This is a genomic window from Microbulbifer okhotskensis, from assembly GCF_023895975.1.
GTDB classification, from domain to species: domain Bacteria; phylum Pseudomonadota; class Gammaproteobacteria; order Pseudomonadales; family Cellvibrionaceae; genus Microbulbifer; species Microbulbifer okhotskensis.
In genome coordinates this window covers 1-57,671 of record NZ_JALBWM010000006.1, presented here as the reverse complement: position 1 = coordinate 57,671, position 57,671 = coordinate 1, and the positions used below count along the sequence as shown (strand labels likewise).

Genomic DNA, 57,671 nt, shown 5'->3' with positions numbered 1-57,671 from the left:
CGTTTGAGCCTATGCCCCATGACCCGGACGTCAAGGCTTTGCTGCGTATTGCTGCCGCCTGGAATATCCCGGTAGCCTGTAACCAAAGCAGTGCAGATATGATGGTACGGTCACCCTTGATGAATCAGGTACTCGAGAGGGACGTGCCTGATTATCAAAGTTACCTGGCTGGACGCTAGTCGGAATTTTTGCTTAAAAATTGATCTTTTGTGAGCGATTGATTCTGTAACTTATTGATTTATAAGGTTTGTTTGTCCGGGTAATAGGTTGCACTTGCAATGCTTGCGAAATCGCGGCAATCTTGCCCACCAGATCAGACCGGTCAATCCGGCGCCCTTGATATTTGAAAATTGCACGGTGTTTTATGAGTAGACGACGCGGAAAGGCCGTAGAAGAAGAAAAGGCAGATATCGACCTGACGCCCATGTTGGACGTTGTGTTTATCATGTTGATCTTCTTTATCGTGACAGCTTCCTTTGTTAAAGAGCAGGCCTTGGACGTAAATGTGCCTGATCAAAATGAGACCGATACCACTCCACCTGACAGCGATAAGCAGAATATTTTGTTGATGGTTGATGCCAATGACGAGATCACCCTGGGTGGTAGTCGCGTTGACAGTCGCGCTGTAAGAGCCCGTATCGCTCAGCTTTACGCCGAGAACCCACAGGCTATCGTGATTGTCCGTGCACATAACAAGTCCAGCGCAGATACCTATGTTCAGATCGCAGATGCGGCGAAGGAAGTGAACCTGGGTATTCAGGTTTCTCTGGTACCTTACGAAGAAGACTGAGAACTTCTGTTAGTTTTCGAACTCAAAAAAAGCCAGCTTATGCTGGCTTTTTTTGTTTCTGAGGCAATATTTGGCTGGGCCACGGAGAGAGTATCCGTGATAGCCCAAAGGCCCTCATAATTTAAAATTCGGAGCGGATTGCCCATAAGTCAGGGAACACGGCTTTAAATAGAGTCCCATGGAGATAGCCCACACCACTGGAACCTCCGGTACCCATTTTACTACCGATTGTACGCTCGACCATTTTCACATGCCGATAGCGCCACTGCTGCAAAGAAGTGTCAATGTCTACTAACGCCTCGCAGATCTCACTTACTAGGGGGTCATTGCGGTAGACATCGATCAATATCTTCTGCACTGCTGGGGATGGCTCAGGTACCTGGCTAAAATCTCTCTCCAATTCGCCCTGCGGTACTTTGTGCCCCTCGTGTGTCAAAAATGTTAAGAAAGCGTCCCACAAAGTCGGAGACTCAAGACGCTTCAGAAGACGTTGGTAGTGCGTTGAGCCCGGAGTATAATTTTCTAATTTCTTTGGGTCTTTAGCTCCATAGAGAAATTCCAATTCACGAAACTGGTATGACTGGAAGCCGCTGGCAGTGGAGAGACGATCCCGAAAAGACATAAACTCCAGTGGAGTTAAGGTTTCCAGAATATCTACCTGTTGTATCAATGTACGATAGATAGCATCCACTCGCTTAAGCGTATGCAAAGCGCGATTGCGTTCACCTGCATTGAATAGGCGCACCAAAAAGTCCAGTTCATGCAGCATTTGTTTAAACCACAGCTCATAGCTCTGGTGGATGGTAATAAATAAAAGTTCGTCGTGCTCGGGGCCATCGGAAAGGGGCTTCTGGCACTGTAAAAGCTCGTCTACTTTAAGGTAAGAACTATAAGTTATTGTCATAGTCAGCTGCTTCCTGAGCGTGTTTTGACCAGTTGCAAAATAATGCGCTTTTTAGCCGGTGTGGATCAAAACAAAAATTTTGGCAAAGTGATTTATATTGGACTCATTATAAAGCCTGGAGCTCTTTGAATGGAAAACCCTGCACAAAATCTGCGTGTTGACAGCGCCCGCCTCTGGAATAGCCTGATGGAGATAGCTGAAATAGGTGCGACACCGGCAGGCGGGTGTAACCGTCAGGCCCTAACCGATGAAGACCGCGAGGGGCGAGATCTTTTTGTGCGCTGGTGCCGGGATATCGGTTGCGAGATTCGCGTGGACCGGATGGGGAATATTTTTGCACGCCGGCCAGGTGCGGATAATAGTTCACCTGCAGTGATTACCGGCTCTCATTTAGATACCCAGCCTACCGGCGGTAAGTTTGATGGTGTCTATGGCGTTCTTGCGGGGCTGGAAGTTTTGCGAACCCTGGAGGACAACGGGATTCGAACTAAAGCGCCGCTGGAGTTAGTGGTCTGGACCAACGAAGAGGGCGCACGTTTTTCTCCTGCGATGGTTGGCTCAGGTGTCTGGGCCGGGGAGTTCAGTTTGGAGTATGGTCACAGTCGTGCGGACAAGTCCGGCATTACGATTGGCGAAGAATTGGAGCGGATTGGTTACCTCGGCACTGAGCCGGTTTTGCCAAGGGCTATTAAAGCGTCCTTTGAGGCTCATATTGAGCAGGGCCCCATTCTAGAAAAACAAGAACAGGTCATAGGTGTTGTTACCGGGGTGCAGGGTATTCGTTGGTATGACGTTATATTTCACGGAATGCCTTGTCATGCGGGGCCGACGCCGATGGAAGATCGCCGAGATCCGGTGCAGGCACTATCCATGCTTTGCGAGCGATTGTATCGCGAGGTGAGGGCTTACTCTGAAGATGCCCGTATCACTTGCGGCGACTTGAGAGCGGCACCAGGGAGCCGTAATACTGTTCCGGAAGAGGTCGTATTGGCGCTCGATTTACGCCACCCCATACCCGAGGGGTTAAACCATCTACACGGGTCTCTTTATCGATTGGCCGAACAGGTGCAGGAGGAGACAGGTACTCGGGTTGAGGTGCGTGAGGAATGGTATTCACCTCCTGTCGCTTTTGATGAAAATTGCATCGATGCGGTTAGTCGTGCGGTACAAACTCTGGGCTACAGTAATCGCCGCATGGTATCGGGTGCGGGACATGATTCGGTTTATGTCTCCCGTGTTGCTCCCGTTTCAATGATATTTGTGCCTTGCGAAGGGGGCTTGTCTCACAATGAAGCGGAGTCAGCAGAGCCAGGCCACTTAGAAGCAGGCTGTAATGTGCTGTTACATGCAATGTTGAAAGCCGCTGAACTGGCATAAAGAAGCTGCATGGCAGATTTAATGACGGCGCTACTCATGTTTTGAGATAGGGCCGCTAACTGACAACAAGTTGGAACAAAGGCGAATGGGTGAATTTACTTTGAAGTACCGTCAGGATAATGGCGGTACTGCCCCCCTTAACAATTGGGGAATGGACTCTGAATATGGCGTTTTGCATGATGTCCTAATCGGGCCTGTGGATAACTTTAGCTGGCGTACGGGAAATGCCAGCGCGCGACGTGCTGAACGTCTTGGTATGCAGTTTGATCACAAAGTGGCCGAAGCCCAGCATGTGGAAATGCTCGATGCCTATAGGCAGGCTGGAGTGAATACGCACCTGATTCCTGCGGACAGCAGTCTGCCGTATCAGATATATGGTCGTGATTCCTCGGTGATGACTCCTTGGGGGCCAATAGTGACACAGATGTTCAGCCCGTGGCGCCGAGGGGAGTGGGCGCCGATTGTGAAAAAGTATGCAGAGCTAAATATCCCCATTTACGATGTAATCACCGCTGGGTCACTTGAAGGCGGAGACTTTATGGTGCTTGAACCCGGTGTGATTCTCTGCGGATATTCCGGCGAGCGCACCAGTCCGCTAGGGTTTGCGCAAATGAAAAGCTGGGTAGAAAAAGAGGGCTGGGAGGTTAGAGGCTATCAGTTCGATCCGTTCTTCCTGCATATTGATGTGATGGTGGCAATGCTTGCAGAGAAACTGGCTGCGATTTGTATCGATGCTGTTGAGCCGGAGCTGGTACAGTGGTTTAAGAGCCGCAATATAGAAATCATTGATATCCCTTTCCCGCAAGTATTGGAGTTGGGTGTGAATGTCGTTGCCCTGGGTAATGATCGCGTAATGCTGCCCAAGGCCAATACGGGGCTCGCTGAAAAATGCCGTGCCCATGGTTTGGAGGTCATTGACCCTGATATCTCTATGATTACTCCTGGAGGAGGCGGCGTACATTGCATGTGTCAACCTTTACGCCGGGATTCTGCACAGAAAACTTGATTCTGGTCGTTTACGGCATGGGCTGGCCCGGCTATCGCTGGCCGGGTTATTCCCGTCAACGAAAGTGGTTGATTAGGAACTCGCGCCCCTGAGAGCAACGGTTAATATGGATCGTCTGAAAAGGTGGCTTGCAGTTGATAAGAAAAGCTATTTTTTGCTGAGGCCTCATATTGCGGTCACTCAGAGTGCCCGATCTACTTCTTACTCCGGAGAACATTATGCAAAGCGCATGCGCGGAAATTCAGGTTCAGGTCAAAGACCGCATCCTTGAAATGACTATTAACCGACCTGAGCGTAAAAATGCCCTGACGATGGTTATGTACAAAACCATGGCAGATCTGCTCAATAGTGCGGCGACCAATACGGATATCCGGGTTGCGATTATTTCTGGAGCAGAAGGTATTTTCACCAGTGGTAATGACCTGAACGATTTTCTGGGAGGTTCCACAGAGGGAGAGGAGTCCCCAGTTTTCCAGTTTATGAGTGCCCTTTACCATTTCCCCAAACCGGTGGTTGCGGCTGTGAATGGCCCGGCGGTAGGTATCGGTACAACTATGTTGTTGCACTGTGACTTGTCTTTTGCTGGTGAAGATAGCATGTTCCAAATGCCATTTGTGGATCTGGGGCTGTGCCCTGAATATGGCTCCAGTTACTTACTCCCCCGTATTGCTGGCCATGCTAAGGCCTCCGAACTGCTATTGCTGAGTAAGCGCTTTGGAGCACGGGAAGCTGTTGAAATTGGAATCTGTAATGCAGCGGTGGCACCAGCGGAAGCTATAGTACGTGCCCGTGAGGCTGCCGCTGAACTTGCTAAAAAGGCGCCGGCAGCGGTACGCCTGACCAAGCAATTATTGCGCACAGGCACCGAGGAGAGGGGGTTGGAGTTTATCCAGGATGAAGGCCGTCACTTTAAAGAGCGCCTTGCATCTGAGGAGTTTAAGGAAGCTGCCACGGCCTTTATGGAGAAGCGGCCAGCAGATTTTTCCAAGTTCGACTGAATTGAAAAAGGCCGCAAGATGCGGCCTTTTTACTCTTTATCCATATTTAATTAGTCGGATTATGCCTTGGGTTTCGTGACAGGTAATTGACCGCCCTGTCCGGGTGATCGGTGAAGAGAGCGTCTATACGCAACCGGTATACGGCAAAGTGCAGGAAGTCTTCAAAGCTTGCAAACTCTTCAGGCACTTTACCGGTGTCAGCGCGGAAAGTGTATGGGTGGACCTGTAGCTGTCTGCTATGTGCGCGGCGAACGACACCATTAGCGCTCGGCTTGCCATTTTTCGTGTCAATCAGCATTGGGTACCAGGGACCAATTCCTTCTGCGTAAGTGGCAATTTTACTCAGTCCGCCCTGCTGTAACATCCAGTCGTAGTCATAGCTTTCGATATTTCCGTTGACTGTAATCAGCTTTTCCCCCCAATCTGTGGCTGCAACCAGCTGCACTAAGGGTAAGTCCATACCTAGGGATGGCATCAGTTCAAATTTAATACGCTGGAGCTCTTCTGCATCAAAGCACTGAAGGAAAATTTTTTGGTCAATATCGGAGTAGCTATATTTCTTTAGTGTTTGCAGCGCCAATACGGCGATATCCCTACCCTCCCAGTGATGGAAATAGGGTTTTTTAATTTCCGGATAGATACCAATGTCGTAGCCCAGCGAACGATTAAGCCCTTGAATTAGCTCGAGCTCTTCCTCGAAAGTGGAGAGTTTAAAGCTGGATTTCCATAGTGGGAATCTCCCGGGGTATTTTGCCTGGTGACCATCTTCCCCGTTTATAAAAGGCTCAGAAACCCGAAGTTGTTTGAGTTCGGTAAGGCTAAAGTCGATAGTGTAAAAGTGGCCGTCATCTCGTGCACGTTGTGGAAAAACTTCGGCAACATTGGTTACGTTGTCGAGGTGAATGTCGTGCATGACAATCAGGTGGTTGTCTTTACTGAGTACCAAGTCCTGTTCTATATAATCCGGGCGCATGCCGTAGGCCAGCGCCTTGGATTCCAGCGTATGTTCTGGCAGGTAAGCGGAGGCGCCGCGATGAGCAACCACCAATGGGTGCTTCTTGCGAGGTTGAATACTGTCAGCACAAGTGAGCGTTGAGGCTATCGAACAGCCGATTAACACAAATGATAAAAGTTTTTTAAACATGTGAAAGTAACCCTTAATTGACTGTGCGGCACTTTCTAGCAAAAGATTGTGACAGAGAGATATCAATAAGGTTAGCAATTGTACGCTCCGAGTATTCCAACTATTTTCACACGTTAAATAAGTCCAAATTGGAATTTAGCCAGTTATTAATAAGACATGGGTAGCCTGATCAATAACTTGAGAGGGTGTTATTTAGGCTATCGCGAAGTCTGGACCAGATTGTCATCCATTTAACGAATAATACAAATTTGGCATTTTTCATTACTTAATAGATTTTGGTTATTGATCTGAGGGCGGAATAGACCTATGGCGGGCCAGAAGCCCGCAAATTTCAGTAAGGGAGCAGGGTGTTTGAGAAGTCTAAACTGTAGCCTCGTGAGGCCATAAGTAATCTGCGTAGATTTCACGGAGATCTTTCTTACTCACTTTACCCGTCGCAGTGTGAGGAAGCTTTTTTGCTGTCACGCAGTCGTCGGGAATCCACCAGTTGGCAAAATGGCCTTTAAAGGCTGCCAGGATTTCAGAGGATTTTATTTTTTTGCCCTCAGCGGGAATAACGATAAGTAGAGGGCGTTCGGCCCACTTTTCATGAGCCACACCAATGACCGCGGCCTCCGCGACATCTCCGAGTGTCATGGCAAAATTTTCCAGTTCAATGGAAGAAATCCACTCGCCGCCTGACTTGATCACATCTTTGGTGCGGTCAGTGATCGTTAGGTAGCCGTCGGCATCGATAGTGGCAACATCCCCGGTATCAAACCAGCCGTCTGTGGTAAGGGCTGACTTATCAGAGCGATAATAACGCTCGCACACCCAGGGGCCGCGCACCTGTAAGGCGCCAAAGGCCAGGCCATCTTGGGCGAGGGTGTTGCCTTCTGGATCTACAATACGCATTTCAACGCCAAACCCGGAGCGGCCTTGCTTTAGTCTGAGGGCTTGGGCTGCTTCGTTTGGTAGGTTTTTAGGTACCCGGGCATTATAAGTCCCCAGGGGGCTCATTTCTGTCATACCCCAAGCGTGGTGAGTGTAAACACCATGTTTTTGTTCAAATTCCGCCATAATGCTCCAGGGGCAAGCTGAGCCGCCAACGACAACACGGTTGAGACTTGGCAAGGTATCCTGGTTATCTCGGAGATGTTTGAGCAGGGAGAGCCAAACTGTTGGAACACCGGCGGCAATAGTAACGCTTTCCTTCTGTATCAAACTGCTCAGGGTCTCACCACAGCCCATCTTTGGGCCAGGCAAAACAAGCTTTGCGCCCACCGCGGGCGCAGCAAAAGGTATAGACCAAGCATTGACATGAAACATTGGTACGACGGGCAATATGGCCTCATCCCTACTGATTGCGAAGACATCAGGCATCAGTACTCCATAAGTGTGGAGCATCAGTGAACGGTGCGAATAAAGCACGCCTTTCGGGTCACCTGTTGTACCGGATGTATAGCAGAGCGCCGCTGCGCACTCTTCATCTAGTTCGGGCCAGGAAAACTCGATGGATTCGCTTTCGATTAGCGCTTCATAGCAATAAACATTCGCCAGGTTAGTAGCAGGCATATGAGCCTTATCTGTCAACACAATGATGCCTTTAACAGAGTCGAGTTGTTCTGCCATTCTCTCGACCAAGGGCATAAATACGGGGTCAATAAATAACCATCGATCTTCCGCGTGTTTTACTATATAAGTGATTTGTTCTGGGAAGAGGCGTGGGTTGATCGTATGACAAACAAGGCCACTACAGGAGGTGGCATAATAAAGTTCAAAGTGTCGGTGATCATTCCAGGCTAGGGTACCAATTCGATCTCCTTTATTGGCTCCAAGCTTTTTTAGCGTGTGTGCTAATTGGGAAACTCGTTTAAACGCTTGTTGATAGCTATAACGGAAGTGGGGGTTATCCTGAGTTACCGAGACAATTTCACTATCAGGTGAATTATTCAGGGCATGGTTCATGATACCTGTGAGGATGAGCTGAGATTGCATCATCAAGCCGTTCATCGTTTACTCCTTATTATTATCTTTTATTTTCAGGTAGGCGTGAGCCCTCCTGGAAATAAACTAGGAAGGCGGCAGTAAAAGGATAAAAATTGATTATTTTTAAACTACTGAATGATTTTTATCCATTCCCCTGGCTTGGGTTCGCCGCGGGGGTAGTAACCGTTTAAAAGGCGTAACTGCTCCTCTGCATATTCGCCGATTTCCATGTGCTTTGCCAAGGAGGCAAAAGAAGTTTTTTCATTCGCCTGGACGTAGCGCAAGCGTTTAATATCAGTTTCAACAGTGTCAGACGGCCGTAGTGGACGGAAGCTACGAATACTAGTCAGGAATAAGTCATCATATTGATCAACAACTTCCTCTGAAGAGCTGTCACTACGAATGATTTTTCCTTCGAGCATAAACTGACGGCTACCGTAAAAAATTACTGCAATTCTGTCAGGATCTGCGTCCTCCTTCTCTAAGTTGGGTATTTTCCCCGTGTGCCCTTCTAGTCGGTACTGATTGAGCTTTTCATCTTGCTCCAGTTTACGTATATCATATTCAGATCGCAGGGCCATATCAGCGGGTTGATTACCTTCGCGATTAGAAATTGTAATAGTGATCTTTGCACTTTTATCTGGAGCGGAACCTACAATGGCTGAACGTTGGTTTTCAACGAGCCATCCCTCAGGAAATAATAGGGAAAAACCCAGTCGTTTATGGTTGTAGCGGTTTTTATTGGACTGTTGTGTATTTTGTCCATAGACGAGGCCGTCGGTTTTTTTGCGGTAATAAGTTACTTTGGTTTCCTTGCCCTCTTCTGGTAATTGGCCTGCGGCATCAACAACTTCCTGCAGACGGAGATCGTTTCTGGGGTGTGATGAGAAAACACCGTGGTAAGTTTGCGGCTTCTTACCTTCAACTCGGGCGCGGCGCCGGGCAAAAGTTTCCTGATCTTTGAGTAATCCTATAACATTGATCATGGCTTGAGGGTCATAGCCAGCTTTGAACATATATTGGGCGCCAAAGCGGTCAGCCTCCAACTCCATCTCCCGCCCGTAGCCTTTTACGGCTGCAGTGCTATACAGGTTTGCTACATCGCCAACTACACCACTGCCTGTCACCAATACGGAAAGTACAGACACAACACTGGCTCCCGTAGCAGCTGTTTTTTGACGGACGGCATGTCGCGCGGTGATATGGCCAATTTCGTGGGCGAGAACGCCCGCCATTTCTGCTTCAGAATGTAGGTAAGTAAGTAAACCCCTGTTGATGTAGACGTATCCTCCGGGCAGTGCAAATGCATTGATATCCTGACTGTCAATAATAGTAAAGTGGTACTTGAGAGCAGGTCGGTCACTGGCAGCAGCGACCTTTTGTCCAACGTGATTGACATAGGTGGTGAGTACCGGGTCGGTATAGATTGGAGTACTCTCTATAATCTTTTCATGCATTTCCTTGCCAATTGAAATTTCTTTGCTCTCAGACATTAATACCAGGTCAGGTTTATTGGTTGCGGGGTTGAATGCGCACCCGGCAAAGAGCACTACAATCGAGCAGGTAATAATCCGATTGATATATGTCACCATCGCTGGCCTCCAGCTGATTAATTATTTATGAATTGGGTGCTCCCGACGGCACCAAAAATTGTTGAAGTTGCAGCGCCATGCCTTTGCAAGCATTATTTTGTACTCTGGCAATAAGCGGAATAGGGATGACGATTGCAGGCATATAGGAAGTTCCCTTGGCATCAGCGCTGAGTTTTCCTGAGAGTTCTCTGTCCCTGAAGTCCCAAACGGCTGCTTCATAGTCTGATTCTTTGTCCCAGGTTCCAAAACCAAAGCATCCGGCACCGCCAGTGCTGATTGTGCAGCTAATAGAGCCTGCACTGGCCGTAGTTTCGGTTGATCCATCGATCCAAACGATATATTTGACTCCGTAGGCCTCCATGCGCTCACGAACATTTTTGTTTTCCATTAGACGGTCGAGTGAGCGGACATGCATGGGTGCGGTTCTGGGTTCAAACCAGGGGTACATTATGTCGACGAACTCTTTTTCCGGGATGATATTTACACCTTGTTCCGGATTGTGTAGTTCCCTGCCGACACAAGCGATTAAATCTGGCTCAGTTTCATACTCGCTGGAATGACGACGGCCGAGGATGACGACGGAGTCGCCCTCGGTGAGTTCGCCATCACTACGCCGATACTCATCAATAACAACAGTGGTACAGCCGCTGACAAAGATAATAATTGTAACAATAAGGGGCTTGAACACGATAAACTCCTCCTATTCAGCCTTTTTAGCTTTCACTTTAAATTCCCGCAAAGAAAGTGATCTGCGTTTTCCAGAAAGGAAAGCCTGCAATTCTGGAATTTTTTCAAAACCGGTATAGAGATTTGCGCCGGCGTCACGAAGAGCGATATTGATAGCTTGTGCGAGCGCCTGTTCCTGGGATTTTAGAAATGCGGTCGGGGTCTTCCCGTAAGCGGTTATAACCCAATTGGCAACTTGCTCTCCATTGGGATCGAAAGCTGTCATATTATATTTGATCCAAACTTCGAAAATATTGACCCGGGTTTCACGTGGCATAGTAAATTGCAGTTCACGTACCTCGGGGATTATTACTATTTCGATATTTTCCGGAAGATCCTGCGGGTATTTGGATAGCGACACGGCATCAGTAAACATTGAGCCAAGAACAGTTTCAAAAAGATTTCTCTGTGCCTGCCCGGTGCTGATACTCCATTCTTCACGATCTTCGCTATCTTCTTTGTAGGTAAAGCTTTTGAAGTCCTCACTGAGATAGAATCCTACGGTGAGCGGTAATTGGTCCCCTATCGGTGCTGGATAGTTTCCATCTACCTGGATAGTATGGCTGCAGGCGCTCAGAATAAGCCCTAATACAATTAAGTTGACGATACTTTTAGCAAGAGTCATCCTATACCTCATATATTCCTCCTTTAATCAATTAACTAGCGGAAGTCATTTAACCCCACGAAGGTACCGCCATTTCGATAGGTGAGTTCGCGCATCAGGGCAGCAAAGCGAAGCCCCGTTGTTTGTAAATGTGGAGGTCGTGAGAATTGGACGGGGAATCCCACTGCGTGGATTCTAATATTTCTCTTTGACTCTCCGCGCTTGGCATTTACTCGTTCAACTGCCAGCATGACATTGCGGATTGACTTGCCCGTGAATTCATCGCCGAGTACATAAATACTAATTTTTTTATCGGGGTCATAGAAACTACGAACGGCTTTTTGAATTCCCTCTACCGGACTTGAATTACTGAATGGATTCCAAGATTTAAGACGTTTTAGTATCGCCTGGCGGCGTCCCGGAGTATCGGGAATCCATTTGTTACGATAATTGAAGAACATATAATCCCCCATATCGTTCATAACCTGGATACCTTTGACATTGGGGTATAAGTCGAGGGTATTGACCATTTCGGCCATCATACGGTCCCAGCCGTAATTAAACATACTGCCCGAAGTGTCAATTATGAAGAGAATGTATTCACTGTCTACGGGAATACCGCCAATCACATTGTTCTTTCGCTGGTAGTTTTCGCCCAATAACCGACGCATTTCATCTGTGATCGATTGCAGTGCGATAGTCAGTTCGCCTTTGAGTTTCCCCTCTTCACTTTGCCCTTCGGTCTTGCTGGCAAATTCAGCTTGCAGTGCCTCCAACTCGCCGCGAAGGTTGGCTATCCGTTTGTGTTCAATATCTATTTGTTCCCGTTTGGCATTGAGATCGCGGTTTAATACTGTTGTTTCACCTCGAATCTCGGCAAGCTGCTGTTCAAGCTCCAGAACCTGACCTGAAAGGTCAACTTCGGCTTCTTCCAGAACAATAGGTTCTGCAGTCTTCGCAATCATCAGTAATAAGACAATGGCGCCAAACCCACAGCAGATGACATCCAAAAAGGAAATACTGAATTCCTCTTGGCGCCGTTTCTTTCGTGCTCCCGTCATGGCCAGTCCCTCGATGGTGCAAGGAAAGAGCCTTTCGTTTGCATGGCAAGTTTCCAGAATTCACTGGCCGCGAATGGGTCGCCTTCCATAGGTGCGAGAATTATATTCACCGGAACATTTTTAGGGAGAACCCGCATTGCACGCTTAAATAATGCACGCCGATCCCGGCCGGAAATGGTCGGACGCCTCGGTGGTTTCATCCCCTGGGTGGGTAACCCATCAGTGATGAGAATGATATTATCGGGCAGTGGTGTCATAGTATGAATAGCGTTAAAAACTCTTTCTAAACTGGTGCCATTTTCCGGCACTATCTCATTCAGCCCCTTGATTGCCTGGTCCAATTGATCGCGGTCATCTACATTGAGCCAACGATCTTCGGTACCGGAAATAGCGGCACGAAAAGAAGTATTGAAAGTATAGATCTGGTATTGGCTCTCCTGAGGAAACTGCGCGGTAAGCCAGGAGACCGTATTGAGCGCTCGACGCCATTTTTCAGTTTTGCGCTTTACCTGCGAGGACATATTCCGTGCGCGTATAATCTTGATCAGCTCGTCGCCAAGCATGGAGGCAGATGAGTCCAGTAATATCAGGATTCTATTTCCGCCAAGACGCAGACCGGTTAGATATTGACGGTCTCCATCACCTACATATTTTCGTACGTTGTTACCCAGTTTCTTATTCTCTTCCTCCAGATTTTTTTTGGCCTGCTCTAATTTTTTAAGTTTGTCCTGGAGTCTTTTGATGTCTTCCTCTTCGTCAATACTATCTATTTCAGCAATATTGCCTTTCGTCTCTTCAATTTGTTCGAGGATGCGGCGTGCAAGTCCCTGGGCTTCAACCAGATCATTGCTGACAATATCGAGGGTATTGTGTGCTTGGACCAAATGTTCCTGGCCAAATTCAACATCTTCCTGTAACAGGTTAACTTCAGCACTAAGGTCCTCCGTCTCCACTTCAATCTGGTGGTCAGAGCCGTGTTTGATAATAAGGAATATTAGGGCCACAGCGCCAAAGCCACAGGACATGATGTCGAGGAATGACAGGCTGAAAGTAGAAAAACGACGTTGTCTACGTCCCATATCTCTCCACACTGATTGCAGTGACTATATCCTGAAAATCTGCAACTCCAATTGTATCGCCGGCATTCAGGTTGACCGGCGAGGCGATTTCCTTGCCGTTGAGGGTGAGCTCGACTCCAGCATCCACTCGCAGAGCGAGTCTGCCTGCATGGTTAGTGATGGTAGCTGCCGGGTGGTCTGGCGGGCTTGGCGTTATTTGGAACTTCTCGTTGTGCCAGAAAACGAAAAGCGGTTCCTGCGCTGCCAGGGCTTTGTGGCCGAAAAGCAGATGTGTAGCTGCGGTGTCAGAAGAGCTCTCAACATGTATTTTTACTTCACTGGGGGGCAGTGCGCTGACCGAGTTGATTAATCTGAGTGCATTGGCATCGCTCCGCAATTCATTCCAGCGTCGGTTGATAGCATGTGCAATTGAATCTCTGGGGAGCAAGTGCATTCTCTGTGCCAGCTGAATACCCCCGGGGATATCTGCCCAGCGATGGGAGATAAAACTCACGCTATTTCTCTCCTCAAGGTTTTCGATCATTGCACGAATACGGGAGAGAAGCGGGGCGGTGGCATCCTGCAGTTGTCGCAGACTTATTTTAGCGGTGCGGTCATCGAGTTCTGCCAGCACTTCGCCTTGACGCATGGCCTGATTGATCCATTGGGGCATTAGATCGTAGAGCTGTTGCTCTGCCTCAGCCGAGTGCAGTGGATCGAATCGGCACTGCATGATAAATGCATCAGTAAAGACACGGGCCCAAGACTCTTGGAAGTTGTGCAAACCAGCATCGGCCACAGTCTCCACGGCTTTTACAGTTGCTTGTTTGTCCACCGCAACCTTTGTTACCAAGGTTTGATGAAGCTGTAAATCGATGTGTAGCTGGAGGCCGGCAGGGGCCAAATTACCCAGACAGGCTGTTGCCGTATCAACAATTCCCACGATATTAATTTCACTAACCTTTATAACCCCCAAAAGCAGTGCTAACTGTTCATGAGTGAAATTTCCAGGGACGGCTAAAACTATTTCTTCAGGCAGATCGCAATGCTCTGATATTTCTTGCAGGTGACAGTAAGCCAGGTCTGCATGGTGACGACAGTGCTGATTTTCAGACTTCAGTGATTCGAGACTGAGGCGTCGCCAAAACTGATTATTTACCTGAGTGGGGTGACTGCGAGCACGCATTTGTGCGGATGTGCCGATATGGATTTTACTCGTCTCGATTACAGCAATTCCGGGGCTTTCCAGCACTTCATTGGTGTTGGAAAAAACTCGCAGTCCACAGTCATTTATTTCCAGGACACCTTGTCCCATGGGAATTCCTCGCACGACTAACTATTAAAGAGGTTGGGTCTGCTAGCTAATTTTTAAAAAGCGCAGCAGGCGGTTATCACAATAATTCTGAGTATCCAAAACCAGTCGTTCTTGCATAAGCTGCAGCTGATGTGTAAAAAACATAATAACGATGCTGATAACTAAGGCGATAAAGGTGGAGTTGAAGGCGACACCCAGGCTCACGGTAACCCCAGCAATATCTCCTTCGACAGCACGGTGGGCCTGCGACAATGCTTCACCGATACCGCGTACAGTGCCGATAAAGCCAATAGAAGGAATTGCCCAAGTGATATAGCGGACCATTGCCAATTCAGTGTCGAGCCTGTCTCCCTCAGTTTCACAAACTTCTTTAACTGAGTTAGACACCGCAGCGACATTTTTAGTGGAGCCGAAACGCTGGAGTGCTGTCAGTAGGGCTCGGGGTACAAGGTATCGTCGCTCTACTTCCGGTAGCGCTTGAATGGGCCGCGACAGGTCCCGGGTATCCTCGGGTAGAATTGGCGTTCCTTCACTGATATTGAGTAATGCTGTGTCCAGTAACTTGCGCTCGCGCATACTTCTTTGGGCTTTTAACCCCATGATTGCCATCGCCCATAACATTAATACAAAACAGGCTTCCTGCTCATAGTCGCGCATTACAATGTAAATTGAACGCTGTTGAATATAGGTTTCACCCGCCGCTTCCCGTGCAAGTTGCTCCTCAATCAGGGCGTCTGCATTGGGGCGTATTATTGCGACGTAAATGGCATGTACGAAAATAATTGACCCAAGTAGAGCAAATATTTGAAAGAAAAAATCCGATGATTTGAATTTCATAGTGGTACTCTCAAGCGGCTATTTCTATATATCCACAGGGAAGGAAACCGATAAGTCCTCAGAAATTTCCTCGGAGGCCTTATAGTTATCTGAACTACTTTTTCGTTTGCTTTTATTCACCTTAGCCTCATTGTTTGCTGCTGTAGATGAGGTTTTTGAATTGTTTTCAGCCTGTTCTTTCTCTTGTGCCGATAGTGGGCTGACTACGAAAAGGAAAATAATAGCTAACATACTTTTCATGGGGTTGTCCTAATTAATCCAACGAGCCAGCCTGAAACCGATATCATTTCTGGCCGTTTCTCCATAATCTCGGTAGGACAGACGCAGCTCAGTCAGACCTGAATGGCGCCAACTGGAGCCCCGAATTACGTGGTAATCACCGTCCTGAGGTCCCACAGGATTTTCTTCCATTCGGGATGATAGACCGGTACCGATTGTGTAGAGATCATGAATCCACTCAGACACATTTCCCCCGAGATCGTAGATACCAAATTCATTGGCGCTATAGCTGGCAACAGGCGAAGTCGCTGCATAGCGATCACTGTAGGTGCGAAGAACGACGGGGACTAGTTTTGTGGCTGTCGTGTCGGCGTAATTTCCGGAGTCACTTTTAATTGGTAAATCATTGCCCCAGGGGAATTTACGCATAGTGCCTCGGTCATAGCGGGCAACCCAGGCCCACTCTGCTTCTGTGGGCAATCTGTAGCCATTGGCGGCGGCGTCAAAACCTACAATGCGACCGGCTTCAGTCAGATAAACCGGTGTTAACCCATCTCTATCACTGAGCCAATTACAGAAGTGGACTGCTTCTGTCCAGTTGATATTTACAACGGGGAGATTGTCATTATCCAGGCTTATACCATTGACATGGCTGGAGGTGTGCAGGCGTTTGTATTGACGGTACTCCCTGTTAGTAACCTCAGTTGTCCCGATGTAGAAAGGGCGGTTCAGGGAAACCTGGCGCATGACTTCGTTGGCGCGTCGCCCCTGCTCCCGACGGGAGGAACCCATAGTGAATACGGCATTCGGACGCATTAACTTCAAGGTGCCACCTGCTGCGTGGCGAAACGTCGAGGGCACTTGTCGCCAGCGAGCCTGTTCGGAGGTCAGCAGTACCGCCCTTACGGTTTGCTCCAGCTTTGTACTGGGTATCACGCGGGTATCAAATTCTTGATAGCCTTCTTTGCGTACAACAATAGTGTGGCTGCGTGCGGGTAAATTAAAGGTTTGTCCGCTGATACCAGCATATTGCCCATCAATATAGACCTTGGCATCTGGTGGCACACTACTGACGTGAACTTTACCGTGGACAACATTGAGGTTTATGTTCAGATCGCGCTCGGTGCCGGCACTGAGATCGATGGTGTGTTCAATAGAGGCGTAGCCATCTTTAAAAAAACGCAAACGGTGTATTTGGCCAGAGCTGAGTTCCAGCTCTAGCGGTGTGTGACCGCGAAACTCCCCATCTACGGTAACCCCGGCTCCCTCGGGGATGGTAACAACTCGGAGTAAGCCATCTGCTGGACCAAGGCTGACGGTTGCCAGCGTTTGATCGACACCTGCGGTGACAGCCACAGGAATATCGACGCCCTTATGCTCTGGGAGAGATACAGAAACCTTTCGGTCTCCCTGAACCAATTCCGTTGTCAGAGGTGTTTTACCAAGTATTTTTCCCTCGACTGTGACCGTCGCTCCAGAAGGATTACTACTGATAGAGATGTTGGCCCAACCGGGGCGGAGATTTGCTTCTAGACGATGGGTATTGTCGAGTCCTTCAATATTGATTTCCCGCGTGAATGGTAAATATCGCTCCGAGAGGATGGTCACCCGCATTGGTCCGGCAGTAATACCTTCCACCAAGCCATTGTTGTTGGGTGTTTCGCTACCATTTATCAGGATTTTTACCGGTACCTGCGGAGTAGTCTCTACCAATAGGTGGCCAGGCAGTTTTTCAAGGGAGACGGAGTGGCGGCTATGTCCTTGGCTTTTTACTTCAACTTCGCCATTCTGTGGCAGATAGCCTTCAGCACTAATGCTAAAACGATAGGTACCCGGTAGAACCAGGTGACCATCGCCAAGTGGGATCGAAAAGCCACTGATCTTTATCCGTGCATCAATGGGATTCGTATCAAAAATTAGGGAGCGCGCCATAATCAGGTAGGTCAGCGCGAAAATAGAGATTAATAGACAGGCTGTGACAATCAAAGCCTGTTTAGAAAGAAACAAACGAGCTCGTGCAGACTTCACCTGTACAGGTGTAAATCCAACCGGTTTAATCAGGTTGTGCTCCTGAGCGGCTGGTTTTTCATCATGGACAGGGACGGCTTCCTTCACTGTCATTTATGTTTCCCTATTGCTGTTACTTATAGATTTATCGCAATGGCAATGGCAATGGCATTTCATCTTCAGTAGCGTGAAGCGAAAGCACCAAAAATGGGGTACACAATTTCCTATGTGCAGCAAGCTTAGCTTGCTGGCGTAATCTGCATGGAAATTTATCGGTCGTTTGTCACAGGACACTTCGTTTCGCTGTGTTCAACACGGTGTCTATTTTAACGCCGGGCTATTACGAAAATCTTATTCTTAGATTGGGTACTGCTACCAGGGTTCTCTTGTTTAGCTATTATTGACGCCGTTTATTTTTTCAGCACAGCGAATGACTACTTCTGGTATGGATGTTCCCGGTTTAACAATAAATTCCTGTCGTACATCCCGATAACCTTGTCGTGTTCCGACGGCTATGTAGCGGCCAGGTTTAAGTGCAATCTCTCTCTGATCGAAATTGCCCAGCTTTCCTACGTGATAAATTGTGACACTGGTGCTACGGTCTGATTTGAACCTCACCGGAAGTGGAATCAAAGCCTGTGTTAGGGCACCTTCAAGTTTTTCAATTTGTTGCTGAAGCCTGGGGGTTTCTTCGCTTAGCTTACGCGCGTCAGTTAATACCTTGCGAGCAAAGTGGTTTCTTTTGCCCTCGCTAAGGGTGAGGGGATCTTGCAGTAGGTCCTGTAATTGGTCATCTAATTTTGCTCTGGCAGTTGCGCGGGCCTTCCCTGTAACTGCGGCTACTAGGCTAGCATCTTTTTTAACCAAATTGGTGTAGCTTTCCAGCGCTTTGTGCCAGTCCTCTTCTGTCTCCTGGAAACGGGCCTGTTGAAGTAATTTGTCTATTTTTATTCTATCCGCCCCATTTTTTGCCTGTATTAGCCCAATGCGGGGTGCTTTGGCTATAGGTTTTAATTTTTGCGCTTTATGAAAATAGACTTTCGCTGTTTCAAATTTCTGTTCGGCAATCGCGCTATAGCCAGATGACATTGCGCTTTGGTAATCCCTCTCAGTGATTGCCTCTTCTACTTTTGCTAATAAGTTATGAGCGATAAAAGTTTCTGGATCTATAGAAATAGATTTTTTAAGCTGTTCACGGGATTGATTCAGAGCTCCCGCAATAAATTTTTGCGATCCTTGGGTAAAATGCCACCAGGATAGAGGTAGTTTTTCGGCACGATCTTTACCCTTTAAACCTCTGGGATGGTTTGTTGAAATAGTTAGTACCAACCTGAAAGCATCACTGGCTGAGTCCATTTCTCCATGGTTTAGCGCTCGATTTCCTTCGCTAATATGTTGTTCCAGTCGCTCGGGAATACTTTCCTTGATGTATTCCAATGCTTGCAATGACTCTTTATATTTTTCTAGCGCCGCCATAAAATTTCGTTTCCGGTAAACCTCATCAGCCTCCAGTGCCAAGTCTTCTGCTTTATAGAATTCTTCAAATGCCCATTTTTCAACTTGACGCTCTTTGAGATCCTCGTTCAGGGCAAGAATTCCCAATAGAATTTTTTGTACCTCTCTGCGTTGCTGCATTATTTCTGCATCAGAGTAGGGGGATGCCTGGACTTTTTCCTCTGGCGGCTGGGAGTCTGCATCGGATACGACTGCTTGGTAGGTAGCCCTTTTGGGCGATTCTACCATTTTGGGAAGCACCCAAAATACGCCGACCAATGCACTAAGCATGATCACACCAAGTAAGGCTGGCCAATATGGCTTGTTTTCACTTTGATAAAAACTGCCTGGTGTCGTTGTGTTTTTTCGCTGAGAGGATTCCTCACCGCCGAATGTAAATTCAGCAGGTTCTATAGGGACTATATCTTCCTTGGAGTTATCGCGGTGCTGCATAGTGATTCCGCCGTGTTATTCGTTGACCCAGTGAAGATTTTGGGTGTTCTAAAAACACTAACCGGGCTGATTAGTGAATATTTGTCAATAAATACCTCTGATATAGCTAAATACTATTGCTCGAAGCGCCAGTTTCGGACTCATAGATTTCTTTTAAAATCTCGCGCCATTGTCGATATTGGTTTTCTACAGTACCAGTGAGCGTGATAGTGCGATCTTCGAGCTCGACAATCTGTGGCTCCACTTCAGCCTCTATGGAGTCACCGAGTTCCTGCAGTGCTTCGAGGTGCATCTTGGCATCAGAACGTCGATCGAATGCACTTTTGATCAAGTAGCCACCACCGCCAATGCCAACTTGCCCCGCAGCTCGTGCGCTTCCTGCCCCTGCCCCCGCAGCTGCAATACCACCGATAATCGCTGCAGCACCCATAATGGTATGGTTGCGCGCTTTACGCTTAAGCTCACGCATTTCCCGCACCTCCTCATAGCTCCGTGCGCGCCACTCCTGATAGGGCACTTCCATACTTTTGGCAAAAGTACCGTAATATTCTTGTAACGTATCGACAAATAAATAATCTCGTTCTCGAATTTTCCTGACCCTTTTCAGCATGGGGTCATTTTGAGCGGGTAGTGCGCTGAGGAAATATATTCCTTCTGTACTTTGTGCCAAATAGCGATTAAAGGCTTCTGGGGAAAAATTGCGGGCAAAACGCATCTCAGAGATAGTGCGAAGTTCAGATATCTGTTGATTGGAGAGTTTCTGGCGATAACTCAGCATATCGTTGGCAATGCGGTTATAGATTCCCTGGAAAGCATCTCCCTCAGTAGGGTGCTTGCGATCATAGGCGTAATGGGAAGCGTTTTCTGAATACTCTTTGGTAAACCACAGCTGCCCTCTTGAATCGAATACGGTTATCTCTACTGTTAGTTTTTCTCCATCGGATTGAAGGATTCGCCCAGAAACGGTGATGTCAATATTAGTCCTTTCTGAAGGAATAACACGCACGGCTCCCCAGCCCAGACTGGATTGCAGTGAGTCTGCAAGGGTCACTGCCATATACCGGGACTCGGCCTGGCGTAATTCTGGGAAAACCAGTTCATCTTCGTCGACTTTTTCTGTGTCCAGACCAGGATTGAACTGGACGACGCCCACATCCAGCAATCGTTCTTCGGGAATATTCTTATCTTCCAGGCTCAATGGCGTAAAAGCGGTTGTTCTGACTTCTGTAGTGGTGCACCCACTTACAATAGTAAGTGTCAGTAAACACAAAATGACCCTTGCTGTGATTGTACTTTTAAAGAAGCTGGTGCTTTGTTGAATTGGCATACGGGTATCCTCGAAGATTACTGCGTCGCGCTTTTATATTTGCGATATTCTTCCCAGAGTTTTTCCCGAAGCTCGGGATCGGTTTCCAGAGTAGCGGCCTCTCGGATTTGTCGAGCGACCACATCGTCGTCGGTACCACTGGGTATATCGGCAGGTATAACCGCTTGAGAACTGCTGTGATCAAAATCGCCCTTGCGCCCTGAGCCGGGTAGGCCTGGACCAGTAATTTGACCACTGGAGTTGTTGGTCTTAGGCCCTTTACCCGTTGTCGGGCCTGCGCTTGGTGGTACAGGAATCTCAGCCTCTGCAGATTGAATCAAATCTTCCAGTGACGCTCCCGCAGGGGGGGCTTCATCCATAGCTTCTTCTTCACTGTCGGCTGAGGCTGATCCAGGCTTATTTCTCACAAAATCCCGTTCTCGTAGGATCATGCCGTCGTAGCTGACCATGGTGGATTCGAACTGGCCTTCCAGTTCTGCAACACGTTCTGCCGAGGACGCGGGTGATTCGTTGGGTGCACTACCTGATCGAGGAGAGCCTCCGCCGGGTTGACCTTCAGAGGTGCTGTTGGCGGGTGCACTACTCTGAGAGGTGCCGCTATTGCTGGAAGATGCGCTGTTGGCTGCTGAGCTGGAAGAAGAGGATTGCTCTTCTTCAGAGAAATCAATGTCCTCTGGAGGGCTTCCCTCTTCTCCTGAGGATGGATCAGACGGCATATCTTCATTCCGACTTGTTTGTTCTGGATCGGAATAGACTGGTGATGAGGGATCATTAGAGCCACTGGGATCTGGCATGCCGTCACCCGCTGACTCCTCACCCTGTGCCTCAGCGCCGCTATTACTGGCTGTACTATTACTACTGCTGGATTGGCTTTGCTCGGCTCTGGCGGTTGGATTATTGGCGCTGGGCTGACTTGAGGCGTTGCTGCTGGGTTGCCCGCTAGTGGAAGCACTGGATTGGCTTGAGCTCTGTGAGCTACTGCTTGATTGCGATTGCGATTGCGATTGCGATTGCGATGCAGGGCTCGATGATGAACTGGAAGATGGGGGTGATGGCATCGCAGGTGGCTGAGACTGGGTTTGTTGACTTTTACAGCCGCAGGTCAGAGATGTCACTAGAGCAATAGGGAGTAGCGCTTTCCACAAACAGCTGTGGCGGTGAATTATCTCTACCGCGTCGCGAGGTGTCATCTCTTTCTCTCCTAGACTATTTGCCGGTGAAGTCAGGCAATTGAGGCTGCTGTGATAACAAAATGATGCGCTGCCTATTCGGTGAATGCTCAATGTGGAACTTTAAAAATAGTTGTTATTTGACTATTTGCGTAGATTCCACATTAAGCTCAAGCCGGCACTGATAGATTCTTCAGTTGAAGATGAAGCGCTGCACAACTCCACGTGTTTCCACCGCCTCTCCATCCTCGAATCGTGGCCTGAATTTGGCGCGTTTTAGAATTTTCCTGACTCGAGAGCGAACTTTGACTTCACTGGATGGGTAGGACCTAAGTATCTTAATGTTTCTTGCCTTGCCGAAGGCTGTGACGTCATAGGAGACAGTAATATTCGAGTTTGCCAGGGCTTTACTGTCAGAATCCAAAATGGGCAGAGCAGGTAGGGCAACTGGTTTTCCAAAAATATCCTCAATTTCACCGTTTGAAGCACCGTTATCCCAGAGAGCCTGATAGGCTTCGCCATAGGTTTGTTTCGCAGAGTGCCACTTGTTGAACATCATGTACCAATCACCAAGTTCTACCTTGGCTTTTGCTGATGCCGCAGGCGGCGATTTTGGATTTCTCTGGTAGACGTCGACGATTCGTGTAATGGCCTTTTTCCCGGTGTTAAAGCTCTTCATCCTGTAGTGGTCCAGTTTGGTCCGCTGATGAGAGTTGGGGCCACTCCCGCCGAAGCTGGTGTTAATAATTACCGGGTTTTGTGATTCGCCTTTATAGGTGGCAAGGTAGTAGTTGGTGGCCTTCAACCCACGTAACGCATCTACGAGCCTAAGATCAGTTGAGCCAAAATTCTTGGTAATAATATCTACAGCAAGTGAGTAGAGGTTGGTCGCACTGATAAGGTGCTCAAACAGTGTGTCCCCTTTTTCCTCCACGTATGCCTGTAAGTGCCAACGGCTCAGGTTGTTGATAACGGGTAACATACGAGGATCCTTTTCCCCGTAATTTTTTTCGTAGAGCCAGTAGAGATACAGCTGGTTATCGTTGGCTTCTTCCCATTGGTTGAGCGCGATTTGACTCTCGATCAATCGCTTAATCATTGGAATTTGGCTCAGGGAATAGAGGCCTTCATTGACTCTGCTGATAAGCATGGCGCGGCGAAATTCGCTCACAGCTTGTTCATGGGCGCCAGATTTTTGCAGTGCTGTGGCCAGCCCCAGCAGTTGCTCATCAATACCTACGCCATAGGCTCCGTGTTGAGCCTCCAGCTCCTCTATACGTTCACGATAATTTTCCACCGCCTCCGAGGGTCTCAGCTGGCGTGGATTTTTTTTGAGGGGCTTGGAGGCAGCTTCAATGAAGGCCTTGGGAGGAGCAGTTGTTTGGACTGCCACAGGCGCGCCATTCTCGGCAAAGGCGCTATTACACAGCAGTGCTGTGGCTGTAAAGATCAAGCCGATAGCAAAGGAATTGCTGGTATCTATCTGTGTCACGATTGAACCACTTCCGTTTCATATTTGGCTTTACCCAAAACCGTCTGCAGTTGAAGCCAGAGCTTTCTCCTGCTGGTTTGAGGTTTCGTTTCCGCTCGCCCACTGCATCAGCGAATACGGCGGAAGTTCTCTCCTGAGTGTGGTTCTCTCGACTCTAAGGCTGCTCAAGAAGTACCCTTAAGCTCTCAGTGAAGACGTGACTGGATGCTTATGAGTGCATACCTGATCGCGTATTAGTCAGTATAGTTAGCACTATGTGCCTGCAGGGGAGTTGTGACGAGAACTTCAACCATCCGATGCTCATGGCGCCAACATGCCTGGTACCACCCTTTTGGTTTAGCAGCTCGGAGTGAAAAGTAGGGTGACTGGTCTGTAAGTAGATGCCAAAAATTTGTCGACTAGGTTTGATCCCGCGACGCTGCTAAGTCGGACAAGATTTTGTGGGGTTTACCAATTTGTCTGACAAGAGCCTTTCAAGGATGGTTGCTTGCAATGGGTAAAGGTTTTTATCCTAATAAATGGGCTGGATGTAGACACAGATGACTATTGCAAGACTCTTAAGGGTGGATCTATTTGGATTGATGCGTAACAGGCGCCATAATCAGCTGATTCGAATCCAGAGGAGAGTCCGGTGAGTATCTATATCGATCCAGAGATCGCGGTAAGCCTTCGAGGTTATGAAGTGCCAGAGAAGCTAGGCTTCGGTACTGCCATGGCTCCAGTGATGTTTCGCGCCGTCTGGCAGGATGGCTGCTGGAGCAACGGGGAACTGATCCCCTATGCCCCCCTGACCGTCGACCCGGCAGCAAAAGTGCTCCACTATGCTCAATCGTGCTTTGAGGGGATGAAGGCTTACCGCACTGAAGAGGGTGGGGCAGCACTATTTCGTCCAGAAATGAACGCTGCGCGAATGGCGTATTCTGCCCAGCGATTGTGTATGCCTTCGGTTCCTGAATCCCTATTCCTTGATGGCGTCCGGGTTGTCACTGCCCACTGTACTAATTTAGTCCCCAGCAATAGTGGCGAGTCCCTCTACCTCAGGCCATTCCTGATGGGAACACAACCCGATTTAACGGTTTCAGCCAGCAACTCATACGAGTTCTATGTGATAGCCAGTCCCTCAGAGGCCTATCATTCTGGCAATATGCGTTTATGGATCGAGCGGGAAGATGCTCGAGCTGCCGTAGGAGGGACTGGAGATGCAAAAGTGGGGGGCAACTATGCGAGCTCGCTTCTTAGTATCGGTCGTCTCAGGGAGCGGGGCTATGACCAATCCCTATGGTTGAACCCGGCAAATCGGCAAAATATTGATGAACTGTCTGGCATGAACTTCTTTGCCGTAATCGATGGCAGTCTATACACCCCTGCCTTGAACGGCTCCATTCTTGAAGGGATTACCCGTCACTCCTTGATTCAACTTGCCAAGGGACTCGGTTACACCGTGGTTGAACGAGCTGTCCCGATAGATGAATTACTGGAGCAGATCGCCTCAGGGGAGTGCAGCGAAGCTTTTGCCTGTGGCACTGCGGCGATAATCAGTCCCATTAGTGTGATTGGCGACGGCGGCCAAGAATACTCGTTGCCGTATACACCTGGCCCTGTAGCGGAACACTTACGACAAGCCTTGCTAGATATTCAGGAGGGGCGGTCTGAGGACACATATGACTGGATGAAGGCCGTTGAACCTGTAAATAGTTGAATGGATTCCAGAAACTATTTTTAGCCGGGCGGCCACCTGCGGCGGCCTGGTTCTCCTCTTAAATTCCCCTACAGCTTTCCAAAAAACAAGTTTTAAAACAATGGCGCTTGGAGTCTGTTTCTATCACCTTCGGGTTTTTTTGTAGCAGTACCCGGTACTCGATTGTTTCCAGGCGAAACGATAGTGTGAGTATACCCGCCAATTTTATGGAGTCTGTTGACTTGAGCGACCTCAGCACCTAAAAGTGAATTGGATATATAAGAACCAAACTGGAGCTTGAGGGTGACCTTTTTGCGGTACACCTCATTTTGACCAGCAGTTCCAAGATCAATTTGAGCCCACAGGTCTCGCTTTAAGTTCCTTACAAAGTTGAGGAAAACGAGATGTTGACCCATATATTTGGCCTTATGCTACAGCCTCGTAGGCAGTGGCAGCTTATTGGCGGACTCTCTGAAAAAAACCTGCACAGGCAACTGCCCTATGTCATTGTTTTGGCATTGCTGCCGGCAGTTGCATGGTTCTTTGGTACGACGCAGGTTGGTTGGTCTATCGGCAGCGGGGATCCGGTAAGAATCACTGGCCAAAGCGCGCTAGAATTAGTGGCTGTGTTCTATTTCACAATGGTTTTGGCTGTCGCCACTATTGGCTATTGTATTCACTGGATGGCGAAGACCTATGGAGCAAAAACACACCCTATGAAGGGGATTGTTATTGCAGGATTTACTGCGACTCCTATTTTTATTGCGGGAGTGGCTGGAGTCTACCCTGTTTTGTGGCTGGATATTCTTCTTGCAACAGTCGCTGTGGCCTATGCCGTCTACTTGCTTTATTTGGGTATTCCTATTGTTATGGGGGTGTCAGAAGAGCGTGGCTTCCTTTTTGCTAGTGCAATTATTACTGTGTCGATGGTTATGGCAGTTCTGATCATGGTTGCTACAGTTTTATTCTGGAGTTATGTATCCGCACCTGTCTTCTACTCCTCCTGAGGGCCTTACAATTATTTCGAATATGAATTAAAGGAATTGATGCAGTTTAGCTTGGTCTTTTTGTAGTAGTGCAGTAATCATTTTGGGAAGGGTGCGATTAGCTGAATTCACGTCAAGTGAATTCATGCTTTCCTTTAACTAAAGCTGATAGCATTTTCTAAATTAATTGTAAAACTGCGATGCGTAAAGTAAACGATAGGCTCTCTGAGTTTCTCGATGAATTCAACCACTTAATGAAAGGTAAATTTTCAGAAGGGTTTGAGTTCAATGTGATTAATGTTCGAGAAACATCTGCAAACCTGATTAGTAAGTATGTGACAGATACCCCCGAGATTGCATCGATACGTGATGGCGTGGTGTATGCGTCTGGATATGATATTCCAATCAGGGTTTTTATTCCTTATCCAGATGAGGTGCTGCCCGTTCTCGTGTATTTCCACGGTGGTGGTCATGTTGCGGGCAGTGTTGCATCTTTTGATTCTATTTGTCGGAAGATTTCTAGAGCAACTAAACATATTGTTGTCGCACCTGAATATCGACTGGCGCCTGAAAGCCGGTATCCATGCGGAGTAACAGATTGTTATGCAGTCGTCACTGGTGTGTGGACTGCATTAGACCGGATGGGCCAATACTATCAACCTAGTTTGTCGGTAGCGGGAGATTCTGCGGGTGGTGCACTGGCTGCAACCATGTCACATTTGGCGCAATTTGATTATAGCGTCAAGATAAAGAAGCAAGTTTTGATTTACCCCGTTCTGGATTACACCATGCGTTTGAAGTCTCATCAGGAGAATGCTGCGGGTTATTTCCTTGAAACCAGGAAGTCAGTTTGGTATCTCGGGCAGTACTTTAGAGAGGGGCAGTGTAGACGAGAGGCATCTCCTCTTTTTATGGATTTCACTGCAGGATTGCCGGAAACACTGGTATTCACAGTAGAATTTTGCCCTCATCGAGATGCCGGGGATATTTATTTCCGCAAGGTCGAAGAGGTGGGGGTTAGATCTGAAAATATTCACTTTACAGATATGATCCACCCATTTCTTAATTTCGAAGAATTGGTGAAAGGAGAGTGTTCAAAAGTATATTCTCGTATGAATTCTTTCTTGAATGATTAGTTGAGGATGGATTCTTCGGAGATGGAATATTGATAGGTTACTTCGTAGCCATTCTTGAGTTCCAACGTCTCTTCTTTATAATTTGATTGGTTGATCATAATTTCTGCAATCGATTTTATTGTTTGTTTTGGCTCAGTATCAATGCAATGTATGCTCATGGCATTTATGGCCTGCTCTGAACTGATAACGTTGTATTCAATAATTTGAAGGATCAACTGATTGCCCCTCATATGAAGTTTAAATCCAGGCCCGTCAACAAACGTTAACCGATATTTCACTGCTCCCCATGGTCCGCCACATTTTATGGCCAGGTATTCGCTTTGCGCACTTTTCACATAACTGGGGTCGCTAGTTATGTTAAATGAGTTCCAGGTTAAGCGTTGTTCTGAGTGCAGGTATAATCCATCTGTGGTTTTTATTTCAATAAATAGTTTCTCTTCTGCTAATGCGGCAGTGTTGAGTGTGAAAAAATAAAATAGCAAGAAGCTGTATTTTTTCATTTCACGGTTTGCCAATTGGATTGACCTTGAATGGTTGGCAGCTTATTAGTTACTGGCATTTAAATCACTTTTGGAAATATATTCTGTGTTAATAATAGTGTCTTGAAGCAGGGGTGTGGGTTGGATAATATCATTCTGGGCTTTAACCCATTAACTCGGGGTTTAATTGGTACATTAGTACCTATTTAGGCCTGTTTGAAGGCGCTATTTACAATAATTCGTATAAAGGAATGGCTATGAAAAACTTTACGAGCATAGGAGTGGTTTTATTTTTGTTGTTGTCTCTTGGCTGCTCTGGAGGTGGGGAGGATAAACCCAAGACTATGCTGGATACTGCTGACTTCCAGAAGCAGCTGTTGAGAAAATTGATATCCTCAAAGCCAGGAGATGTTATTGATATTCCTGAGGGAGTATTCAGTATAAATCGCAGTCTATCCCTGAATGTTAACGGTGTAACCATTCGTGGGGCTGGAATGGATAAGACAATCCTCTCCTTCAAAGAGCAGATTCAGGGGGCTGAAGGGATTTTGGTTAGTGCTAGTGATTTCACCATTGAAAATCTGGCAATTGAAGATACGGTTGGTGATGCCCTGAAAGTGAATGGGGGTGAAAATATTATCATACGCAATGTGCGGGTAGAGTGGACCAATGGTCCCGCCACTAGCAATGGGGCCTATGGGGTTTATCCGGTTCAAACTCGGAATACTTTAATTGAAGGCGTCGTGGCTATTGGCGCTTCAGATGCCGGCATCTATGTTGGCCAGTCCCGGAACGTCATTGTTAGAGGTAGTCGTGCTGAATCTAATGTTGCTGGTATTGAAGTGGAGAATACTATTGGTGCAGATGTCTACGGCAACGTGGCGATTAATAATACTGGGGGGATCCTAGTGTTTAATATGCCAAATCTCCCCCAACCTGGACACAGTACCCGTATATTTGAGAATAAAATATTTAACAATAATACGGATAACTTTGGCCACGAAGGGACTCCGGTGGCAGCAGTCCCAGCAGGTTCTGGAATAGTGATAAATTCTAATGACCGGGTAGAAATATTTAAAAATGAAATAGCGGAGAATAATACCGCAAACATTGTTATCAGTAGCTATTTTACTGCGGGTTACTACGGGGATAAATCTACGCAGGCAGATTTCGATCCCTATCCGGAAAGTATTTATATTTACGATAATAATTTTTCCGGAGGTGGAGCCTCCCCTGATCATCTGAAACTAAAAGCTTTGAAGTTAGCTAAGTTTGGTTTGTTTGGACGTCTCCCTGATATTCTTTGGGATGGCGTGATCAATCAGGAAAAATTGGTTGATGGTGAGTTGCCGGAAGAATTTAAATTGTGTATTGATAATGGTTCAGCCGGTATCCTCAATGTGGATTTTCTCAACGGCTACAGAAATATATCAACAGATCTATCTTTTCATAGGTGTAGTTTGAAAAAGCTATCTAAAGTGGTTCTGGATTTTGATAATACACAGAGTAAGGCGGATCACCTGGCAGCGCTAGAGGGGCCCGATGAAAAATAGTAGTTATGACCTGATGAGATTGCTTTTTGGTTGGTTAAGGATTGTATGTATTGCAGGGCTAATAGGTTGTGATGGCTCGCGATCTTCGGTTCATTTATTTTCTGAAGAGAACGTACCGAAAAAACTAAGTGATTGGCAATTGCTAGAGTTGCAAAAAGGTGCTCTCTCCCCCAGTGATCGGGTAGTTCCATATGACTTAAATACTGGTTTGTTTACCGATTATGCCCATAAGCTAAGAACAATTTGGTTGCCTGAGGGAACCCCTGCAATCTATGCAGAGGACCAGTTTGATTACCCGGTGGGTACAATCTTAAGTAAGACCTTTTATTACCCGAAAAATAGGAGTGGAGCGGTTCTTCGTACAGATGACTTTTCCAAGGATTATATTAAGGGTTATTTTGGCAGGGTCTTAAGTCTGGACCGAATACGCCTGGTAGAGACTCGTCTTTTGGTCAAACGTAAAACCGGTTGGCAGGCCTTGCCTTACGTGTGGAATAAAGAGCAAACAGAGGCAACTCTGGAGATTGCCGGTGATGCCAAAAAATTTAAACTGGTTGGGCATGATGGACAGCGGCAAGCGCTGACCTATGTAGTCCCTGATGCTAATCAATGTGCCGGATGCCATGCAGATAATTTTACTGAGAAAGCAATTTCTCCTCTTGGACCAAGAGCTCGGCACCTAAATAAGGACTATCCATATTTGACGGGAGTTGAAAATCAATTGTTATATTGGCAGAAATCTGGCTACTTGCGCGGTGTCCCTCAACTCGATAGCTTGCCGAAAAATGCCAGTATTTACGATGAGGCTGTATCCCTTGATGATCGGGCTAGAGCCTATCTGGACATTAATTGTGGGCATTGCCACAACCCCAAAGGAGCTGCCGATACCTCGGGTTTGATGCTTCATGGAGGTGAACTTGATTGGCGCAAACTGGGGCTATGCAAACCCCCTATAGCTGCCGGTGCAGGTAGTGGGGGGCGTTTATTTGCGATAGTCCCGGGTGACCCTGAAAATTCAATTTTGAATTTCCGCGTCGAATCTACAGCTCCAGAGGCTATGATGCCGGAGTTGGGCAGGAGCATTGTGCATGTAGAAGGCGTCGAATTACTAAAGCAATGGGTAAGCTCGCTACCGGGGAGCTGCACTTGAGGAGTTCTGCGCGAGGAGTTTATTGTATTACTATTATAGTGTTTGGGGAGGGTGAGTATGGAGGGGACAACTCCATACCCTTTCCTGGAGACGGGTACTGAGAATAAAGTCAGCCGTATGCGGCAGTTTCGGCCACCGTGGTTGCAGCTGGAATCAATCCGTTTACCATCAGAGTAACCGTGCGCTCAAGTAATGGCGATTCAATGGAAACTGCGCCACTCAGGATTTCATATTCGAGATTTAATATAGTTCCATGAGCAATTTGCGCAGCAGCTTCAGAGTCAGAAAGCCCTAACAGCTGGAAAAACTCTCTGATCATGGACTCTCTGGCGTGATTTGCCATACGTACTGCACGAGTTAGTTGCTCATTACGCAGTGCTTCATTGCGAAATGCCAGCTCAACCAATCTGCGGTCCCGGTCCTCAGCTTGAGTGCGGACATGAGTCAAGATAAAACGAGTTAGCTGTTGAATCAGTAATTTACGGCTGCTATGGGAAGCGCGTTCCTGAGCCGACAAATTACGTGCGGCACTAAAGCTCTCTTCCTGAAGTTGGCGGGTATTTTCGAGACCCTGCTCGACAAAATAAGTAAATGAGTCGCTGATGAGATCACTCAGATCCTTGAAGTAGTAAGTTGTAGCTGCAAGAGGCACGCTTGCTTCCCGGGCTACGGCGCGGTGTCTAATTCCGCGAATACCTTCTCTAACGATCAATCTCAGGGTGGCCTCTAGAATCGCCTTACGCCGCAGGCGGCTGTCTGCGCGTTGGGCCCGGCGGCCGTGGTAGACCAATTCAGACTTTCCGGTGTCTACAGTCATAGCGTTATCCCTGTCTTAGTGCGTTGGCGCCGATAGCAAGGTAGAGCAGATCGGCCGTGCCATTCTAGCCAAACAAAATTAAAAAAAGGGAATAATGCTATTACATTCGATTACACGACTATTGCACCAATGCAACGCAATCGATGTCAAAAATGAGGGCGTATTTGGGAGATATCATGTTACTGAAAAAAAAGGAGATGAAAAATCGGCTAAAACCCGTTTAGTGAGGGGGTTCACGCTTTGTGTAGAAATGATTAATTGAACTCGGCAATTGAACAGCCTGTTGAATTGCCATCCGATCGCCGAGTTATGTTGGTTATTGCAGAGCTGGGATTGAAGGATTAAGAAATTTTTCCGGTGACTCGCACGCGCTTTGAGCCTGGGATAATTTTAACACGTTGGCTTTTGCGCCTTTCCATTTCTATGTCGATGGCATTTTTGCCCGCGATCAATAAACCGGCAACGAGAAATGCACCGGGAGGGAGCACCGCAACGAGCACGCCAGGGTAGTCGCCGCCAAATACCGATATTCCCCAGTCACTAGCCATAGGCCCAAGCAGCAAATCCATATCTGAAAATAGCGTTCCCTGTCCGAGAACTTCTCGCACTGCGCCGATCACAATCAATACTGCCGTAAACCCCACCCCCATCATAAATCCATCGGCGAGCGATGGCAGAATTGGATTTTTACTGGCGAAAGCGTCAGCACGACCGAGAATGGCACAATTGGTCACGATAAGAGGAATAAAGATACCCAGCACTAAATAGAGTTCGTAGGTATAGGCTTTCATCAATAATTCGACGCAGGTGACAAAGGTCGCGATAATCATAACAGAGGCCGGTAGCCTTACCGTATCTGGCATTTGTCGTCGAAGCAGTGATACAGCGAGGTTGGAACAGGCCATAACCCCTGTGGTCGCAAGGCCCAAGCCGATTCCATTGACCACAGAGCCGGTGACTGCCAGCAGGGGACACAGTCCCAATAATTGTACGAGAGCAGGGTTGTTTTTCCACAAACCATTTTGGGCGATTTCTGTGTAACCGGGTACCGCCATCAATTTTGCTCCGTGTCCATTGTTGGTTTTTTCTCTGGGGCGTGCTCGGTGCTTTCTACTTCCACAGCCCGCTTGGAGACTGGCACATTAAATATTTGCTGGTGATGCTTTGCGATAAATTCCAGGACCTGATGAATTTCGTTAACGACGGCACGCGGAGTGATGGTTGCGCCGGTAAATTCGTCGAACACTCCGCCATCCTTCTGAACTTTCCACTCGGCGGATGGAGGGTTTTGAAGTGACAGGCCATCAAATTGAAGTATCCAATCGCTTTTTTTCAAATCAACTTTGTCACCTAGGCCAGGGGTTTCGCTGTGACTTGTCACCCTGACTCCAGCGATTGTGCCATCGCGATTGACGCCCACCAGCATTTTTATTGGGCCTGAATATCCATCGGGTGTCACGGCGGGGATGATCACAGCAGTAATACGCCCATTTTCCTCCCGCGCCAGATTGATATCGCCACCCTGATTGAGCCCCAGTTGGCTCCAGTAGGTTTTAGGGACTGGATAGGTATCTACCAGTATGTCGTTGCTGTGGCGTTCCAGGGGAATAATTTCCAGGAGGGCTTTTGCTGAGGCCTGTCGGATAGCTCGCTCAATAGGCTCTTTGGTGGTGATCTGGGTGACCGCCAGGGTTCCGGCGGTCACAAGGGCGAATAAAGTCAGCACTGCCGCATTGGTGGCTATTGACTGCTTTAACATCAGTGCTCCTCTAAGTCAGTGGCGCGCCGTGGCCGCTTGTGCCCGTAAGTACGTGGAAGCGTGTAATTATCAATGGTGGGCGTGGCAAAATTCATTAACAGTACGGCAAAGGCCAGCGCATCTGGATAGGTGCCCCAGGCGCGGATCACATAGGTCAGTAGTCCAACACCGGCACCAAAAATCAAACGCCCGCGGTTACTGGTGGCGCCGCTCACCGGGTCTGTAATGATGAAAAAGGCTCCAAACATGGTGGCGCCAGAGAATAAATGCAGCAGTGGCGAGCCCTCGGACAGAGAGCTGCCACTATCATAAAAAAACAGAGAGGTCAGTGTCAGCGTGGCCAGCATGGCAGCGGGTGCATGCCAGCTAATAATGCCGCGAAACAATAAGAACAAGCCTCCCAGAAGGAATCCAAAGCTGACAGTTTCCCAGCCAACTCCAGCGAATGTGCCTTTGTTGAGCACAGGTTCCACCTCGTATAGCTGGGATAAAAGTACTGACTCGTTGAGGCGCACTATCTCTAGTGGTGTTGCGCGGGTGAAACCGTCAACATTGTAACTACCCACTATCAGAGAGAAGGCCTCTTCGACACTGGGAGCGCCTCCAATTACCTCTGCTGCGCCGACCCAGCGGGTCATATCCACTGGGAAGCTGATCAGCAGAACAACATAGCCCACCATGGCGGGGTTGAAGGGGTTGTAGCCCATACCCCCGTAAAGGTGTTTGGCTAACAGGATGGCGACCGCCGTTCCGGCGACGGGCAGCCACCAGGCACAGTAGGGCGGCAGGGCGATGCCAAGTAGCAGGGCAGTTACAAAAGCACTGCAGTCTCTCAGGTAAAAAGCGGCAGGCCTGCCGCGCAACCTCATCACTGCCGCTTCGCACAAGAGGGCGGTAATTGTGCACAGGGCGATATTAATTAGTACACCAATACCAAAATAAATTACCAGCGCCAGTACGCCCGGGGCGGTGGCGGCTGCGACCTGAAGCATGACTTTGGTTGTGTCATTGCCGGAGCGGGCGTGTGGGGAGCTGGCGCGCATCAGAGACATTATTGCTCTCCATCCTGTACGGCTTGTAGTTCGTGCATTTTGTCTTCCAGTTTTTTCTGTAACTTCTCGAGGGCAGTTTCGAAAGCGCCCAGATTAGCATCGCCCTCATCGCGAGCTTTTTTCAGTCGTGCCTGGGCTTTATTAGCGCGCTTGCGCAGGGCTTCGACATCTGCGGCGAGTTTGTCCGTATCGCTCATCTGCGCCCGTGCTCCCGCTGTAGCTCGTGCCCGGATAATGGCCCTTTCAGCGGCACTGGTTTCTTCCTTGTTGGGTCCCCGAGTGGTATCGCGGTCTGCACGCCGCTCGGCCAAGGTCAATTTGTGCTGTGCATCCTGAAGCTTTACTTCCGCAGCTTTGAGTTGCGCTGCGAGCGAGTCGCGCTGGATTTCGGCAGCAGCTTCCAGTTTGTTGCGCAATCGTTCGACACGGCTCTCGGCACTGGACCGGGCCCGCTGGGCACGGGCAAGCAACTGCTTGGGATCTTCCTGGCGGGATTTGACTCTGGCCAGGGCTGCGGCGACCACATCCGTATTCTGCTGGCTCGCCTTTGCCTGGGATGATTCTGGGTTTTGCTCCCGTTGCTGGCGTGCCTGCTCGGCCGCCTTGCGCCGTGATTCCCGCTTTGCTTCTTTTTCTTTCTCTGCTTTTTCGAGTCGCAGTTTACGGAACTCAAATCGATCGCGGGCGCGGTCGGACTTCTCCTTCTCCGCCTCGGCAATACGAATAGCGCCCTTGGCTGCGCGGTAGTACTGCACCAGTGGAATGGTGCTGGGGCATACATAGGAGCAGGCGCCGCATTCAATGCAGTCAAACAGATTGTAGGCCTGTAACTTGTCGCGTTCATCGGCGCGGGCATACCAGTAAAGTTGCTGGGGTAATAGGGAGGCAGGGCAGGCTTCGGCGCAGAAACCGCAGCGAATGCAAGCCTGGGCTACGGGTGCCGGCGGCAACTCCTCTCGGGAGGGTACAAGCAAGCAGTTGGTGGTTTTGACAATCGGTGCGCGCTGATCATCAATGGTATACCCCATCATGGGTCCGCCGATGATGACCTTTTGCATCAGGCCGCGATGGATGCCGTGATAACTCAGAATATGTTGTATTGGGGTGCCGATAGGGACTTCGATATTACGTTGTTGCGCTAGAGCTTTGCCGACGACGGTGGTGACCCGACTGATCAGCGGCTCCCCGAAGCGAATGGCACGATAAACTGCACGGGCGGTACCCACATTCTGGCAGACAATCCCCACATTTGCGGGCAACCCTTTATTGGGCACTTCCCGGTCGGTCAGGATTTGAATTAATTGCTTTTCACCGCCAGAAGGATACTTGGTGGGAAATACCACGATATCGAAGCGGGTACCTTTCACCGCGCGGCGCATGGCACGGATGGCTTTGGGTTTGTTGTCCTCTATACCGATCAGTACCCGTTCGGGTTGATCGAGAATATAGGCGAGGATCTCCACACCGGCGATAATTTCATCGGCGCGTTCGCGCATCAGCATATCGTCGGCAGTGATATAGGGTTCGCACTCGGTCCCATTAATAATGAGCGTATCAATTTCGGCGCCGCCGTGAGGATCCAGTTTGACGGCGGTGGGAAACCCGGCGCCCCCCATACCGGCGATGCCGCAATCACGGATTTTTTCCAGTAGGTCAACTGGTGACCGCTGGGTGTGGTCCTCGCAGGGGGTTAGCGCGCACCAGGAGTCTTCCCCGTCGGTACGAATCACAATGCAATCTTCCAGCAGTCCCGAAGGGTGGGGTACAGCACAGGGCTCTATGGCGATTACTTTGCCAGAGCTGGGTGCATGTACTGGGCAGCTGATCAAGCCATCCGCCTCGGCAATTTTTTGTCCCTTTAATACCTGCTCGCCCAGCTTGACTACGGGCAGAGCCGTTGCGCCTGTGTGCTGGAGCAGGGGGACAATCAGATCCTCGGCCAGGGGGATGACGCCAATTGGCTCCTCGGTACTCTGGTGTTTGTTTTCTGGGGGGTGTACACCGCCGGGAAAGTCATTGGGACGCAGTTCGCGCGCTTTCTCGCTGGCGATCAACTGGGCTTCACGGTTCGCACGCCTCTCCTTTACAGACTCAAGAGAACGCACTTTTCTTTCTTCGGTGTTTTCGGGGTTCAAACTACACCTCCCCTTATATCGGCTTGGACATCGCGGCGGTCGCTGGCAATCAGTGTTGAGCCGTCATTGGGCTTGTGCGGATGCCAGCCCTGTAGTGATGTATCTATGGGCACCATATCGATACAGTCCACGGGGCAGGGTTCGACACAGAGGTCACAGCCCGTACACTCATCGGTGATCACGGTATGCATATATTTTGCTGCGCCGGCAATGGCATCTACCGGACAGGCTTGGATACATTTGGTGCAACCGATGCACTCAGCTTCGCGGATATATGCCACCTTCTTGATATCTTCCACGCCGTGTTCAGCGTCCAGTGGCATAGGTTCAATATCCAGAAGGTTGGCCAACTCATTGATAGTGGCCTGACCACCGGGGGGACATTTGTTGATGGTGTCGCCGTGCACAATTGCTTCTGCGTAAGGGCGACAACCGGGGTAACCACACTGGCCGCACTGGGTTTGAGGCAGTAGCGCGTCAACCTGCTCCACCAACGGGTCGCCTTCCACACGAAAGCGCACGGCTGCAAAACCCAGCAGCGCGCCAAACAGCAATGCCATGCCGCCAAGCACCAAAAGGGGGGTGGAAACTTCGGAAATCCAGTCCAGCATTACACCACCCTATACTAGGCCGCCAAAGCCCATAAACGCCAATGACATCAGGCCGGCGGTGACCATACCGATTGCCGCTCCGCGAAAAGGCAGGGGAACGTCGGCGGCGAATAAGCGTTCGCGCATGGAAGAAAAAAGAATCAATACCAGAGAAAAACCCACGGCAGCACCAAATCCATAAAGGGTGGACTGTATAAAAGTATGCGCCTTCATCGTATTTTGCAGGGCGACACCCAAAACTGCGCAGTTAGTAGTAATCAAGGGCAGAAAGACGCCTAGAACCTTGTACATCAGCGGACTTGTCTTTTCGATAAACATCCGCGCGAACTGCACGACGACGGCGATCACCAATATAAAAGAGATAGTACGGAGATACTCGATGCCAAACGGCTCCAGCAAGTAGGTGTTGACCAAGTAGGAGCAAATAGAGGCAAGAGTGAGCACAAAGGTAGTAGCGCCGGCCATACCCACAGCCGTCTCCAGTTTATTGGAGACGCCCATAAATGGGCACAGGCCGAGAAACTGCACTAACACATAGTTGTTGACCAAGATGGTGCTGAGCAGAATGACGGCAAATTCGGTCATAACAGGTCCGGTTGAAGCCCTTGAACAAAGTGGCGCGAACAGTGGCAATGGCGCCTGCGGAGTAAAACTCTCCTTGTGCACACCGACGTAAGCCGCGCAGGGCGGGTATTATGGGTGAGTCGCCTGGGGGCTTCAACTCGTGGAAGGGGAGCCATAATACGCAGTGGCATAGAACTAGGAGGGTGGCCTCCTCAACAATAGAACTTGGTATGGCTGGGGGCCGTCGAGTGAATGGACGTATTGCTCCAGCCTGCGGCCCGCTACCTCGTGAGACGGTGCAATATCGATGACCTTTTGGTACTTGGTGATAAGCGCACAGCTCGTGCAGTGCAGTATATTGAGCGCGCAATGTTCTTTATCAAAGCAACCTTTAATTTCAGTTGGAGCTGTTTAATGTCGAACCAAGCCTATACTCCACCCAAAGTCTGGCAATGGGATAGTGAGAGCGGAGGAGCTTTTGCCAGTATTAACCGCCCAGTGGCGGGAGCGACCCATGATAAAGCCTTGCCCCAAGGGCGGCATCCGATACAGCTCTATTCCCTGGCTACGCCCAATGGTGTTAAAGCTACGGTCATGTTAGAGGAGTTACTGGAGCTGGGGTTTGAGGGGGCTGAGTATGATGCTCACTTGATTCGTATTGCTGAAGGAGAGCAGTTTGGCAGTGGGTTTGTCGAGGCCAACCCCAACTCCAAAATTCCAGTGTTGTTGGACTGCAGCACGACGCCACCTATCAGGGTATTTGAGAGTGGCTCCATCCTCTTGTACCTGGCAGAAAAATTTGGTGCCTTTCTACCCCATACCCCGGAGCAGCGCACCGAAACCTTAAATTGGCTGTTTTGGCAAATGGGAGCTGCACCCTATCTCGGCGGTGGCTTTGGACATTTTTATGCCTATGCTCCGGAAAAATATGAATATCCGATTAATCGCTTTGCTATGGAAGTTAAGCGTCAACTTGATGTTCTGGATCAACAGTTGGCGAAACACCCGTTTGTTGCCGGTCGGGAGTACACCATAGCCGATATGGCTATCTGGCCCTGGTACGGCGCCCTGGTTCGCAATGAGGCATACGGTGCAGCAGAGTTTCTCGATACTCAGAGCTACAAAAACCTCAATCGTTGGGTCGGAGAGATTGCGGAGCGACCAGCGGTAAAGCGCGGGCGCATGGTCAATCGAACCTGGGGCGAGCCCGGCGGTCAGCTGCATGAGCGTCACGATGCTCAGGACTTTGAGCAGAGCACTCAGGATAAAATTGTTGGTAAAGACACCTAGCCGTCCGAAAAGAAAGTATACCTAGGCAGTCTGCTGACCCTAACAGGGATGTTCGAACTGCAGGTCAAGCCAGTAAGGTTTGATTGACTGAGGAGGGTTTGCGCACATAGGTTACAAACCCGGGCTGAGAAAGGCCGTGGCAGGTTTTCTCAACAACTGGCTAGAAGGCCCGTAGAGATAATGCGAAATGAACCAGTTGTGATGTGCTGGGTAGTTGCCACAATTTCTCCGCCGCAAAACCCGCAATAAGTGCCAGGCCCAGCATTAGCGGAAGTGGTATTGACTGCAAACGCTGCTGCGCTTCCTGTTGTTGTCGATCAACAATTGCCATGACACCGAGTCGTTGTTGCTCGATGTCATGGCTGCACTGTGTAATCTGTTCATTTAAATGTCTCAGCGACATCGTTCAAAGCCTCTTTAACTTGGCGTTTGGTCTCTTCAAAACCGAGCAGTGGCACCAGCTGTTTTTGGTAGATGAAAATGCCGAGCAGAATGCCTATCTGGGCTAAAAGAAACACCAGAAAAGCAAAGTAAATGGACTGCAAAAAATAATAGGCAATAAGTCCGACGCCTCCGCAGAGGCTGACGACCACGGCCGCTCCCAAAGGCAGTAATATCAGTTGCAGAGCAATAATGCGTTTCCCAGCAGTCAGTGTTCTATCCAACTCAAGCTGGAACAATTTCTGGATGTTGGCCAACCAAGCTGTCAGCAGGGTAAGTGTCGCTTCGGCACGGGCCAGGGTTGCTTCGAGGCTGTTTCCACCCCCACCATCAGTAGTTTCCTCTGATGGTGGGGGGGAAGCTGGATCCGCGCTGCGCTCCTGCGCAGCTGGATCGGCATTTGCGTCAGACGCTTGGGACTTTTTTTCATTACCCATCAGGGGGTGTCCTTCCCAGTTGAAAAAAAGAAAGAGCGTTACTTAAACAGCTTCGCAATCGCCCAGCCGACAACAAAGGCACAACCAACGGCGAGAATGGGGCGCTCCCTGAGTGAAGATTCCGCCTTTTCCATTACGTTGGTGGCGCGCTGTCTCTGGGTTTCTACAGAGGATCTGGCTCTATCTTTCAAGCCGCCAGCTGCTTGTGAAGCGGCTTCTCCAGCAAGATTATAGGCCTGTTGCAGCTTATCCCTACTGGAATTTGAGTGTGGAGATCTTGCGGTTGCCATCAGGTTTTTCCTCTCTGGGTTTAATTGCCGAGGAAGTCTATAGTCCCATCTTGGTATTCCCACCTGAAAAAAGGGCTTTTTTTAAGTTATTTTACCGGAAAGATAGCGCTGTTCTGCTATTAGCCCAGTCAGAAATATCGAGGTGTTCTTCCCCCTCCTAATCCTAGTGTCAGGTTGTTCGAGCGTCATGAGTGCTAGGGGCTTGAGGGTCTTTTTTTCTTCCAGGCTTGGATATTTTCCACGACGCCATCCAGCAGGCGCTGGCGGGATTCGCGGCTGATCCAGGCGTTGTGGGGCGTGATAATCAAATTGGGGATATCTTTATCCAGCAGAGGGTGACTGACCGGTGGCGGCTCTTGGCTAAGAACATCCAAGGCTGCGCCGCCGAGATGGCCACTGCGCAACGCATCGGCTAGTGCCTGCTCGTCCACTAAGCCGCCGCGGGCGGTATTGACCAGTAGCGCGCCGGGTTTCATTGTTGCGATAAAATTTTTATCGACCAACTGCTCTGTTTTTTCACTGAGAGGGCAGTGAAGGCTGATTACGTCAGACTCCGCACATAGGCCCTGTAGGGAGGTTCGGCCTTCAGTTTTTTTCTCATCAAAAGATTCAGCTACCAGTATTCGCATGTCCAGGGCTTCCCCCAGTTTTGCTACTTTTTGTCCCAGTGCACCATAACCGATAATGCCGAGGGTTTTCCCCGCAAGCTCAATAACTGGATAATCGAGCAGGCAAAATATTTCGGATTGGCTCCAACGGCCTGCGAAAACATCCTCATGATAGCGATACCAATTGGATGCCAGAGCCAAAATCAGTGCGAAGGTATGCTGAGGAACTGATGCGCCGGCGTAACCTTTAACGTTAAATACAGAAATATTCAACGCTTGTGCGGCAGTCAAATCAATATTATTAGTGCCCGTTGCGCAAACACAAATTATCTTGAGATGGTGTGCCTGCTCCAATAATGTGCGATTTAATATGACCTTGTTGGTAATGATCACATCCGCATTGGCAAGTCGTTCTGCGGCTTCTGCCGCTGAAGTGGTTTCATAGAAATCCCATTGGTCTAGACTGTTTTGCAGGGCCGATGTATTCAGCTCCTCCAGCTTCATTGTCGATGTGTCCAGAAATACGCCGCGCATGGAATCTCCTAGATTTCTGTATTGTGGGCGAACATGCTACGGCAGTGAATACCGATTGCAACGGTTTTGCGGGAGCTCGGCCTTGTGTGCGCTTACTTTTGGCTACGGTTAGTTTGTCGGGCCTTTCTGTCGCAACTGAAAGAGGGCCTCTATGGGGATATCGATCACCGCTGCCAGTTTGGTTTTGGTTTCTGCATTTCTTCACGCGGGATGGAATTTACTGGGTAAATCCCGCACACCCACTCCTGCTTTTTTCTGCATTGCGACGCTCAGTGTCGGACTTTTTCTGTTGCCGCTGAGTTTTTGTGTTTTAGCACAAGCGCAATCTCTACCACGAAGTTTTTGGTTGCTACTTTTGAGTAGTGGCTTTTTTCAAATGATTTATATGGGAGGTTTATCCCTCGCTTACCAACGTGCGAATATGGGGCTGGTTTATCCCATTGCGCGGGCATTACCAGTGCTATTAGTTGCACTTGCGACGGTTTTATTGGGGCAGTCCTTGCCTTTGCTTGCCTGGCTGGGCATGTTGCTGGTGACGATTGGTTGTCTGCTGGTCCCCCTGGTGTATTTTCGCGAGTGCCATTGGCGGGCTTATTGGCGTGCTGACTGTGCTTGGGCTCTGGTTGCGGCGATTGGCACCGTCGGTTATTCACTGGCGGATAAGGGAGCATTGCTGTACTTGGGGAGTGCTGTTGGTAAAGCCGTCTCCCCAATGGTGATGGTTTATAGCTACTTGGGAATGCAGTTTCTCGCCTGCGGGCTTTGGTTACTCTTGGGGTGCTTTGGTCAGAGTGGCACTGCGCAATTGATACAGAGTCTCAAGGATCTGAAAGTTGTCGCTCTGACCGGCGCCATGATGGGAGCGACATACGGTTTGGTGTTGTTGGCGATGACAATGACGGAAAATGTGAGTTACGTGGTGGCTTTGAGGCAGCTGAGTATTCCGCTGGGCGTGGGTTTGGCAATCTGGCTACTCAATGAGCCGGCACACAGGCCCCAGTTGTTGGGCGTGGGATTGGTGTGTGCCGGACTGATTGCGGTCTCCCTGCATTAGATTTGAGCAGAAGCACTACATAACGCGCATACCAGGTTTGGCACCTTCGTGGGGCTCCAGAATCCACAGGTCTTTGCCGCCTGGTCCCGCCGCCAGCACCATGCCTTCGCTCAGACCAAAGCGCATTTTGCGCGGTGCCAGGTTGGCTACCATTACCGTATGCTTGCCCTCCAGGTCCTGTGGGGCATAGGCGCTTTTGATCCCAGCAAATACCTGGCGGGTCTCGCCGCCCAGATCCAGAGTCAAACGCAGCAGTTTGCCCGCACCCTCCACATGCTCAGCTTTGGCGATTAAAGCAATACGCAGATCCACTTTAGCGAAATCGTCAAATTGAATTTGCTCGGCAATGGGGTCTTCTGCGAGGGGGCCGGTGGCAACTTTAGTTTCCGCTTGCAGTTGGGCCAGGGATTCCTGTGCCGCTGCCATTATCGCATCGACTTGGGTTTTCTCCACGCGCTGCAACAGCGGTTTGAACTTCTTGATCTCGTGGTCGGCCAGCGGCTTGGTGGCACTGTTCCAGTTCAGGTCGCTGTTGAGGAATTCAGCGGCTTTAAGCGCGGTGTTGGGCAGCACCGGTGCCAGCCAAGTGATCAGGGCGCGGAATATGTTGACGCCCTGGGAGCAGATAGCGAGCACTTCAGCTTCAGCGCCCTCTTGCTTCGCCAGCGACCAGGGGGCCTTGTCGGCAATCCATGCATTGGCGGTGTCAGCCAGGGCCATAATGTCACGTGTAGCGCGGGCGTATTCGCGCTGTTCGTAATACTCGGCGATACGTGGGGCGGCTGCGACAAACTGGTCCCACAGCTGTTCGTCGGCCAATTTGCTAGCGAGCTTACCACCGGACTTGTTGACAAATTTGGCCGTGCGCGAGGCGATATTCACCACCTTGCCAACCAGGTCAGAGTTAACTTTGGCGATGAAGTCATCCAGGTTCAAGTCCAGGTCGTCGACACCGGCGGTCAATTTGGCGGCGAAATAGTAGCGCAGGTACTCGGGGCTCAGGTGATCCAGGTAGTTGCGGGCATTGATAAAGGTGCCACGGGATTTGGACATCTTCTTGCCGTTGACTGTGAGGAAGCCGTGTACACAGACTTTGTTGGGCGTACGGAAGTCCGCAGAGTCCAACATGGCGGGCCAGAAAAGTGCATGGAAATTGACAATATCTTTGCCGATAAAGTGGTATACCTCGGCGTCGCTGTCTTTTTTCCAGTATTCGAGCCAGTCCAGCCCTTGGCTGTCACAGTAATTCTTCAGGCTGGCCATATAACCGATAGGGGCGTCGAGCCATACGTAAAAATACTTGCCGGGTGCGTCGGGGATCTCGAAACCGAAGTAGGGAGCGTCGCGGGAGATGTCCCACTCTTGAAGGCCTTCTTCTAGCCACTCGGCCAGTTTGTTGGCGACCTCATCCTGCAGGGTACCGGAACGAGTCCACTCGCGGAGGTACTCGGTAAAAGCGGGCAAAGTAAAGAAAAAGTGCTCAGACTCCTTTTCGATAGGTGTCGCTCCAGAAATAGCGGAGACCGGGTCGATCAGTTCAGTCGGGCTGTAGGTGGCGCCGCAGGCTTCGCAGTTATCGCCGTATTGGTCAGGGGTGCTGCAGCGCGGGCAGGTGCCCTTGATATAGCGGTCCGCCAGGAACAGTTGTTTCTCCGGGTCAAAAGCCTGGGTGATAGTGCGCGAGGCAATATGGCCGTTCTCACTGAGACGGCGATAAATCATCGCGGATAGCTCAAGGTTCTCATCAGAATGGGTCGAGTGGTAGTTGTCCACGCCAATCAGGAAATCGGCGAAATCGCGCTCGTGCTCTGCCTGCATATTGGCGATATGCTGTTCTGGGCTCAGCCCCAGTTGCTCGGCTTTCAACATAATCGCAGTGCCATGTGCATCATCGGCACAGATATATAGGCAGTTATTGCCGCGCGCACGCTGGAAACGCGCCCAGATATCAGTTTGGATATATTCGAGTACGTGGCCCAGGTGTAGGGAGCCATTGGCATAGGGCAGTGCGCTGGTGACGAGAATATTGCGCGTATCGGACATTGGTTTTTCCATCGCTGAGGGGGTTGCGGCCAGAGGCTCCAGCGGAGCGGGCCGAAGATCGTCAAAAGACCGCGGAATATAGCAGATTTGCACTATGTCGTGGAGGTGCCAAGCGGGCGTGCCTAAGCAAAAACTCACTTACTGCGGCTGGTGTTGGACCGCGTCATCCGACACAATGCGAGCCAATCTAGAAGCGTTGAAAGGGAGATACCGTGAGCGATCACCAACACGATCATGACGATCTGTCACAGGAAGTTCAGTCTGAGCTGGAGCGCCTGGCAGAATGCCTCGGCCAGCTGCATGATCCAGCCAGCGGGTTGCCGCTGGATGATTTGGACGCAGAAATTGAAGTGGGGTTTGTGGACGACACGGTTTATGTCGGGGTTACCCTGGGGTATCCGTGTGCCAGCCAGGAGGCGGATTGGCGCAAGCGAGCGGAAGATAGTTGTCAGCCGTTACTGAAAGCGGGTCCTTTGAAAGGCTGTGCCCTGCAGTTCGAGCTGTTTAGTCATATTCCCTCCACCCCTGCGCCAGGGGCACCTGAGCCACTGGCTGGGGTTAAAAATATAGTTGCAGTCGCTTCCGGCAAAGGCGGTGTTGGTAAGTCCACAACAGCCGTGAATTTGGCTTTGGCCTTGGCGGCCGAGGGAGCCAGGGTCGGTTTGCTAGACGCGGATATCTATGGTCCAAGCCTGCCTACTATGTTGGGCACCGAGGGTGAACGCCCTCATGTGAAAGAGCAGAAATTTTTTGTACCGGTAATGGCCCACGGAATTGAGACCATATCATTGGGCTACCTGATGACAGAAGATACTCCTGCGGTCTGGCGCGGCCCTATGGCCAGTGGTGCACTAAATCAGATTCTTAGCCAAACCCTTTGGGGAGATGGCCGCGATGGGCTGGATTACCTGGTTGTCGACATGCCACCGGGTACCGGTGATATCCAGCTCACGTTGGCGCAAAAAACAACTCTGGCCGGTGCCGTTATTGTGACGACGCCGCAGGACTTAGCGTTAAAAGATGCCATTAAAGGCATCGAAATGTTCCGTAAGGTATCGGTACCGGTATTGGGGATTGTAGAGAATATGGCTCTGCATACCTGCTCCAACTGTGGGCACAGTGAGTCGATTTTTGGCGCTGGCGGCGGTGAGCGAATCGCAGCGGAATACGATACCCACCTGCTGGGTGAGCTGCCTTTGGCACAGAAAATCCGCGCAGATGTGGACAGTGGGCAACCCAGTGTAATTTCAGATCCAAATGGTGAAATTGCAGGTTTTTACTGCGAAATTGCCCGCAAGACAGCGGCTCAAATCTGGCTCAATAGCGGTATGGATGACGATATGCCGGAAATCGAAATTAGTTGAGCCCTTTCGCGATATCGATCACAAAGAAATCATTTTCTTCTTTTTGTGGTTTTTACCGGGTCCCATTATTCTTATATTGGTTCGACCCGGTACTCTCTTTTATCTGCAGACTCGATTTGGACGTTTTCGTTATCAGCGTCAAAATAAATGTTATTCAGGGTTTTGCTGCTGTCGAATGCCGGGCGCTCAAGTGTTATAAAAAAATTCAATAAAATGTTATATAACAATTTGCGAGCATTTTTTTGGGTGCTAATCCACTGATGTAAATGGTGTTCGGGTAATTAAGTCGATTTTTTGTGAGAATTGTCCATTTCGATTCTGACAGTTTGGCAGTATTTGCGGGTTTTCTTCGGTGCTATAAAAACCTTAGATAAGGTAGGGAGAAATAAATCCCAGTTTATAGGTGCAGTATTTTTGCTGTTAATCGTCAAACCTATTAGAGGGCGGTAGGGTTGCCGTGAAATTAGAGGTATATATCAGGAGTGTCGAGGAAAAGTCTGCTTCAATTAGGGTTTAAGACTTAGGTAAGGCAATAAAAAATAGGCATTACGGAAGCTGTAGTCGATAAAAATAACAAAGACAAAAGCACGGGTGCTTTTATCCATGAATTTTCATATTAGCTATCGACCGACAGGTGGCATAGCGCGAGTACTTTTTTATGGTCCGGTAGGCTTTGCGGATAGGATGGAAGCCACCGCGTTATTGGTGGAAAAATACCGTCATCGGAAGCCCTTGCGTATATTGCTCGACTTGCGCTATGCGCGCACCAAAATCACTCTGGAGGAACACCGGCAATTTATTCACTATCTTGCAGAGCATCCAGTATTGCAGCGTGCTTTTATCGCCGTAGTACACCCACGTAACCGCTGGACCTCACCGCTGCCTACGCATGGTTCCTCCTTATGCAGACTCAGTTCGCGGGAGTTTGTGGTGGAAGCCGAGGCTGAAGCCTGGCTCGCCCAAATCAAGGGCGCGCCTCAGCCTCTGGCTTTGTGATGAAAAAGAAGGGATCAGCCCTGCTGGCTGCGGGCCAGTTCAGCTTCAGCCTGGCGGCGGCGCTCCTCTCTTTTCTGTTGGCGGCGCGACACAGTTTGCTGACGGGCGTCCTGGCCGAGATGAACTTCGCCACGTGATTTAGCCAGTTGAATCTGCTTCTCCCGCTCGCGGAAACGGACGCGATCGGCCTCAGGAATCTTATGATGGCAGTGGGGGCAGCTGACCCCTTGTTCGAACAGCGGGGACAGCTGGTCTTCCTCGGTGATCGGCATACGGCAGGCATTACATTGGTCGTATTGACCCTGATCCAAATCGTGGTTGACGGTGACGCGCTCGTCAAATACGAAACATTCGCCCTCCCACAGTGATTCCTCTTTTGGCACTTCTTCCAGGTACTTCAGGATACCGCCGTGCAGGTGGTAAACCTCTTCAAAACCCTGCTCTTTCATATAGGCCGTGGATTTCTCACAGCGAATACCGCCGGTGCAGAACATGGCGACCTTTTTGTGCTTGGCCGGATCCATATTCTCCTTCACATATTGGGGGAATTCGCGGAAGGTCTCTGTTTTCGGGTTGAGCGAATTCTTGAAAGTACCGACTTGAAATTCATAGTCATTGCGAGTGTCCACTACAACGACTTCAGGGTCACTTATCAGGGCATTCCAGTCTTGGGGCTTGATATAGGTGCCGACCGTACGCAGCGGGTCAATACCCTCCACGCCCATAGTGACAATTTCCTTCTTTAGCTTCACTTTACTACGCAGGAAAGGCATTTCGTGGGTGATGGACTCCTTATAGTCCAGCTCAGCCAGGCGCTCGTCCGACTTTAAGTGGGCTAATACCGAGTTAATGCCCTCGCGGGGACCGGCAACGGTGCCGTTAATGCCCTCGTGGGCCAGCAGCAAGGTGCCTCGCACACAGTTTTCCTGCATGACATCGAGTAGTGGCGCACGCAGGGACTCGAAGTCCTCCAGGGTGACAAACTTATACAGTGCGCATACAACAAATTGGTTCATAGTACTTCCTCAGTTGCGGGCCGGATCGCAAATCCGGAGCAGAAAAAATCGCCGCGCATTTTATCGCAAAAAAAGTAGCTTGTCGTACAGTAAGCAGGCGGCCCGCAGTAGTCACAAATTGGATTTGTGGTTGACCGTCGGGCCGCAAGTTGTCACAGTTCTGGCCAAAATTTAAAGGTCACAGCGAGGCGAGTCCCATGGTCGAAGAGTTTGCACCGAAAGAGTCAGAATTAAGCCAGATCTATAGTGAGGGCGAGGTTTCCGTCCAGATCGACATTTATGAAGATGGCGAGGGCAGTTGGCTGCTTGAAATCGTCGATAGCAGCAATAATTCCACGGTGTGGGAAGATGCGTTCGATTCCGAGAAGGAAGCGCTAGAAGAGGCGCTCGATGCGCTCAAGGAAGAAGGGATAGCCACCTTTGTAGGCCCCGTTCAGGAGGCGGATGGCAGCTGGTAATTACTCTGCCCGGAGATGATGCAAGGCGACTGGCAGTTCTCGCTGAAAACTCCCTCCCTGCGTCTGTCGGCGGCTCTAACTGCTATAGTTAAGGTGTGAAGGGAATCGCGACTTTGTAACAGCACACCCAATCACAGTGCCGCCGCGAGATATTGGTGGAACCCTTGTCTCCGGTGGCGCTACCTAATCTGCGGTTATCCTCCAGATGAACCTGCGCTGCCTAACCCTTCTAGTGACTGCTCTAAGTCCGATGGTATCTGCTGAGACCATAAGCCTCTCCAATCGTCAGCTAATTACAACAGACCTAAAAGAAGCGAAACTTATATCTGAACTGAATGGCTATGCGATTGTTGCCGGACGACATTGCCTGGACTGCGATGAAAACCTGGCGATTTATTTGTACCGAACAGGTCGTGCCGATGAGGGCGTAAGCGCAGATAAAATCCGCACAGACACCGAACGATATACCTATCCTGGTCGTTATCTTGATTATATGAGTAAAAAGCTGGTGGAAAAGACCCGTATGTTTTATGGGCACTGTTATGAAGGGCAGCCCTCATTGTTGTGGCTAACAGAATATAGTAATGGTGACCGCTGGGTGAAGTCAGAATATTTGATATTAATAGCTGATGAAGGCCTTAAGCACCGCTATATCGAACATCAGCAACCCAGTGTCTTTTACATCGAAAACCCAGAGTGCATCGAACTTGAAGGGTTTATGATGGAGTTGGAGCCCTGATTGATACCGCCAGGCTATGACTTTATGTCTCTCCTGTTATTAAACCGTGGTTAAACAAATAAATAAGCGATAGGGATGGCTCAAGGATATATTTCCGCGGGGCCTAGATGACGAATACCAGCAGATTTGCGTATTTTCGTCAGTCTTCACGATCGGGTTAATAATTCGCACTAATAATAAAAAAACCCCGCTGGAGGGCGGGGTCACAAGCTCTGTTGAAATCAGTTCTATTTACTTTACAGGTTCAAAAATAATTTTTAGTTTTTTCTTGCCCCAAGCTCGGGCTTTTCTCACGTCTTTTTCCATCCAAACGTCGATACGGTTTGTAAATCGCTTATTCATACGGTCACGCACGGTGTAAGTGCCCGGCAGACCTTCGATTCTTACTTTGGCGCCGTTGGTCAGACCGTGTTTTTCCAAGTCACGGGATACGGCAATAATTTTGTCACCAGGGCGCAAGCGGTTGTTCCAGGCTGCAACCCAAGGATCGCTGTCAGTTTGTCCGGGTACAGAGTTATAAGCAGTTGCGTCGACAATCATGGTTTTATTGAGTGCTGCAGAGGCGTTGACGCTTACGCCGATAGCGAGCAAGGCTGCAATAAAAAAGGCAGTATTTCGCAGAGTCTGTTTCATCATGTCCCATTACCTCCAGGTCATAAATGGTCACAAGCCAAGGGTTGCTTGTGAAACTTCCAAGTTTGTTTGGAAATCGTTGATCAATATTTAATCAACGCTGGCTATATTACCGGCGATTCTGGAGGTATCAACTTTTTCCTGGAAAGCGGGGAAAAGCCGTACGAAAGGGCGAGACATTTACGGAAAATAGGAAAATGACTTACTTTAGCTGGGAAATAGACAACAAAAAGGTGCTGTATACATTTTGTACAGAAGGAAATCTTTAATGGGAACCAGGCTCTTTAGTAAATGGTTTCCAGAGAGAAAAATTGCGTGACAGCGATGTCATTCTAATGATCTGTGCTATCAGTGAGGAAGGTCGTTCCCTCCCATGACTGAGAAAGTAAAATATTCCATATTAATTATTTGTGACTCTCCCTCCATATACTGTTGTTTTGGCAAGATTCCGCGATTAAAGCGAAAAAAACTGCCTCGTCACAGTGAGATTTACAGCGAATAGCCAGTACTCATAACGCGGTTTCTGGGTTTTGTAGGATGGGTTCGACTTGGCCGCGCAAGGAGGCCAAATAGTCACTGTCCTCCTGTAGGTCCGGAAGCTTGTGTCGCAAATCCAGTTGCACCGTTTTTTCCAGCCAGGCGATGGCCTCTTCCAGATTCCCCTGCCACTCACACACTTGCCCTAGATTGAAGTAGGTAATAGCGAGGTTTTGCCACTCTCCCTGTTCGTTCAGCCCGTCTATTGCCCCTTTATATAAAAGGTAAGCCGAGCGCAGCAGATGGGCTTGTTGTACGGATTCTTTCTCTGTAGCCGCCTGTTGGTGGTAGGTGTGGGCCATGGCAGATTGCACTCGAGCAACAGACTGAGGGAGGTCTGCCCCCGAATCCAAGTAATTGAGAACGGATTGGAACTGGGCGCGCGCCAATGGGTAGAGGTCTGGCCTCATTTGGGCACTGAAGGCATTCAACACGATTCCGTAGCGGTAGCGCAGAGCCTGTTGCTGGCTGGGGTAATCGGAGAGCGCAGATATTGCTTTTTCGTAGAGGGGTAGGGCATTGGAATAGTTACCCGAGCGTGCATAAGCTTCTGCTTGGGCAATGAGTGCCAGGGAGCGCTTCGCGTGAGGAGAGTGATAAGCGGATTTTTGCTGCCAGGGGTTTGCAGTCAATGAAATTGCCGTTACCAATACGGCGGTTCCCAGCAGCGAGTAAAACAGGACAAGCAGATAAGATAGATGTTTGTGCATAGGCACTTCCCACGGGCTACCTTGGGTGGACGATTTAGAGGCCCGAAGTTATGGGCCCCTTACGTCAGTAAATGCCTATTTATGGAGTTGCGCCAGTAGTCCCTGGAGTGGATGGCGTAGGGATACACCAGCGAAGCGACTGGCCTGGCAGCGACAGGAGTAACCGGTAGCCAATTGATTGTTATCGCTATTGAGTCGTGGTGCCCAGGACTGTTGGAATATCACCCGCGAAGTTTCCTTGTGCGCGGTCTCGTGTCCATAGGTGCCGGCCATACCACAGCAGCCAAGGCTTTCTGTAGTCAACGTTAGGCCCAGGGCGGTGAAGATACTTTGCCAGTCTTTCACGGAAGCGGTGGCATTGGTCTGCTCACTGCAGTGCGGCAACAATTGGAAGCTGCCGGGTTGCAGGCGGTGTTGCTGTTGCTCCAAGTGGTCCTGCTGGGAAGCCAGCCACTCCTGCAGCAACTGCACCTTGGGTGCCTGATCGCCCATCAGTTTTTTGTATTCTGAGCGGTAAGTCAGGGTCATTGAGGGGTCAATACCGACAAGAGGGATACCGCTGGCGGCGAGATCGTTCAGCATCTGGCTGTTGACCTCGGCCACGCGCTGGAACTGGCGCAGAAAACCATGCACATGCAGGGGTTTACCGTTGGCACGATAGGGCGCAAGTATGGGAACAAAGTCGAGCTGTTTTAGCAGACGTAAAATATCCGCCACTACCTCTGCATCAAAGTAACTGGTAAAAGCGTCTTGCACTATCACAACCGCCCGACTGCGCTGTGCGGGGCCGAGGGATTCCAAGCAGGCGGTACTGGCAACGGGTACCCCCAATTCTGCCATCGCCGTCTTCAGGGGCTTCTGCGACAGCATAGGGCTGTCGACCATGCCGAACACCCGTTCCATCAGGAAAGAGACCGGCTTTAGCTTCAGTGGCCAATTATACAGTTGTGGCAACTTGGCCAGATGGGGCACCAGGAATTCCAGCCCACCGACTGCGTAATCTTTTAGCGGGCGCAGATAGCGGCTGTAGTAGAGTTCGAGAAACTTGCTGCGGAATTCAGGCACATCGACTTTGATCGGACACTGGCCCACACAGGATTTACACGCCAGGCAGCCCTGCATGGCTTCATTAACTTCGTGGTTAAAATCGTATTCTCCGCGGGTTTTTGCCAGGGAGTTAATAATGCGTTTGGGGAGGCCCACAAAAAATGAGCGTTCCCGCCACCGCTGAGCACTGGTCACCGCATCAATATTTTTTGCACTGAGCAGCCGCAACCACTCGCGCATTAAAGAGGCGCGCCCTTTGGGGGAGTGAATACGATTGCGCGTTGCTTTGTAAGACGGGCACATGGCATCGTCGGGGTTCCAGTTAAAACAGGCCCCGTTGCCGTTGCAGTGCACCCCCTCTTCGTAGCCCTCCCAGACCTGTGTGGGAATCTGCCGGTCCCGTTCACCCCGGGTGGGCACCGCATCGATTTTGAGCAGTTGAGTGTGGTTGCTGGGGGTGGCAATTTTGCCGGGATTGAGTTGATTGCGCGGGTCGAAGGCCGCCTTGATATTTTGTAGCTCCGGATAGAGTTCACCAAAAAATTCCGGCGAGTATTCTGATCTGACGCCTTTGCCATGCTCTCCCCAGAGGAGGCCTTTGTATTTTTGCGTTAATGCGACCACTTGGTCAGTAATTGGGCGTATTTGTGCAGCCTGTTGGGGGTCTTTCATATCGATCGCCGGGCGCACGTGCAGTACACCGGCATCGACATGACCAAACATACCGTAGTCAAGGTTGGCCTCGTCTAAGACCTCACGAAATTCAGCAATAAAATCCGCTAGGTTTTCTGGCGGTACTGCGGTGTCCTCAACAAAGGGGATCGGGCGTTTCTCTCCTTGGGCATTGCCCAGTAGGCCCACCGCGCGCTTGCGCATAGCCCAGATACGATTCACCTCGGCGTGGCCACGAGCAATGGAGTAGCCGAAACTTTTGCCCGGTTGGCCAATTACCGCCTCGACTTGTGCGGTAAATTGCGCCAAATTGCGCTCTAAGGCTTCTTCACTGTCTGCGGTATATTCGACTAGGTTAATCCCTTTGGCTGGGTGATCATCAGCCGGGAAAAACTGGCTGACGCTGTGCCAGACAATATCTTTCATTGCCAGCTGTAATACTTTGCTGTCCACGGTTTCAATAGACATGGGCCCCGCCAGCATCAGATCTTTGGCGTCTTGCAGGGCCTCTTGGAAATGGTCGTATTTCAGGTTGACCAGAGCCACGCACTTGGGGATGGGGAGGAGATTGAGTTTCGCCTCGGCGATAAAACCCAAAGTGCCCTCAGAACCACACAGAACGCTGTTCAGATTAAAACGCTCAGCTTCGCGAATATGCGCTAGGTCGTAGCCGGTGAGGCAGCGGTTTAACTTGGGGAATGTGGCATCGATCAGACCGGCTTTATCGCGGGCAATAGTGTCGCACACCCTGTGGACCCGCGCTGAGCGCTGCTCACCGTGACTGGCTTGAGCGAACTCGTCGTCCTCCAGCGGGGCCGACCGCCAGAGTTCACCGCCCATCAATACGGTGTGTAGCTCCAGGACATGATCGCGAGTCTTGCCGTAGATACAAGAGCCCTGGCCCGAGGCGTCGGTATTTATCATGCCGCCGATGGTGGCGCGGTTGCTGGTGGATAGCTCAGGCGCAAAGAACAGACCGTGAGGTTTTAGTGCCGCATTCAGCTGGTCCTTGACCACGCCCGCCTGTACCCGCACCCAGTGCTCCTCAACATTAATTTCAAGAATCTGGTTCATGTGCCGGGAGATATCCACCACCAGCCCGTCGGTCAGGGACTGGCCGTTTGTGCCTGTGCCGCCGCCGCGCGGGGATAACACTACCGAGTGGAAGTCTTCCCTTTCAGCCAATTCGGTCACTAACTGTAAGTCACGGTTATCGCGGGGATAGACCACGGCCTGAGGGAGAACCTGATAAATCGAGTTATCGGTGGCCAAAACCGTGCGGCTGGCATAGCTGGGGGTGGTATCGCCACGAAAACCTGCGTCCGTCAGTTCCTGTAAGAACTGCAAATAGAGCGCCTGAACCTCGTCGACTTCGCGCAATGCTGGAATCATGAGCTAATCCGTACTTTCTCGGGAGGTATGGGCCGCATCGCAGACCGGGGACTGGCGATAAAAATGCGCGCAGCGCTGTAGCTCGGAATGAACGCGGCTTTGCATTGTAGCTTTGGTTTGCATTTGCGCAAGCCAGTGGAGCAGTGCTAGATGTGATTAAAAACTTATACAATGAGTTCTCTTGTATAAGTTTTTGGGGCGGTCTATAAAAAAGATAGGCCATCATCTGGGCAGAATGACTATGAATATCCAATTCCTGCCAAATAAGATCCCCGTCGGTATTAGCCGGTGCGCTGTGGGTGACCCGGTGCGATATAACGGTAGTCATAAGCACAGCAAAGTCTGTACCCAACTTCTTGGCAATTGCTTTGAATTACAAGCTTATTGCCCGGAAGTGGCTATTGGTCTCGGGGTGCCGCGCCCTCCGATTCATTTGATCGTCAGCGATCGTCTTCGTGCTGTAGGTCGGGATGACACCAATATTGATGTGACTGAGGATTTGGAGTCATACGCGGATGAAATTGGCCCGGAAGTGGAGTTGTTACGGGGTTTTATCCTGATGCAGAAATCCCCCAGTTGCGGAGTGCGTACCACACCCCATTATAAGGAGGATGGTCGTGCGGTCCTGGCGCATTCTGCCGGGTTGTTTGCAGCTCGGTTGCGGGAAAACTTCCCGCACTTGCCAATGGAGGAGGCCGGACGTCTGAATGCCAGCGATATTCGCGAGAATTTTTTAACCCGTGTATTTGCCTACGATGCCTGGTCTCGCTATGTGTCTGATGATCCGCGCCCCGCGCGAGTTATCGAATTCTACACTGCCTATAAGTACCTGTTGTTGGCTCATAGCCAACCCCTGACCCGTGCCTTGGGGCAGTTCGTCTCCAACTCGCGCGCGGTCAGCACTGAAGACTTTGCTTCTGAAGTGCGTGGGCGGATTATGGAAATTCTTTCCTTACTGGCATCGCGTAAAGATCGCACTAATGCTTTGATGCACAGCCAGGGTCATTTAAAGGGGTATCTCAATAAAGAAGAGCGCGCCGAGCTTGCCCAGCTTATAGAAGAATATCGGCAGGGCCACAAACCCATCTCAGCGGTCCTCACCATGCTCCGTCATTACTTGCCACGAAGCCCCCATCACTTTATACACAGCCAGGTATTGCTCGCGGCTGAGCCGGCGGAGTTGGGATTGTGTGAATTTCGATAATTACAGTCATGCTCAATACGGAAGCCTCTGAGAAAAATTACTTCCCTATTCGTGAAGTTGCCCGAAGGACAGGAGTGCACTCTGTTACATTGCGTGCTTGGGAACGCCGCTATGACTTGCTATCGCCTTTACGCACAGATAAAGGCCATCGCCTCTACAGTGAAGAGGAAATCCTGAGAGTTGAAAGAATCCTGCAGTGTCTCGCCCGTGGAGTATCCATTGGGCAGGTGCGCGACCTATTGGCACGAGAGAATAGCAAAAGTAGGGTATCGGGTGATGCAGGCGTTGGTAAAAGCAGTTGGCAGGCGATGCTAGATGAGACCTCAAGCCTTATTCAGAATTATGCAGAGCCCCAACTACGTCGCTGTCTCGACCATTGGTTTTCTTCACTCCCGGCCACTTTGCTTTTGGAGCACTGGCTAAAGCCTCTCCATGTGCGCCTTGAGCGTTCTCGCCTGCTCGAGAGCCAGGTAGCTCAGCTGTTTTTTTGGCCCCTATTACAAGATCAGTTATTACTGGCTAACGGTATTGCCAGAAAGAATCTGTACAAAGACAAGTCCCTGTCGAAGCCTCGTGTTCTCTTACTGGAAGTTACGGGTCAGGACCAACAGGCATTTATGCAGATGTTTATTGCTGTACTCCTTGCTGCAAGAATAGAAGTTATTACCTTAGCTTATCCAGCGGGGTTGTCGGGGCTTGTAAATACAGTGAGAAATTTAGATGTACAGGGCGTGGTTTGCTATAGCCACAAAGCGCTCCCCAGAAATTTTCTTGACTATGAGTTGCCAGATTCTTTACAGGGGATGGCAGCACCACTCTGGCTCGCGGGCGACTTTATCGAAATGCAGAGCTTGGCATTGGCTGAGCTGAATCAGCGTCCTCTGACAAGGTTGCTTGACGGAAGTGCAGAAAGCGCTGTTACACAATTGCGGGAGTCTTTAAGGAAATGATTCACCAAGTGACTATGCGGCGTGGCCTGGTGTGGCTACGCAATGATTTGCGCCTTAATGATAATTCTGCACTGTACCAGGCCAGCACTCAATGCCGGGAGTTAGCTGCGGTATTTATTGCATCCCCAGGGACTTGGCAGAACCACAATGAGGGGGATCCCGTAGTGGCTTTTCGTATTGCCTGCTTGCGGGAATTGCAAATTGAGTTAGAAGATCGAAATATTCCACTGTACTTCATTGATGTTCCCTTTTTCGCTCAGATTCCTGAGGTTCTGCAGCAGATAGTCGAACGTCTGAAAATAGATGCTATTTATACGAATGCCGAATACCCTCTTAATGAGCAGCGTCGTGATACTGCAGTAAAAGATTTACTTAAAAAAGATGGAGTAAAAGTTCAGTTTTACAGTGATCGCACCCTAATTCCTCCGGGAGCAGTGAGAACGAGGGAAGGCGAACCCTACAAGGTTTTCACACCGTTCAAGCGAGCATTGATTCAATTGTGTGCCGATAGTGAAGTAAAAACCCTACCTAGACCCAGGAAAATTCCCGCCCCAGGAAGTGAATCACATTGGCCGAAATGGATGTCTTTATCGGGGGGGCAAAAATTAAGCCGAAAAATTCCAACGCAATTGCCGCACTATACGATAGGCAAAAGTGATAATACTGGCTTTATTAAAGGCTGGAGAATAGGAGAGAAAGCAGCACAAAAAAAACTGAAAAAATTCAGTAGTAAAATATTTTCCTATCAGGTGGAAAGAGACTTTCCTGCACTTGATGGTACCTCTTGTTTATCTCCCTACTTAAACAGTGGTGCCATTTCAATTCGCCAATGTATAGCCATGGCGCTGAGTCTCAATGAAGGGCATTGGCTCGGTGGAAATGATGGAGTAGCTTGTTGGATAAGCGAGCTAATTTGGCGGGATTTTTATACCCATTTGCTAGTGGACTTTCCCCGCCTGAGTAAAGGCAAGCCATTTAAAGAAGAAACTGATCAGATTCCATGGTCATATAATCAGGACCAATTTAAGCGCTGGAGTCGAGGGGATACCGGCGTTCCGATCGTCGATGCCGCAATGCGGCAGCTAAATGAGACTGCCTGGATGCATAATCGACTGCGTATGGTTGTAGCTTCATTTCTCAGCAAAAATATGCTGATAGATTGGCGTTGGGGTGAGCGCTACTTTATGCAGCGTTTAATTGATGCAGACTTTGCTTCTAACAATGGGGGCTGGCAGTGGACTGCCTCCACGGGTACTGATGCTGCACCTTATTTTCGTGTATTTAATCCCTATAGGCAGTCGCAACGCTTTGACCCCAATGGAAGTTTTATCCGTAAATATGCACCTGAGCTAAAGGGGTTGAGTGACAAAGCTATACACGATCCACCGCCGACTCAGGGTTATCCCCAAGTGATTTGCGACGTGGGAGCTGGACGGAAGCGGGCCATTGAGGTTTTTGCCAATCTGAAGTAAATTTATGGAGCGATAATGTGAATTAGAGCGCTTCATCCTCAGTATGAGCCGTGATAGATAGCTCGTCATTTAAATCCAATTCCACCGAGAAAACGATAGGCCTACAGCAAACTTGGCAGTCTTCGGTGTACTGTTGCGGTAAAACTGATAAATCAATCAGTATTTTTATGGTTTCACCACAATAAGGGCAGTAAATGCTTCTCTCCGCTATTATTTCTGGCACAGGATAACTCCCTCTGGTGATAGTGAATTCACCTATTTGGTTCATATCAACACTTCGGACAGTTTCATGCAGCTATAGCCCCATAGTCACTGTACTGCTC

At 49.5% G+C, this 57,671-nt stretch carries 53 protein-coding genes (1 of these 53 running past the window's edge); 19 read left to right on the top strand and 34 right to left on the bottom strand.

All coding sequences use genetic code 11. From position 1 onward, the window contains the following. A protein-coding gene (locus MO867_RS02670; protein ID WP_252464402.1) for a methylglyoxal synthase crosses the window boundary here: on the top strand, positions 1-179 show its 3' end. It extends 274 nt beyond the left edge of the window; the window shows 179 of its 453 coding nt (coding positions 275-453); the start codon falls outside the window, past its left edge; it ends in the stop codon at positions 177-179. 185 nt (positions 180-364) lie between these two features. Next, positions 365-790, top strand: a complete 426-nt coding sequence (locus MO867_RS02665; protein WP_252464401.1) for an ExbD/TolR family protein — start codon at positions 365-367, stop codon at positions 788-790. Between the two features lie 121 nt (positions 791-911). Here the strand turns inward: MO867_RS02665 and MO867_RS02660 are convergent, their stop codons facing one another. Further along, complete coding sequence (locus tag MO867_RS02660; RefSeq protein ID WP_252464400.1) at positions 912-1,694, bottom strand: tryptophan 2,3-dioxygenase; 783 nt, start codon at positions 1,692-1,694, stop codon at positions 912-914. A 129-nt stretch (positions 1,695-1,823) separates the two neighbouring features. Here MO867_RS02660 and MO867_RS02655 point away from each other — a divergent pair, with 129 nt between their 5' ends. From MO867_RS02655 to MO867_RS02645, 3 genes are all read left to right on the top strand, one after another. Further along, positions 1,824-3,071: a Zn-dependent hydrolase gene (locus MO867_RS02655; protein WP_252464399.1), complete on the top strand. Its 1,248-nt coding sequence runs from the start codon at positions 1,824-1,826 to the stop codon at positions 3,069-3,071. 85 nt (positions 3,072-3,156) lie between these two features. After that, positions 3,157-4,077, top strand: a complete 921-nt coding sequence (locus tag MO867_RS02650; protein ID WP_252464398.1) for a dimethylarginine dimethylaminohydrolase family protein — start codon at positions 3,157-3,159, stop codon at positions 4,075-4,077. A gap of 218 nt (positions 4,078-4,295) precedes the next feature. Next, complete coding sequence (locus MO867_RS02645; RefSeq protein WP_252464397.1) at positions 4,296-5,075, top strand: enoyl-CoA hydratase; 780 nt, start codon at positions 4,296-4,298, stop codon at positions 5,073-5,075. A gap of 46 nt (positions 5,076-5,121) precedes the next feature. On the opposite strand, the gene glpQ is transcribed toward MO867_RS02645, so the two are convergent. From glpQ to MO867_RS02570, 15 genes are all read right to left on the bottom strand, one after another. Continuing rightward, positions 5,122-6,219, bottom strand: coding sequence for a glycerophosphodiester phosphodiesterase (gene glpQ / locus MO867_RS02640; protein WP_252464396.1), 1,098 nt, complete (start codon positions 6,217-6,219; stop codon positions 5,122-5,124). Positions 6,220-6,579: 360 nt separating this feature from the next. Then, positions 6,580-8,211 carry a long-chain fatty acid--CoA ligase gene (locus MO867_RS02635; protein ID WP_252464395.1) on the bottom strand — a complete coding sequence of 544 codons (1,632 nt, stop codon included), beginning with the start codon at positions 8,209-8,211 and terminating at the stop codon, positions 6,580-6,582. Positions 8,212-8,315: 104 nt separating this feature from the next. Next, positions 8,316-9,779, bottom strand: a complete 1,464-nt coding sequence (locus tag MO867_RS02630) for a M48 family metalloprotease (RefSeq protein ID WP_252464394.1) — start codon at positions 9,777-9,779, stop codon at positions 8,316-8,318. A gap of 25 nt (positions 9,780-9,804) precedes the next feature. Beyond that, entirely contained in the window at positions 9,805-10,467 is a 663-nt protein-coding gene (locus MO867_RS02625) for a hypothetical protein (protein ID WP_252464393.1), read from the bottom strand. 12 nt (positions 10,468-10,479) lie between these two features. Next, positions 10,480-11,130, bottom strand: coding sequence for a hypothetical protein (locus MO867_RS02620; protein ID WP_252464392.1), 651 nt, complete (start codon positions 11,128-11,130; stop codon positions 10,480-10,482). Between the two features lie 35 nt (positions 11,131-11,165). Beyond that, positions 11,166-12,170 carry a VWA domain-containing protein gene (locus MO867_RS02615; RefSeq protein ID WP_252464391.1) on the bottom strand — a complete coding sequence of 335 codons (1,005 nt, stop codon included), beginning with the start codon at positions 12,168-12,170 and terminating at the stop codon, positions 11,166-11,168. Next, positions 12,167-13,249: a VWA domain-containing protein gene (locus tag MO867_RS02610; protein ID WP_252464390.1), complete on the bottom strand. Its 1,083-nt coding sequence runs from the start codon at positions 13,247-13,249 to the stop codon at positions 12,167-12,169. Before MO867_RS02610 ends, MO867_RS02615 begins: the two co-directional genes overlap by 4 nt. Then, positions 13,239-14,543: a hypothetical protein gene (locus MO867_RS02605; RefSeq protein ID WP_252464389.1), complete on the bottom strand. Its 1,305-nt coding sequence runs from the start codon at positions 14,541-14,543 to the stop codon at positions 13,239-13,241. The genes MO867_RS02610 and MO867_RS02605 overlap by 11 nt, the downstream gene beginning before the upstream one ends. Positions 14,544-14,585: 42 nt before the next feature. Beyond that, positions 14,586-15,380: a MotA/TolQ/ExbB proton channel family protein gene (locus MO867_RS02600; RefSeq protein WP_252464388.1), complete on the bottom strand. Its 795-nt coding sequence runs from the start codon at positions 15,378-15,380 to the stop codon at positions 14,586-14,588. A gap of 24 nt (positions 15,381-15,404) precedes the next feature. After that, the gene (locus tag MO867_RS02595; RefSeq protein WP_252464387.1) at positions 15,405-15,620 is read right to left on the bottom strand and encodes a hypothetical protein; all 216 of its coding nucleotides are present in this window, start codon (positions 15,618-15,620) and stop codon (positions 15,405-15,407) included. Between the two features lie 9 nt (positions 15,621-15,629). Next, complete coding sequence (locus MO867_RS02590) at positions 15,630-17,720, bottom strand: PEGA domain-containing protein (protein ID WP_252464386.1); 2,091 nt, start codon at positions 17,718-17,720, stop codon at positions 15,630-15,632. A gap of 276 nt (positions 17,721-17,996) precedes the next feature. Beyond that, on the bottom strand, positions 17,997-19,553 hold the full coding sequence (locus MO867_RS02585; RefSeq protein ID WP_252464385.1) for a tetratricopeptide repeat protein: 1,557 nt from the start codon (positions 19,551-19,553) through the stop codon (positions 17,997-17,999). 106 nt (positions 19,554-19,659) lie between these two features. After that, positions 19,660-20,880 carry a hypothetical protein gene (locus MO867_RS02580; protein WP_252464384.1) on the bottom strand — a complete coding sequence of 407 codons (1,221 nt, stop codon included), beginning with the start codon at positions 20,878-20,880 and terminating at the stop codon, positions 19,660-19,662. Between the two features lie 17 nt (positions 20,881-20,897). Continuing rightward, positions 20,898-22,070 carry a hypothetical protein gene (locus MO867_RS02575; RefSeq protein ID WP_252464383.1) on the bottom strand — a complete coding sequence of 391 codons (1,173 nt, stop codon included), beginning with the start codon at positions 22,068-22,070 and terminating at the stop codon, positions 20,898-20,900. A gap of 172 nt (positions 22,071-22,242) precedes the next feature. Further along, the gene (locus MO867_RS02570; RefSeq protein WP_252464382.1) at positions 22,243-23,541 is read right to left on the bottom strand and encodes a tetratricopeptide repeat protein; all 1,299 of its coding nucleotides are present in this window, start codon (positions 23,539-23,541) and stop codon (positions 22,243-22,245) included. A 631-nt stretch (positions 23,542-24,172) separates the two neighbouring features. Between MO867_RS02570 and MO867_RS02565 the strand changes: the two genes are divergently transcribed. From MO867_RS02565 to MO867_RS02555, 3 genes are all read left to right on the top strand, one after another. Further along, positions 24,173-25,240 (top strand): branched-chain amino acid aminotransferase, encoded by a 1,068-nt coding sequence (locus MO867_RS02565; protein ID WP_252464381.1) that lies wholly within the window; start codon positions 24,173-24,175, stop codon positions 25,238-25,240. A gap of 383 nt (positions 25,241-25,623) precedes the next feature. Next, complete coding sequence (locus tag MO867_RS02560) at positions 25,624-26,226, top strand: Yip1 family protein (RefSeq protein ID WP_252464380.1); 603 nt, start codon at positions 25,624-25,626, stop codon at positions 26,224-26,226. A gap of 179 nt (positions 26,227-26,405) precedes the next feature. Continuing rightward, positions 26,406-27,341: an alpha/beta hydrolase gene (locus tag MO867_RS02555; RefSeq protein ID WP_252464379.1), complete on the top strand. Its 936-nt coding sequence runs from the start codon at positions 26,406-26,408 to the stop codon at positions 27,339-27,341. Here MO867_RS02555 and MO867_RS02550 read toward each other — a convergent pair. Next, positions 27,338-27,856: a hypothetical protein gene (locus tag MO867_RS02550; protein WP_252464378.1), complete on the bottom strand. Its 519-nt coding sequence runs from the start codon at positions 27,854-27,856 to the stop codon at positions 27,338-27,340. The genes MO867_RS02555 and MO867_RS02550 overlap by 4 nt on opposite strands. 221 nt (positions 27,857-28,077) lie before the next feature. On the opposite strand from MO867_RS02550, the gene MO867_RS02545 reads away from it, so the two are divergent. Then, positions 28,078-29,373, top strand: coding sequence for a parallel beta-helix domain-containing protein (locus MO867_RS02545; RefSeq protein WP_252464377.1), 1,296 nt, complete (start codon positions 28,078-28,080; stop codon positions 29,371-29,373). Next, entirely contained in the window at positions 29,363-30,523 is a 1,161-nt protein-coding gene (locus MO867_RS02540) for an SO2930 family diheme c-type cytochrome (RefSeq protein ID WP_252464376.1), read from the top strand. Before MO867_RS02545 ends, MO867_RS02540 begins: the two co-directional genes overlap by 11 nt. 109 nt (positions 30,524-30,632) lie before the next feature. Here the strand turns inward: MO867_RS02540 and MO867_RS02535 are convergent, their stop codons facing one another. The 7 genes from MO867_RS02535 to rsxA all read right to left on the bottom strand — a co-directional run bounded on the left by MO867_RS02535 (position 30,633) and on the right by rsxA (position 37,482). Then, entirely contained in the window at positions 30,633-31,340 is a 708-nt protein-coding gene (locus tag MO867_RS02535) for a TetR/AcrR family transcriptional regulator (protein ID WP_252464375.1), read from the bottom strand. A gap of 341 nt (positions 31,341-31,681) precedes the next feature. After that, complete coding sequence (locus MO867_RS02530; protein ID WP_252464374.1) at positions 31,682-32,395, bottom strand: electron transport complex subunit E; 714 nt, start codon at positions 32,393-32,395, stop codon at positions 31,682-31,684. Further along, positions 32,395-33,099 (bottom strand): electron transport complex subunit RsxG, encoded by a 705-nt coding sequence (gene rsxG / locus MO867_RS02525; protein ID WP_252464373.1) that lies wholly within the window; start codon positions 33,097-33,099, stop codon positions 32,395-32,397. Before rsxG ends, MO867_RS02530 begins: the two co-directional genes overlap by 1 nt. After that, positions 33,099-34,151, bottom strand: coding sequence for an RnfABCDGE type electron transport complex subunit D (locus MO867_RS02520; protein WP_252464372.1), 1,053 nt, complete (start codon positions 34,149-34,151; stop codon positions 33,099-33,101). The genes rsxG and MO867_RS02520 overlap by 1 nt, the downstream gene beginning before the upstream one ends. Beyond that, on the bottom strand, positions 34,151-36,178 hold the full coding sequence (gene rsxC, locus MO867_RS02515) for an electron transport complex subunit RsxC (RefSeq protein ID WP_252464429.1): 2,028 nt from the start codon (positions 36,176-36,178) through the stop codon (positions 34,151-34,153). The genes MO867_RS02520 and rsxC overlap by 1 nt, the downstream gene beginning before the upstream one ends. A gap of 104 nt (positions 36,179-36,282) precedes the next feature. Next, positions 36,283-36,897 (bottom strand): electron transport complex subunit RsxB, encoded by a 615-nt coding sequence (gene rsxB, locus MO867_RS02510; protein ID WP_252464371.1) that lies wholly within the window; start codon positions 36,895-36,897, stop codon positions 36,283-36,285. Positions 36,898-36,906: 9 nt separating this feature from the next. After that, on the bottom strand, positions 36,907-37,482 hold the full coding sequence (rsxA, locus tag MO867_RS02505) for an electron transport complex subunit RsxA (RefSeq protein ID WP_252464370.1): 576 nt from the start codon (positions 37,480-37,482) through the stop codon (positions 36,907-36,909). Between the two features lie 393 nt (positions 37,483-37,875). Here rsxA and yghU point away from each other — a divergent pair, with 393 nt between their 5' ends. Next, a complete protein-coding gene (gene yghU / locus MO867_RS02500; protein ID WP_252464428.1) occupies positions 37,876-38,751 on the top strand; it encodes a glutathione-dependent disulfide-bond oxidoreductase in 876 nt (291 codons plus the stop codon). 160 nt (positions 38,752-38,911) lie between these two features. Here yghU and MO867_RS02495 read toward each other — a convergent pair whose 3' ends face one another. The 4 genes from MO867_RS02495 to MO867_RS02480 form a co-directional block, all read right to left on the bottom strand. Beyond that, a complete protein-coding gene (locus MO867_RS02495) occupies positions 38,912-39,154 on the bottom strand; it encodes a hypothetical protein (RefSeq protein ID WP_252464369.1) in 243 nt (80 codons plus the stop codon). Then, complete coding sequence (locus MO867_RS02490; RefSeq protein WP_252464368.1) at positions 39,132-39,629, bottom strand: hypothetical protein; 498 nt, start codon at positions 39,627-39,629, stop codon at positions 39,132-39,134. Before MO867_RS02490 ends, MO867_RS02495 begins: the two co-directional genes overlap by 23 nt. 38 nt (positions 39,630-39,667) lie before the next feature. Further along, positions 39,668-39,919: a hypothetical protein gene (locus MO867_RS02485; protein WP_252464367.1), complete on the bottom strand. Its 252-nt coding sequence runs from the start codon at positions 39,917-39,919 to the stop codon at positions 39,668-39,670. A gap of 194 nt (positions 39,920-40,113) precedes the next feature. Next, on the bottom strand, positions 40,114-41,061 hold the full coding sequence (locus MO867_RS02480; RefSeq protein ID WP_252464366.1) for a D-2-hydroxyacid dehydrogenase: 948 nt from the start codon (positions 41,059-41,061) through the stop codon (positions 40,114-40,116). Between the two features lie 151 nt (positions 41,062-41,212). Here MO867_RS02480 and MO867_RS02475 point away from each other — a divergent pair, with 151 nt between their 5' ends. Beyond that, complete coding sequence (locus MO867_RS02475) at positions 41,213-42,115, top strand: EamA family transporter (RefSeq protein ID WP_252464365.1); 903 nt, start codon at positions 41,213-41,215, stop codon at positions 42,113-42,115. Positions 42,116-42,130: 15 nt separating this feature from the next. Here the strand turns inward: MO867_RS02475 and metG are convergent, their stop codons facing one another. Further along, positions 42,131-44,158, bottom strand: coding sequence for a methionine--tRNA ligase (gene metG / locus MO867_RS02470; RefSeq protein WP_252464364.1), 2,028 nt, complete (start codon positions 44,156-44,158; stop codon positions 42,131-42,133). Between the two features lie 212 nt (positions 44,159-44,370). On the opposite strand from metG, the gene apbC reads away from it, so the two are divergent. Further along, a complete protein-coding gene (gene apbC / locus MO867_RS02465; protein WP_252464363.1) occupies positions 44,371-45,522 on the top strand; it encodes an iron-sulfur cluster carrier protein ApbC in 1,152 nt (383 codons plus the stop codon). A 603-nt stretch (positions 45,523-46,125) separates the two neighbouring features. Then, positions 46,126-46,518 (top strand): hypothetical protein, encoded by a 393-nt coding sequence (locus tag MO867_RS02460; protein WP_252464362.1) that lies wholly within the window; start codon positions 46,126-46,128, stop codon positions 46,516-46,518. Positions 46,519-46,532: 14 nt separating this feature from the next. Here MO867_RS02460 and trhO read toward each other — a convergent pair whose 3' ends face one another. Beyond that, on the bottom strand, positions 46,533-47,534 hold the full coding sequence (gene trhO / locus MO867_RS02455; RefSeq protein WP_252464361.1) for an oxygen-dependent tRNA uridine(34) hydroxylase TrhO: 1,002 nt from the start codon (positions 47,532-47,534) through the stop codon (positions 46,533-46,535). Between the two features lie 197 nt (positions 47,535-47,731). Here trhO and MO867_RS02450 point away from each other — a divergent pair, with 197 nt between their 5' ends. Both MO867_RS02450 and MO867_RS02445 read left to right on the top strand, forming a co-directional pair. Then, a complete protein-coding gene (locus MO867_RS02450; RefSeq protein WP_252464360.1) occupies positions 47,732-47,992 on the top strand; it encodes a hypothetical protein in 261 nt (86 codons plus the stop codon). A gap of 205 nt (positions 47,993-48,197) precedes the next feature. Beyond that, entirely contained in the window at positions 48,198-48,731 is a 534-nt protein-coding gene (locus MO867_RS02445) for a hypothetical protein (protein WP_252464359.1), read from the top strand. A gap of 231 nt (positions 48,732-48,962) precedes the next feature. Here the strand turns inward: MO867_RS02445 and MO867_RS02440 are convergent, their stop codons facing one another. The 3 genes from MO867_RS02440 to ydiJ all read right to left on the bottom strand — a co-directional run bounded on the left by MO867_RS02440 (position 48,963) and on the right by ydiJ (position 53,722). Beyond that, complete coding sequence (locus MO867_RS02440; protein ID WP_252464358.1) at positions 48,963-49,367, bottom strand: 3D domain-containing protein; 405 nt, start codon at positions 49,365-49,367, stop codon at positions 48,963-48,965. A 506-nt stretch (positions 49,368-49,873) separates the two neighbouring features. Beyond that, positions 49,874-50,611, bottom strand: coding sequence for a tetratricopeptide repeat protein (locus tag MO867_RS02435; protein ID WP_252464357.1), 738 nt, complete (start codon positions 50,609-50,611; stop codon positions 49,874-49,876). 75 nt (positions 50,612-50,686) lie between these two features. After that, on the bottom strand, positions 50,687-53,722 hold the full coding sequence (gene ydiJ / locus MO867_RS02430) for a D-2-hydroxyglutarate dehydrogenase YdiJ (RefSeq protein ID WP_252464356.1): 3,036 nt from the start codon (positions 53,720-53,722) through the stop codon (positions 50,687-50,689). A gap of 241 nt (positions 53,723-53,963) precedes the next feature. Between ydiJ and MO867_RS02425 the strand changes: the two genes are divergently transcribed. Genes MO867_RS02425 through MO867_RS02415 form a run of 3 tightly spaced genes read left to right on the top strand, consistent with a single transcriptional unit; the run spans position 53,964 to position 57,348 of the window. Then, positions 53,964-54,926, top strand: a complete 963-nt coding sequence (locus MO867_RS02425) for a YbgA family protein (protein ID WP_252464355.1) — start codon at positions 53,964-53,966, stop codon at positions 54,924-54,926. Between the two features lie 8 nt (positions 54,927-54,934). Beyond that, on the top strand, positions 54,935-55,876 hold the full coding sequence (locus MO867_RS02420; RefSeq protein WP_252464354.1) for a MerR family transcriptional regulator: 942 nt from the start codon (positions 54,935-54,937) through the stop codon (positions 55,874-55,876). Beyond that, the gene (locus tag MO867_RS02415; RefSeq protein WP_252464353.1) at positions 55,873-57,348 is read left to right on the top strand and encodes a cryptochrome/photolyase family protein; all 1,476 of its coding nucleotides are present in this window, start codon (positions 55,873-55,875) and stop codon (positions 57,346-57,348) included. The genes MO867_RS02420 and MO867_RS02415 overlap by 4 nt, the downstream gene beginning before the upstream one ends. 22 nt (positions 57,349-57,370) lie before the next feature. On the opposite strand, the gene MO867_RS02410 is transcribed toward MO867_RS02415, so the two are convergent. After that, positions 57,371-57,616 carry a CPXCG motif-containing cysteine-rich protein gene (locus MO867_RS02410; protein ID WP_256473705.1) on the bottom strand — a complete coding sequence of 82 codons (246 nt, stop codon included), beginning with the start codon at positions 57,614-57,616 and terminating at the stop codon, positions 57,371-57,373. Positions 57,617-57,671 lie beyond the last annotated feature (55 nt).

Excerpts from the sequence above, each read along its gene's own strand:
- MO867_RS02665 (WP_252464401.1), top strand. The coding sequence starts at position 365 with ATGAGTAGACGACGCGGAAAGGCCGTAGAAGAAGAAAAGGCAGATATC.
- MO867_RS02660 (WP_252464400.1), bottom strand. The coding sequence starts at position 1,694 with ATGACAATAACTTATAGTTCTTACCTTAAAGTAGACGAGCTTTTACAG.
- MO867_RS02655 (WP_252464399.1), top strand. The coding sequence starts at position 1,824 with ATGGAAAACCCTGCACAAAATCTGCGTGTTGACAGCGCCCGCCTCTGG.
- MO867_RS02650 (WP_252464398.1), top strand. The coding sequence starts at position 3,157 with ATGGGTGAATTTACTTTGAAGTACCGTCAGGATAATGGCGGTACTGCC.
- MO867_RS02645 (WP_252464397.1), top strand. The coding sequence starts at position 4,296 with ATGCAAAGCGCATGCGCGGAAATTCAGGTTCAGGTCAAAGACCGCATC.
- glpQ (WP_252464396.1), bottom strand. The coding sequence starts at position 6,219 with ATGTTTAAAAAACTTTTATCATTTGTGTTAATCGGCTGTTCGATAGCC.
- MO867_RS02635 (WP_252464395.1), bottom strand. The coding sequence starts at position 8,211 with ATGAACGGCTTGATGATGCAATCTCAGCTCATCCTCACAGGTATCATG.
- MO867_RS02630 (WP_252464394.1), bottom strand. The coding sequence starts at position 9,779 with ATGGTGACATATATCAATCGGATTATTACCTGCTCGATTGTAGTGCTC.
- MO867_RS02620 (WP_252464392.1), bottom strand. The coding sequence starts at position 11,130 with ATGACTCTTGCTAAAAGTATCGTCAACTTAATTGTATTAGGGCTTATT.
- MO867_RS02615 (WP_252464391.1), bottom strand. The coding sequence starts at position 12,170 with ATGACGGGAGCACGAAAGAAACGGCGCCAAGAGGAATTCAGTATTTCC.
- MO867_RS02610 (WP_252464390.1), bottom strand. The coding sequence starts at position 13,249 with ATGGGACGTAGACAACGTCGTTTTTCTACTTTCAGCCTGTCATTCCTC.
- MO867_RS02605 (WP_252464389.1), bottom strand. The coding sequence starts at position 14,543 with ATGGGACAAGGTGTCCTGGAAATAAATGACTGTGGACTGCGAGTTTTT.
- MO867_RS02600 (WP_252464388.1), bottom strand. The coding sequence starts at position 15,380 with ATGAAATTCAAATCATCGGATTTTTTCTTTCAAATATTTGCTCTACTT.
- MO867_RS02595 (WP_252464387.1), bottom strand. The coding sequence starts at position 15,620 with ATGAAAAGTATGTTAGCTATTATTTTCCTTTTCGTAGTCAGCCCACTA.
- MO867_RS02590 (WP_252464386.1), bottom strand. The coding sequence starts at position 17,720 with ATGACAGTGAAGGAAGCCGTCCCTGTCCATGATGAAAAACCAGCCGCT.
- MO867_RS02585 (WP_252464385.1), bottom strand. The coding sequence starts at position 19,553 with ATGCAGCACCGCGATAACTCCAAGGAAGATATAGTCCCTATAGAACCT.
- MO867_RS02580 (WP_252464384.1), bottom strand. The coding sequence starts at position 20,880 with ATGCCAATTCAACAAAGCACCAGCTTCTTTAAAAGTACAATCACAGCA.
- MO867_RS02575 (WP_252464383.1), bottom strand. The coding sequence starts at position 22,070 with ATGACACCTCGCGACGCGGTAGAGATAATTCACCGCCACAGCTGTTTG.
- MO867_RS02560 (WP_252464380.1), top strand. The coding sequence starts at position 25,624 with ATGTTGACCCATATATTTGGCCTTATGCTACAGCCTCGTAGGCAGTGG.
- MO867_RS02555 (WP_252464379.1), top strand. The coding sequence starts at position 26,406 with ATGCGTAAAGTAAACGATAGGCTCTCTGAGTTTCTCGATGAATTCAAC.
- MO867_RS02545 (WP_252464377.1), top strand. The coding sequence starts at position 28,078 with ATGAAAAACTTTACGAGCATAGGAGTGGTTTTATTTTTGTTGTTGTCT.
- MO867_RS02540 (WP_252464376.1), top strand. The coding sequence starts at position 29,363 with ATGAAAAATAGTAGTTATGACCTGATGAGATTGCTTTTTGGTTGGTTA.
- MO867_RS02535 (WP_252464375.1), bottom strand. The coding sequence starts at position 31,340 with ATGACTGTAGACACCGGAAAGTCTGAATTGGTCTACCACGGCCGCCGG.
- MO867_RS02530 (WP_252464374.1), bottom strand. The coding sequence starts at position 32,395 with ATGGCGGTACCCGGTTACACAGAAATCGCCCAAAATGGTTTGTGGAAA.
- rsxG (WP_252464373.1), bottom strand. The coding sequence starts at position 33,099 with ATGTTAAAGCAGTCAATAGCCACCAATGCGGCAGTGCTGACTTTATTC.
- MO867_RS02520 (WP_252464372.1), bottom strand. The coding sequence starts at position 34,151 with ATGTCTCTGATGCGCGCCAGCTCCCCACACGCCCGCTCCGGCAATGAC.
- rsxB (WP_252464371.1), bottom strand. The coding sequence starts at position 36,897 with ATGCTGGACTGGATTTCCGAAGTTTCCACCCCCCTTTTGGTGCTTGGC.
- rsxA (WP_252464370.1), bottom strand. The coding sequence starts at position 37,482 with ATGACCGAATTTGCCGTCATTCTGCTCAGCACCATCTTGGTCAACAAC.
- yghU (WP_252464428.1), top strand. The coding sequence starts at position 37,876 with ATGTCGAACCAAGCCTATACTCCACCCAAAGTCTGGCAATGGGATAGT.
- MO867_RS02495 (WP_252464369.1), bottom strand. The coding sequence starts at position 39,154 with ATGTCGCTGAGACATTTAAATGAACAGATTACACAGTGCAGCCATGAC.
- MO867_RS02490 (WP_252464368.1), bottom strand. The coding sequence starts at position 39,629 with ATGGGTAATGAAAAAAAGTCCCAAGCGTCTGACGCAAATGCCGATCCA.
- MO867_RS02485 (WP_252464367.1), bottom strand. The coding sequence starts at position 39,919 with ATGGCAACCGCAAGATCTCCACACTCAAATTCCAGTAGGGATAAGCTG.
- MO867_RS02480 (WP_252464366.1), bottom strand. The coding sequence starts at position 41,061 with ATGCGCGGCGTATTTCTGGACACATCGACAATGAAGCTGGAGGAGCTG.
- MO867_RS02475 (WP_252464365.1), top strand. The coding sequence starts at position 41,213 with ATGGGGATATCGATCACCGCTGCCAGTTTGGTTTTGGTTTCTGCATTT.
- metG (WP_252464364.1), bottom strand. The coding sequence starts at position 44,158 with ATGTCCGATACGCGCAATATTCTCGTCACCAGCGCACTGCCCTATGCC.
- MO867_RS02460 (WP_252464362.1), top strand. The coding sequence starts at position 46,126 with ATGAATTTTCATATTAGCTATCGACCGACAGGTGGCATAGCGCGAGTA.
- trhO (WP_252464361.1), bottom strand. The coding sequence starts at position 47,534 with ATGAACCAATTTGTTGTATGCGCACTGTATAAGTTTGTCACCCTGGAG.
- MO867_RS02450 (WP_252464360.1), top strand. The coding sequence starts at position 47,732 with ATGGTCGAAGAGTTTGCACCGAAAGAGTCAGAATTAAGCCAGATCTAT.
- MO867_RS02445 (WP_252464359.1), top strand. The coding sequence starts at position 48,198 with ATGAACCTGCGCTGCCTAACCCTTCTAGTGACTGCTCTAAGTCCGATG.
- MO867_RS02440 (WP_252464358.1), bottom strand. The coding sequence starts at position 49,367 with ATGATGAAACAGACTCTGCGAAATACTGCCTTTTTTATTGCAGCCTTG.
- MO867_RS02435 (WP_252464357.1), bottom strand. The coding sequence starts at position 50,611 with ATGCACAAACATCTATCTTATCTGCTTGTCCTGTTTTACTCGCTGCTG.
- ydiJ (WP_252464356.1), bottom strand. The coding sequence starts at position 53,722 with ATGATTCCAGCATTGCGCGAAGTCGACGAGGTTCAGGCGCTCTATTTG.
- MO867_RS02425 (WP_252464355.1), top strand. The coding sequence starts at position 53,964 with ATGAATATCCAATTCCTGCCAAATAAGATCCCCGTCGGTATTAGCCGG.
- MO867_RS02420 (WP_252464354.1), top strand. The coding sequence starts at position 54,935 with ATGCTCAATACGGAAGCCTCTGAGAAAAATTACTTCCCTATTCGTGAA.
- MO867_RS02415 (WP_252464353.1), top strand. The coding sequence starts at position 55,873 with ATGATTCACCAAGTGACTATGCGGCGTGGCCTGGTGTGGCTACGCAAT.
- MO867_RS02410 (WP_256473705.1), bottom strand. The coding sequence starts at position 57,616 with ATGAACCAAATAGGTGAATTCACTATCACCAGAGGGAGTTATCCTGTG.